Genomic DNA, 56,627 nt, shown 5'->3' on the forward strand with positions numbered 1-56,627 from the left:
TCTCCGCCTTCGCGGACGACGTCTTCCACGCGGGAGCCGGCTCCTACAGCCTCTTCAACACCCTGATGGCGGTCGGCTCCCTGGCCGGCGCCCTGCTCGCGGCCAGACGCGGCACGGCCAAGCTGCGGGTGATGCTGGCGGCGGCGGTGGCCTTCGGCGGACTGGAGCTGGTGGCGGCGACCGCACCGTCCCTGTGGCTGTTCTCGCTGCTCATGGTCCCGATCGGCATGTTCGGCATGACGGTCAACGTCACCGCGAACACCACCGTCCAGATGGGCACCGACCCGGCCATGCGCGGCCGGGTGATGGCCCTGTACATGATGGTGTTCATGGGCGGCTCCCCCATCGGCGCACCCATCGCCGGCTGGATCACGGACGCGTACGGCGTCCGCGCCGGCCTGGCGGTGGGCGGTGCCATCGCCGCCGCGGCGGCCGTGGTGATCGGCCTGGTCCTGGCCCGCGTCGGCAACCTGCGGCTGTCGGTCGGCTGGCACGGCGGCCACCCGCGGGTGCGGTTCGTCCCGCGCGAGGAGCGGGAGGACCAGGAGGAGCTCGCCGCGGCCGCGTGAGACGCGGACGGCGGGGCGGCCGTCCGGATCGGACCGCCGCGCGCCACTGGCCCGGGGGCGTACTACAGCCTCCGGGCCAGCACCTGTCCCGGCCAGTCGTTTTGGGCCGTGTACGTCTCGGTGCGGACGAAGCCGTTGCCCTCGTAGTAGCGGACCAGCTTGCCGTCGGCGCCCGCGTAGCAGTCCACCCGTAGCAGCGAGACCCCGGCCCGCCGGGTCTCCTCGGCCGCGTGCGCCAGCAGCGCGCTGCCCACGCCGTGGCCCTTGAACCGGCGGTCTGAGGCCAGCCAGTGGATGTACCGCTCGGGCTCACCGGGCGGCGGGAGATGCGCCAGATAGGCGCCGGGCGCGTCGGTGACCGTGAGCGTGGCGGCCGGCACCCCGTCGGCCTCGGCGATGTAGGTCACGCCCTTGTCCATGTACTGGACGACCGACTCCACCGTCTTCTGGTTCTCCGACAGCGGCGTGGTGCCCCACTGCTCGGTCCGCCCCTGTCCCACCAGCCACTCCACACAGCTGTCGAGCATCCCGAGTATCGCGGGAACGTCGTCGGGTCCGCCTTCTCTGATGGTGATCCGCATCTCCTCATGATGGCAGGGTGGTCCGCATGAGACTCTTCGCCGCCGTGCTGCCCCCGCCCGAGGTGGCCGCCGAACTCGCCGCAGAAGTCGACCGGTTGAAACGGCTGCCGGGCGCGGAGGCGCTGCGCTGGACCGGCCGCCCCGGCCGGCCCCGTGGCGGAGCCACTGATTGGCACTACACCCTGGCGTTCTACGGCGAGGTCGAGGACGGCGTCGTACCGGACCTGTCGGACCGGCTGGCCCGCGCAGCCCACCGGACGCCGTCCTTCCCGCTGTCTGTCGCGGGCGGCGGCCAGTTCGGCCACGGCCGGGTCCTGTGGGCGGGCGCCCGGGGGGATCTGGAGACCCTCCGGCTCCTCGCCGACCGCGCGGAGGCGGCGGCGCGGAAGGCGGGCGTACCGATGGGGGAGCACCGCCGCTACAAGGCCCACCTGACGGTGGCGCGCAGCCGGGACGCGGTGGAGGTACGGCCGTACGTCGCGCTGCTCGCCGAGTTCGCGAGCCGGACCTGGACGGTGGGGGAGCTGGCGCTGGTGCGCAGCCACCTGCCGACGTCGGGGGTGCCGGGGGAGCAGCCACGGTACGAGGTGGTCGACCGCTGGGGGCTCGCGGCAGGCGGTTAGGCTCGTTGCCGTGGACCCGAAGACCAGGAACCGGATCATGGCCGGTGCGCTTGTGCTGTTGTTCGTGGTGGTGGCGGTGGCGTCGGCGATGAGGTGAGTGGAAGAGGGCGAGGAACTGCGGGCGGCCGGGGTTCGGCCCCGCCGCGTGAGAGCTGGTCGCGCCCACGCGGCGGAGCCGCATAGTGATACCGCCCCGCGCCCCTACGGGAAGCTCCCCTACCAGGCGAAGGCCTCAGGAGAAGGCCCCGGACCCGGGAAGATCTCGTCGAGGCCGGTCAGCAGCTCCTCGCTCAGCTCCAGCTCGACGGCCCTCAGCGCCGACTCCAGCTGCTCGCCGGTGCGCGGGCCGACGATCGGACCCGTCACCCCCGGACGTGTGAGCAGCCAGGCGAGGGCGGCTTCGCCGGGTTCGACGCCGTGCTTTTCGAGCAGGTCCTCGTACGACTGGATCTGCGCGCGGGTGGAGGGGTTGGCGAGCGTGTCGGCGGCCCGTCCGGAGGCGCGTCGGCCGCCCTGGACCTCCTTCTTGATCACACCGCCGAGCAGGCCGCCCTGCAGCGGCGACCAGGGGATGACCCCGAGGCCGTAGTCCTGCGCGGCCGGGATGACCTCCATCTCCGCGCGCCGCTCGGCGAGGTTGTAGAGGCACTGCTCGCTCACGAGACCGATGGTGCCGCCGCGGCGGGCGGCGATCTCGTTGGCCTGGGCGATCTTGTAGCCAGGGAAGTTGGAGGACCCGACGTACAGGATCTTGCCCTGTGCGATGAGGGTGTCGATCGCCTGCCAGATCTCCTCGAAGGGGGTCCGGCGGTCGATGTGGTGGAACTGGTAGACGTCGATGTGGTCGGTTCCCAGCCGCTTGAGGCTGGCGTCGACGGCACGTCGGATGTTGAGCGCGGAAAGCTTGTCGTGGTTGGGCCAGGCGTCACCGTCGGCGGCCATGTTGCCGTACACCTTGGTGGCGAGCACGACCTTGTCGCGGTGCGCGGGGCTCTTGGCGAACCAGCTGCCGATGATCTCCTCGGTCCGCCCCTTGTTCTCACCCCACCCGTACACATTGGCGGTGTCGAAGAAGTTGATGCCGGCATCCAGCGCCGCGTCCATGATCGCGTGGCTGTCGGCCTCGTCGGTCTGCGGGCCGAAGTTCATGGTGCCGAGGACGAGTCGGCTGACCTTGAGTCCGGTACGTCCGAGCTGCGTGTACTCCATGGTCACCCAGCCAACGGCTTGGAGTGCGCTCTAGGCAAGCACTTTCCGTCCGGTCGGCCCGGTGTTCTTCAGAGGAAGACCCGCGCGACGTCGAGCCAGGTGCGCGCGTCCTCGCCGACCGCCCTGAGGCCGGTCTCGGCCAGGGACCTGCGCCGGGTGACCCGCAGACAGAAGTCGAGGGCGGTGCCCTGAACCCGTTGTGCCGCGTTCTCCGGGACCCATGCCCAGGTCTGGCCGCCCCCTTCGGCCACCAGGTCGGGCACCGCGAGGTCGCCCTCCAGGGCGGAGAGGTCGAGGCCGTAGTTCAGCATCCGCAATCACCTTCGCACGCGTTGACGGCAGGCACGGCCGACGGGAGCCGATCCGCCCACGACCCTAGCCGAACGCACTTGCGGGAACGGCTCAACTCCGGTGCGTGGAGGGCTAGTCGGTCGGGAACTCGTCGGTCTTGAGGGTGAGGCCGACGACGGTGGCCGTGAGGTCCGCCTCGTCGCCGAAGTCGACCTTGGTCTCGGTCGCGTAGTCGTCGCCCTTGGGGTTGGTGTAGATGTGGCAGCGGCGCTGGTAGGGGTCGGCGATCAGGTAGACGGGGACCTCGGCCTGGGCGTAGGCGTTCTTCTTCAGGCCGTAGTCGTTGGCCGCGGTGCCCCGGGAGATGACCTCGGCGACGAACTCGACGTCCTGGTAACGCCAGAGCCCCTTCCCGTTCTTCACCGCCTCCTCGGCCATCACCGTCACGTCGGACGCGAACCCGTTCAGATGCCCCGGGTAGTCGACACGGACATCGGACTTGACCCGCTTCCGGGGGTACTTGGTCCGCAACTGCTCGTAGATGTCCGCGATGATCTCCCAGTGGGTGTCCCGCTGCGGTGCCATGAAGACGGTCCCCTCGACGATCTCGACCTTGTAACCCTCGGGGGCGGGCATCTTCTCGATCCGCTCGAACAGCTCGTCGAGCGTGATCTCGTCGTCGCTCTCGGCCATCGCGATCCTGTCTTCGAGGACGGTCATCCTGGCGCTCCTCCCCGGCCACCCTCCGCACGAGTGCGGCCGCGCGGTTCAACGATACGCACGGTGACCGGGCGACGGCGGAATCCGGTCAGTCCGTTCCGGCCGCGTACTCCTCGCCCAGGTCCCAGCCCTGCCACATCGCCTCCGCGAACGCCTCGGCGATGCGGTGTTCGCCGTTCGCGTTGGGGTGGGTGCCGTCGTAGGTGTCCGTGTCGATGTCGTACGACGGCGGGGGCGAGGCCAGCAGCAGCGGGGAGCGGGGCTCGTCCAGGTCGGCGACCGTCTTCGCGAGCAGTTCGTTGAAGAGGCTCACCTGTTCCGCGAACTGCGGGTCCGACGTGGCCCGGATGTTCGGGATCACCGGCAGCACCACCATGCGGATGCGCGGGTTGGCCTCCCGCGCGGCCGCGACGAAGGCCCGTGCGTTCGCCGCCGTCTGCTCCGCGTTGGTGTAGAAGCCCAGGTCGATCAGGCCGAGGGAGACCAGCAGGACGTCGGCGCGGCAGGACCGCACCGCCTCCCCGACCAGCGGGGCCATGTGCAGCCAGCCCTCGCCCCAGCCGGCCAGGTGGGCGCGGGGGAAGTCCGGGTCGGCGTAGGTGTACGAAACGGGCGCGTCGGCGAGCTTGTCGTACAGCGTCTCGCGCGGGCCGACCAGGGTGAACGGGCCGCCGTAGGTCGCGCACAGGTGCTGCCACATGCGGTACCGCCATGTGTGTTCGCCCGTACTGCCGATGGTCATCGAGTCCCCGACGGGCATGAACCTGAGCATCCGCTCATGATGGACGATCGGCGGGAGCGGTGGGGTGTGAGGACCGCCACGTCACCCACGGGCCCCGGGCCGTCAAACACCGTGCGGGATGGCAGGCTTGGGCCCATGCGCCGACGATCGTTCGCCCTTCTCGCCGGGGTCCTGCTCACCGGGGCCCTCGCCGCCGCACCCGCCTCCGCCGCTGACGGCGCCGGTGACAAGGGGTTCACGATCACGGACCCGCGCATCACCGAGTCCAGCGGTCTCGCCGCCTCCCATCTGCACCCGGGCATCTACTGGACCCACAACGACAGCGACGACGGCCCCTACATCTACGCCGTCGACAGCGCGACCGGGAAGACCGTGGCGACCGTCACGCTCAGTGGTATCGGCAGGCCCCGTGACGTCGAGGCCATCTCCATCGGCCCGGACAACCAGATCTACGTCGGGGACATCGGCGACAACCTCGACGGCAGCTGGCCCTACGTGTGGATCTACCGGCTGCCCGAGCCGAAGGTCCTGGAGAACCAGACGATCAGGGCCACGCAGTACGTCGTCAAGTACGCGAACGGCGCCCGGAACGCCGAGTCGCTGATCGTCCACCCCAAGACCGGGCGCGTGTACATCATCGACAAGAAGGAGGACGGCGGGCATCTCTACGAGGGCCCGGCGACCCTGTCCTCCTCCGGCACCAACATCTTCAGGCCCGTCGCCGCCGTCGACCTCTGGGCCACCGACGCCGCCTTCTCGCCCGACGGCAGGCAGCTCGCCGTACGCGGCTACTTCGGCGGCATCTACTACGACTGGAACGGCGGGAAGATCAAGCGGGAGGGGCGGCTCGACGTGCCGCTCCAGAAGCAGGGCGAGTCGGTCAGCTACTCCGCCGACGGGACACGGCTGATGTACGGCAGCGAGGGCTCCGACAGCCCGGTGCAGGCCGAGGACGTGCCGGGCGGGGCGGCGGGGGGCACGTCGCCGTCCGGCGGGGGGAGTTCGGCCGCCGCCGGGGACAACGGCAGTCCCGCGAGCGGCAAGGTCAAGGTCGGTGCCATCGCCGTCGGCGTCGCCGTGCTCGCCCTCTTCGGGCTGCGCCGGCTGCGGCGCACCCCCACCCGCCGGCACTGACTCCTGGCCGGACGTCACCCGTCCGGGTCACCGGCGGGGCGCCCCCGCGCCGGTCCGGGCAGGCTGGGAAGTGTCCCGCGGGGCAGGGGCGGTAACACGCGGCCGGGTCCCGCCTCACGGAATGGGAGCACTCATGCGCCGCAACGCCCTGCGCCTGGCCGGGAAGGTCTGCCTGCTCACGGCCGCCCTGGGCCTGACCGTCCCCGCGACCGCCGCCACCGCCGCCGAGTCCGCCGGAACGGCACGGGCCGAGGCCGCCGCCCTCCCGCAGTTCCGCTCGGTCAGGCTGCCGATCAGCGGCACCTTCGCCGGCCCGAGTGAGAAGGTCCGCCTCACGGGAACCCTCGACGTCACCGTCATCACCCTGCCCGGCGCGGCCGGCGGCGGCACCGCCCATATCATCAGCAGCCTGGACGACACCAGCGGCACCGGCGACCCGAGCGGCGGGACGTACGACCTGGTCGGCGCGGGCCGGGACAACCTGCCCTTCTCCGCGGGGGCCACCACGACCCTCAAGACCCGCCCCTCATTCGTGCTGATCTCTCCGATCGTCCCGCCGAACCCCATCGTCCCGCCGAACCCGATCCGGCCCGTCACGGTCTCGGTCACCGTCACCTCCACCGGCGCGATCAACGCCATCACCGCCACGGTCGGCACCCCCGCGCCCTGAGGAGGGCCGACCGAGGAGGACCGAGGAGGACCGAGAAGGGGCGACACGGACCGAGCAGGGCGACGAGGGGCGTCGTACGTCTTGACGTGATGAAGGTGTGTCAGTTTCCTGAGAGGTGCGCGGCATATGGGAGCGCTCCCATGTTCCGGGTCGCGCCTCCCCAGTGGAACTCCGAGAGGAACAGGCACATGTTCCGCTTACGCGCCCTGCGAAGAGCGCTGTGTGCTGCCGCCGCCGCGCTCCTCCTGCCCCTCGCCGGTGTGCACCCCGCGCACGCGGCGACCACCCCCGGGGCCGGCTACTGGCACACCAGCGGCCGGCAGATCCTGGACGCGGCCGGGCAGCCGGTCCGGATCGCCGGGATCAACTGGTTCGGGTTCGAGACCGCCAACTACGTGGCGCACGGCCTCTGGTCACGCGACTACAAGAACATGATCGACCAGATGAGGTCGCTGGGCTACAACACCATCCGGCTGCCCTACAGCGACGACATCTTCAAGAGCACGACCGTCCCCAACAGCATCGACTTCAGCAGCGGCAAGAACGCCGACCTCCAGGGGCTCGACTCGCTCCAGGTCATGGACCGGATCGTGGCCTACGCCGGTCAGGACGGCCTCAAGGTCATCCTGGACCGGCACCGCCCGGACGCCGGCGGCCAGTCGGCGCTCTGGTACACCTCGTCGGTCCCCGAGTCGACGTGGATCGCCGACCTGAAGGCCCTCGCGGCGCGTTACGCGGCCGATCCGACCGTCGTCGGCATCGACCTCCACAACGAGCCCCACGACCCGGCCTGCTGGGGCTGCGGGGACACCACGATCGACTGGCGGCTCGCCGCCCAGCGCGCCGGGAACGCCGTGCTGTCCGTCAACCCCGATCTGCTGATCTTCGTCGAGGGCGTGCAGACGTACAACGGCGTCTCCGGCTGGTGGGGCGGCAACCTGATGGGGGCCGGGCAGTACCCGGTGCAACTGAGCGTCGCCGGCCGGGTGGTGTACTCCGCCCACGACTACGCCACCAGCGTGGCCCAGCAGAGCTGGTTCGGCGATCCCACGTTCCCCGCCAACATGCCCGGGATCTGGGACAAGTACTGGGGCTACCTCTTCAGGCAGAACATCGCGCCGGTGTGGGTGGGCGAGTTCGGCACCACGCTCGCCTCGGCCGTGGACCAGAAGTGGCTGGCCGCGCTGGTGAGTTACCTGCGGCCGACCGCGACGTACGGCGCCGACTCCTTCCAGTGGACCTTCTGGTCCTGGAACCCCGACTCCGGTGACACCGGCGGGATCCTGAAGGACGACTGGCAGACCGTGGACACGGTGAAGGACGGCTATCTGGCCAGCGTCAAGGCGCCGCTGTTCCCGGGCACGGGAGGCGGCGGTGGCGGTGGCGGTGGCGGGAACACGGGCGCCTCCTGCGCGGCCTCCTACGCCGTCAGCAGCGACTGGGGGAGTGGCTTCAACGCCGCCGTCACGGTCACCAACACCGGTACGACCGCGATCGGTTCGTGGATGGTGACCTGGACGTGGAGCGGCGCGCAGCAGGTGACCAACATGTGGAACGCGTCGTACACCCAGAGCGGCGGGAAGGTCACCGCCGTGAACGCCGCGCACAACGGGACGATCCCGGCGGGCGGTTCGGCGAGCTTCGGCTTCGGGGGCGCGCCGGGCGGCGGGGCCGTCCCGAGCGTGAGCTGTACGGCCGGATGAGCAAGGGCGCCCGGTGCCCGTCCGGGCACCGGGCGCCCTCCGCCGTCGTCCGCGCTACAGCTTCTCGATCACGTAGTCGACGCACTTCGTCAGCGCCTCGACGTCGGCCGGGTCGATCGCCGGGAACATCGCGATGCGCAGCTGGTTGCGCCCGAGCTTGCGGTAGGGCTCGGTGTCGACGATGCCGTTGGCGCGCAGCACCTTGGCGACGGCGGCCGCGTCGATCTCGTCGGCGAAGTCGATCGTGCCGATGACCTGCGAACGCTGCGCCGGGTCGGCGACGAACGGGGTCGCGTACTTGCTCTCCTCGGCCCAGGTGTACAGGCGGGTCGAGGAGTCCTTCGTACGGCCGGTGGAGAAGGCCAGGCCGCCCTGCCCGTTCAGCCACTCCAGCTGCTGGTCGAGCAGGAAGAGGGTGGCCAGGGCCGGGGTGTTGTACGTCTGGTTCTTGCGGGAGTTGTCGATCGCCGTGGGGAGGCTGAAGAACTCCGGGACGTGACGGCCGGACGCGTGGATGCGCTCGGCGCGCTCGATCGCCGCCGGGGAGAAGACGCCGATCCACAGGCCGCCGTCGGAGGCGAAGGACTTCTGCGGGGCGAAGTAGTAGACGTCGGTCTCGCTGACGTCGACGGGCAGGCCGCCCGCGCCGGAGGTGGCGTCGACGAGCACGAGCGCGCCCTCGTCGGCCCCGGCGACCCGCTCGATCGGCATGGCGACACCGGTCGAGGTCTCGTTGTGGGTGAAGGCGTAGACGTCCACGCCGGCCTCGGCCCGCGGCTGCGGGTGGGTGCCCGGGTCGGAGGCGATGACGGTGGGTTCGGCCAGCCAGGGGGCGAGCTTGGCGGCCTTGGCGAACTTGGAGGAGAACTCACCGAAGTTCAGGTGCTGCGACTTGCCGTCGATCAGACCGTGGGTGGCGACGTCCCAGAAGGCGGTGGAGCCGCCGTTGCCGAGGACGACCTCGTAGCCGTCCGGGAGGGAGAACAGGGCGCTGATGCCCTCGCGGACCCGGCCGACCAGGTTCTTCACCGGGGCCTGCCGGTGGGAGGTGCCCATGAGAGAGGTGCCGGTGGCGGCGAGCGCGTCCAGCGCCTCCGTCCGCACCTTGGAGGGGCCCGAGCCGAAGCGTCCGTCGGCGGGCTTGATGTCAGCGGGGATCTGGATGTCAGCCACGGGGCGAGCGTAGTGGCTGGAGGAAACGCGGTCGAAATGTAGTCCGTCGGGTGAGACGGGCGGGTGTGGGGGCGTGAGACGAGCGGGTGACGGGCCGGTTCCCGTCCCTGCGCGGCGGGTGCGCGTCGTCCGAGGCGGTTCCCCGGCCGTCGTCCCGCGTCACCGCCGGCGCCGGCGGGCAGACTGGGAGGCATGGTCGATCTGGAGGCTGAGCTGCGCGGGGCCGTCCGGGGCGAGGTGGGGTTCGACGTCACGTCGCGGGCGCTGGTCACCATGGACGCGTCCAACTACCGGCGGGTCCCGGTGGGGGTGGTGGCCCCCCGGGACGCGGACGACGTGGCCGCCGTACTGGAGGTGTGCCGCGCCCACGGGGTGCCGGTGGTCGCCCGGGGCGGCGGCACCTCGATCGCGGGGCAGGCCACGGGCACGGGCGTGGTGCTGGACTTCACCCGTCACATGAACCGTCTCGTCGGCCTGGACCCGGTCACCCGAACGGCCGTCGTCCAGCCGGGTCTGGTCCTGGACCGCCTCCAGGAGGCCGCCGCCCCGCACGGTCTGCGGTTCGGCCCGGACCCCTCCACGCACAGCCGCTGCACGCTCGGCGGGATGATCGGCAACAACTCGTGCGGCTCGCACAGCGTGGCCTGGGGCACCACGGCGGACAGCGTCCGGGAGCTGGACGTGATCACCGCGCGGGGCGGCCGGCTGCGGCTCGGCCAGGGCTGGGCCGGGGCCCCGGAGGGCCTGCGCGAGCTGGTGGCCGGCGATCTGGCCCGCCTGCGCACCGGCTACCCCGACCTCCCCCGCCGCATCTCCGGGTACGCGCTGGACGCGCTGCTCCCCGAGAAGGGCGCCGACGTGGCCCGCGCCTTCTGCGGCAGCGAGGGCACGCTGGGGATCCTCACGGAGGCGACCGTCCGCCTCGTCGAGTCGCCCCGCGCGCGTGCCCTCGCGGTGCTCGGGTACGCCGACGAGAGCGCGGCCGCGGAGGCGGCGGCCGGGCTGCTCGCCGCCGCCCCGCTGACGGTGGAGGGCATGGCCGCCGACCTGGTGCGGTCCCCGGCCGGACTGCCGCGCGGCGGCGCCTGGCTGTTCGTGGAGACGGGCGGGGAGTCGGCCGCGCAGGCACGCGCGCGTGCCGAGGCGGTCGTCCGCGCGGCGGAAGTCCTCGACGCACTGGTCGTCACCGACCCGGCCGGGCAGCGCGCACTCTGGCGCATCCGCGAGGACGCCTCCGGTACGGCGACCCGGATGCCGGACGGCAGTGAAGCGTGGCCCGGCTGGGAGGACTGCGCGGTGCCGCCGGCCCGACTGGGCGCCTACCTGCGGGACTTCAGAGGCCTGCTGTCCGCCCACGGCCTGCGGGGCACCCCGTACGGCCACTTCGGCGACGGCTGCATCCATGTCCGCATCGACTTCGACCTGCTCAGCGCGGCCGGCGTGGCCCGCTTCCGCCGCTTCTCCGAGGAACTGGCCGACCTCGTCGTCGCCCACGGCGGCTCGCTCTCCGGGGAGCACGGGGACGGCCGGGCGAGGGCGGAACTGCTGCCCAGGATGTACGGCGCGGAGATGGTGGCGTTGTTCGAGCGCGCGAAGGGGATCTGGGATCCCGACGACCTCCTCAACCCCGGCATGCTGGTCAGGCCCGCCCCCCTGGACACCGACCTCCGCTTCGCCGTCCTCCCCCGCGAGCCGCTGCCGGTGGCCTTCGCCTATCCCTCCGACCACGGCGACTTCTCGGCGGCCGTCCGCCGCTGCGTGGGCGTGGCGAAGTGCCGTACGACCGAGGTGTCCGGCGCGTCCGTGATGTGCCCGTCCTTCCGAGCCACCGGCGAGGAGGAGCACTCGACGCGCGGCCGGGCCCGGCTGCTGCACGAGATGCTGGCGGGCGAACTGGTGACGGACGGCTGGCAGTCGACGGAGGTCCGGGACGCGCTGGACCTGTGCCTGTCCTGCAAGGGCTGCCGGTCGGACTGCCCGGTGGGGGTGGACATGGCGACGTACAAGGCGGAGTTCCTGCACCACCACTACGCGGGGCGGCGGCGTCCCGCGTCCCACCACAGCATGGGCCGGCTGCCGCGCTGGCTGCGCCTGGTGGCCCGCACGCACACGGCGGGGCTGGTCAACGCGCTCGTCGCCGTCCGCCCGCTGGCGGCACTGGCCAAACGCGTCGGCGGTATCGCACCCGAGCGGCGGATCCCGCGCCTGGCGCGGGATCCGTTCAGCCGGTGGCTGCGGCGACGGCAGCGCAGGCGCCTGCGGGACTGGATGACGGACGCGCGGGCGGGACGCCGGCCGGACTTCCCGGCGCGGATGGTCTTTCTCTGGCCGGACACGTTCACGGAGCACCTGTCACCGTCGGTGGGCCGGGCGGCCGTACGGGTGCTGGAGGCGGCAGGGGTGGGCGTGGCGGAGCTCCCGACCCGACCGTGGCGGGTGCGCCGGTCGCACGACGGCGGGGTGGAGGGCGTCGGCATGTCGGCCCGCCTGCCGCGCCGAACCTCCCGCGCGTGCTGCGGGTTGACGTACATCTCCACGGGCCAGCTGGACGAGGCGCGGGCGGTGCTGCGTCGCACGCTCGACCTTCTTGGCCCCTTCGTGCTGCCGGACCCGGAGGGCGTGGAGGACCCGGCCCTGTTCGTGGTCCTGGAACCCAGCTGTGCGGCCGCCCTCCGCGCGGACCTGCCGGAACTCCTCCCGGACGACCCCCGCGCGGCCCGCGTGGCGGGGGCGGTGGTCACCTTCGCGGAGGCCCTGGAACGCCTGGCCCCGGAGTGGACCCCACCCCACCTGAACCGCCCGGTCACCGGCCAGACCCACTGTCACCAGCACGCGGTGCTGGGCGACACCGCCGACCGCCGCCTGCGCGAGGCCGCCGCCCTCACCGGCGACCTGGTCGGCGGCTGCTGCGGTCTGGCCGGCAACTTCGGCTTCGAGAAAGGGCACTTCGAGGTGTCGCGGGCGTGCGCGGAGGAGCAGCTGCTGCCGGCGGTGACCGATGCGCCGCCGGACACGGTGATCCTGGCGGACGGCTTCTCCTGCCGGACACAGCTGGAACAACTGGGTGGCGTGCGGGCCAGGCACCTGGCGGAGGCACTCGCCGAGGGCCTGGAACCAGAGGGGGGCTGGAAGGACGGGAAGTGGGGCTGGAGGGGCGGGAAGCGGGGCGGGAAGCGGGACGGCGAGGATGGGAAGCGCGTCGAGAAGCGGGGCGGGAAGTGAGCGTGTCCGAGGCCGAGTTGAACCGGGTGGCCGTCCTCTCCGACATCCACGGTGTGCTGCCGGCGCTGGAGGCGGTGCTCGCGGAACCGGACGTGTCCTCGGCCGATCGCATCGTGCTCACCGGTGACATCACGGCGGGCCCGCAACCGGGCCAGGTGATCGAGGCGTTGCGCGAGCTGGGCGACCGGGCGCTGTGGCTGTCGGGAAACGCGGACCGGGAGCTGGTGGAGTACCGCAGGGGCGAACGCACCGAGATCCCGGACCCGATCGGCCCGTTCGCGGCGGACGCGCTCACCGCCGAACAGGTCGGCTTCCTCGCCGCGCTCCCCAGGACGGCCACCCTCACGGTTCGAGGCCTGGGCCGGGTCCTGTTCTGCCACGCGACGCCCCGCGACGACGAGGAGATCGTCCTGGTCGACTCCTCGGCGGCCCGCTGGGCGGAGGTGTTCGCCGGCGTCGACCCCGCTGTAGGAACGGTCGTCTGCGGCCACACCCACATGCCGTACACCCGCCTCGCCCACGGCCGCCTGGTCGTCAACCCCGGCAGCGTGGGCATGCCCTACGGCCGGCCGGGCGCCCACTGGTGCCTGCTGGGCCCCGGCGCCGACCTGCGGGTGACGTCGTACGACATCCCGGCTGCGGTCGCCCGGCTCCGCGCCGAGTGCGCGTACCCGGAGATCGCGGAGTGGGCGGACTGCTACCTCAACTCCCGGGTGACCGACACGGAGGCACTGGCGGCGTTCGGCCCGGGCGACGGGAGGGCGGATGATCGGCGGACTGCCGCTCGATGACCAACTCCGACGCCCGGCAGCAGGCGCGCGGCGAGACCCGACACGCCCTCACCGACCTGTGCGGAAACGATTCCGACCGGATTCGCGTCTGTTCTGCTTGATGCCGTCGCCGTCAGTTCCGGTTGTTCGCGGTCCCCTGTCACCTGTCCCCCGTCCGTACCCCCGCACCCCCTGTTGGGGCCGGTGAGCGTCGGCGCCGGTTCGATGCCCGTCTGTCCAGGAAGAATCCGAGGAGCCTTCGCCCATGACGCCAGCCTCCGCAGCCCTCCGTCTCCAGCCCGTCTCCCGTGCCGAACACCTCGCCTTCGTCGACTCCCGTAGCCCCTCCCCGAGCCATATGCAGGTGCCGTCCTGGGGAGACGTGAAGCCGGACTGGCGGGCGGAGAGCCTGGGCTGGTTCGACGGGGAGGGGCGGATGGTCGGGGCCGGGCTGGTGCTGCTGCGGGCGGTGCCCAAGGTGAAGCGGTTTCTCGCCTACCTGCCGGAGGGGCCGGTCATCGACTGGCACGACCCGGCGCTGGAGCGCTGGCTCGATCCGCTGCTGGCGTACCTGAAGGGGCGCGGGGCGTTCGCGGTGAAGATGGGGCCGCCCGTCGTCGTACGACGGTGGAGCGCGGAGGCGGTGAAGGAGGCGATCGCCGATCCCGCCGCCCGGCGGCTGCGGGACGCCGAGGCGACCTCGGAGGAACCCCGTGCCCTCGAACTCGGCGAACGGCTGCGCCGGATGGGATGGCGGCAGGCGGAGGCCGGCGGCGAGGACGGGTTCGCCGCCGGGCAGCCCCGGTACGTGTTCCAGGTTCCGTTCGCCGGGCGGTCGTTGGACGACATCCAGCGCGGGCTCAACCAGCAGTGGCGGCGCAACGTGAAGAAGGCCGAGAAGGCCGGGGTCAAGGTCGTCCGGGGCGGCTACGAGGACCTGCCCGCCTTCTACACGCTGTACGCCGAGACCGCCGAACGCGACCGCTTCATCCCGCGCCCCCTCCCCTACTTCCAGCGCATGTGGACCGCCCTCACCACCGAACACCCCGACCGCATGCGCCTCTACCTCGCCCATCACGAGGGCGAGGTCCTCGCCGCCGCGACCATGCTCACCGTCGGCGGGCACGTCTGGTACTCCTACGGCGCCTCCACCAGCCGCAGGCGCGAGGTCCAGCCCAACAACGCCGTCCAGTGGCGGATGATGTGCGACGCCCACGAACTCGGCGCCACCGTGTACGACTTCCGGGGCATCACCGACACCCTGGAGGAGTCCAACCACCTGCTGGGCCTGCTCCGTTTCAAGGTCGGCGCCGGCGGGGAGGCCGTCGAGTACCTGGGGGAGTGGGACTTCCCGCTCAACAAGCTGCTCCACAAGGCGTTCGACGTGTACATGGCCCGTCGCTGACGCCTCCTCCGGGTACGGCCCGGCCGGTTTCATAAGCCGGCTCTCAGGTTCATAAGAGAACTCTCAGGTTCGGGGTCGTTATACAGCTGTTACCCAGGTATTCACAGCACCTGTTTGCCGTTCGCAAGCCGACTTTGCTGTTTCTTGAGATCTGAGCCGTGTAAGTTCATCGGTGTCGGGCGGCGGGGATTGCCGAGGATGACGATCTGAAATCCCCGTACGTTGCCCAAGAGAATTCTCGCGCCATCCTGCACCACTTGCACTTCGAACTCTCAAGGAGTCGGAATGAGCCTCAAGAAGCTCGCCCCGCTGCCCCCCAAGCCCAAGAAGCACCTGCCCCCGCCGCCCCCGCCGAAGCCGAAGAAGAAGGCCCACAAGCCGCTTCCGAAGCCGATCCCCGGCCAGGACGGCTGAGTCAGCTGTAAAGAGGACCGACGGTTCGCCGTCGGTCCTTTTTCGCTCCTGAATTCCCGGAATTCCAGCGTCGGCGAGCGGAGGTGGTGAGAAATGCGCGCAAAGGAGAGTGAAGGCACGGAATACGAGTACGAAGTCGACGCCTCATCGAAATACGGGGGCGCGGACGAATACGGCGCGGGCGAGTACGACGGAGGCGGGTACGGCGCGGGCGAGTACGACGGAGGCGGGTACGGCGCGGGCGAGTACGACGGAGGCGGGTACGGCGCGGGCGAGTACGACGGAGGCGGGTACGGCGCGGGCGAGTACGGCCGAGGCGGGTACGGCGCAGGCGAGTACGAAGAAGGCGAGGACGACGAGGACGACGAGGACGACGAGTACACGCCCGCCATCCCGGCCCGCGCCGCCTTCCGCCGCTTCTGGCCGCTGACCCGGGGCCTGCGCGGCTGGCTGGCGATCGTCTGGGTGTGCACGGTGATCGCCGCGCTCGCCGAGACCGAGGCCATCCTGCTCTTCAGCGACCTCACCGACCACGCCCTGCAGAAGGGCTCGCTCGGCGCCTTCTGGAGCCCGGCCGGACAGTGGCTGGGCATCGCGATCGTCGGCGCGATCGTCGCGTACGCGGGCAACTCCGTCGCCGCCTGGGTCACCGAACGCTTCGTCATGCGGCTGCGCGAGCACGTCTTCGACCACGTCCAGCAGCTGCCCCCGCACTTCTTCCAGCGCCACCGCCAGGGCGACCTGCTCTCCCGCCTGACCAGCGACGTCGAGGCCATCGAGACCATGGTGGTGTCCGGGCTGGTCGGCGCCGCGTCGGCCCTGTTCAGCGCCTTGTTCTACGCGGCCGCCGCGTTCTGGCTGCGCTGGGACCTGGCCGCCGCCACCTTCGTCCTCGCCCCGCTGTTCTGGCTGGCCGCCCGCCGCTTCTCCGGCTCCATCAAGGACGTCTCCAGGGAGGGCCGGGCCGCCGACGGCGCGATCACCTCCGTGGTGGAGGAGTCCCTCGGCAACATCGTGCTGACCCAGGCGTACGACCGCCGTGACGCCGAGCGCCGCCGCCTGAACGAGGAGGCGAGCGCCTGGTTCCGCGCCTCCGTCCGCTCCACCCGTCTCAACGAGGCCTACGAGCAGCTCGTCCAGGTCATCGAGACGATCTGCGTCCTCGCGGTGATCGGCATCGGCGCCTGGGAGATCTCCACCGGCCGGATGACCCTCGGCCAGCTCCTCGCCTTCTCCGCCTTCCTCGGCTACCTCTACCCGCCCGTGCGCGGCCTCGCCCAGCTCGGCCTCACCGTCACCGCCGCCACGGCCGGCGCGGAACGGCTGATCGAGATCCTCGACGTGCGGCCGTCGGTCACCGACCCCCGCCGAGACGCCGGCACCGACACCGGGCGCCCCGACGGCACCGTCGAGCTCCGCGACGTCGGCTTCCGCTATCCCGGCGCCGACAGGACCGCCCTGGAGGGCCTCTCCTTCACGGTCAGCCCCGGCGAACTCGTGATCATCACCGGGCCCAGCGGCGCCGGCAAGTCCACCGTCTCCAAGATGCTGCTCCGCTTCTACGACCCAGACAGCGGCGAGATCCTCCTCGACGGCGTCCCGATCCGCGACTTCCCCCTCGCCAGGCTGCGCGAGTACGTCACCCTGCTCCCGCAGGAGACCCTCGTGCTGCACGACACCGTCCGCGCCAACATCGCCTGCGGCCGCCCCGGTGCCAGCGAGCAGGCCATCGAGGAGGCCGCCAGGGCCGCCGACGCCCACGACTTCATCGTCCGGCTCCCCGACGGCTACGACACCAGGGTCGACCCCAACTCGGCCCGGCTCTCCGGCGGTCAGCTCCAGCGCCTTGCCATCGCCCGCGCGATCCTGCGCGACGCCCCCGTCCTCGTCCTCGACGAGCCGACCACCGGCCTGGACGCGATGGCCGCGCGCCGCGTCGTCAAGCCGCTGCGGCGCCTGATGACCGGCCGTACGACCATCATGATCACCCACGACCTGAACCTGGCCCCCGACGCCGACCGGATCCTCGTCGTCGACCGCGGCCGCATCGTCGAGACCGGCCGCCACGACGAACTCCTCACCCGCGGCGGCGCCTACTCCCGGCTGCACCGCTCACAGAACAACGCGGTGATGGACACCGGCGAACTGCGGCTCCCGCTCCTCACCGACCAGGGCATGCCGACGCCCGAGCCGACGGCCGTACCCCAGGCCTCCTACGCCGGCGCGCAGGGCGGCGGGTACGGCAACCAGCAGCCGTACGGGAACACGTACGACTACCACCACGACCACGACGTGTATGCGGCAGCGGGCGTGTACGCGGCAGCGGATGTGTACGCGACAGCGGCAGCGGCCGCGGGGCTGTGGCCCCAGCCCATGTACGACGCCCACATGGAAACGCCGGCACCCATGGAAACGCCGGCACCCATGGAAACGCCGGCACCCATGGAAACGCCGGCACCCATGGAAACGCCGGCACCCATGGCAACCGGGGCGCCTATGGCGACGGGTATGCCCATGGACGCCGGCTACGGCCAGAGCGTGCCCACCACACTCTCCGACGGTCGCCCCCTGTTCCGTGACGAGGAGCCGCCCTGGCCGGGCATCTGAGGCCGCCGGCGGGAGCGGTTTGTGGCGGGCGTGTGCGGTTCTCGGCGGGCGTGAGCGGTTCTTGACCGACATGAGTGGTCGTCAGTTCGATTCTGTTACACGCCTATTGCACAAAAAATCTTCAAGGTTTCTCCACTTGATCCGTACGCTGCATACGCCAACGGGCCCGGCCGGGAGTCATCCCCGCGGGCCTCTCGCGATCCCAGGGGGATTCACATGCGTATACGCGTCGCGGCCAGCGTCATCTCCGGTGCGGCCGTGCTGTCCGCGCTCGTCGTTCCGGTGGCCGCTCAGGCGGCCGAGGGTCCGGATGCGCGGGCCCAGCTCAGCTCCTTCTCCGCGAACTCCGGGAGCGCCGCGAAGTCCGCCAAGTCCGCGAGCTCGGCGAGCACCGCGAAGACCGTCCGCCCGACGGACGCGCTGGGCGACATCACCTTCTCGAAGGGCGTCGTCAACGGCGGCAAGGACATCGTCCTCGGCACCACCACCCAGAAGTCCGTCACCGCCACCTACACCGCCACCAGTTCGAGCGGTGTCGCGCTCACGGAGGCCTTCCTCTGGCAGGGCACCGACCCCTCCAGCGTGGACACCATCACCGGCGCCCTGGGCACCGACGACGACCCCGTCTGCACCGAGTCGACCACCCAGACCGGCGTCTACAGCTGCAAGGCCGTCTTCAACATCCACACGGCCACCGACATGAAGCACAACGGCGTCGCCGGCACCTGGAAGCTCGCCCTCGGCGGCTACGACCTCTCCGCGAACGCCAGCTTCGACGACAACGTCACCACCGGCAAGATCAAGAAGGCTTCCAAGCTGACCGTCAACGCCACGCCGGAGCCGGTGAAGAAGGGCAAGACCATCACCGTCACCGGCAAGCTGACGCGCGCCAACTGGGACAACGGCACGTACGGCGGCTACGCGGGCCAGAAGGTGGTGCTGCAGTTCCGCAAGAAGACCAGCAGCACCTACACCAACGTGAAGAGCATCACCGCCGGCACCGGCGGCGCGCTCAAGACCACGACCAAGGCCACGGTCGACGGGTACTACCGCTTCTCCTTCGCGACCAACGCCACCACCGGCGCCTCGACGGCGACCGGTGACTACGTCGACGTGAAGTAGCCCCAGGGGGGCCCGAGGCCCGGCGGGAAAGGGACCGGGCGGTCCGTCGCCGGGCCTCGGGGGCCGTGACCTGCGGCGAGGCGGGGGTGCGGGCGGTCGGCGGTCAGGACAGTTCCATCAGGGCTTCACGCGCCTGTTCAAGTCCATTACCCTGGACTGAGCAGTGCACCGCAATGAACAACGAGCTCCCTGGACCGCCCGTGACCACCCCCAGCACCTCACAGCCGACGCCCACGCCCACGCCTGCCGCCGTGTCCGAGCCCGCCGCCGCAGGCGCCACCCGCCGGTTCGGCTCGCTCGGCCCCGTCGGCCTGGTGCTGGCCGGCGGGATCTCCGTGCAGTTCGGCGGCGCCCTCGCGGTCACCCTGATGCCCAGGGCCGGTGCGCTCGGCGTGGTGACGCTGCGGCTCCTCGCGGCCGCCATCGTCCTGCTCGTGGTCTGCCGGCCCCGGCTGCGCGGCCACTCCCGCACCGACTGGGGCACGGTGATCGTCTTCGGCATCGCCATGGGCGCGATGAACGGCCTCTTCTACGAGGCCGTCGACCGCATCCCCCTGGGTCCCGCCGTCACCCTCGAAGTGCTGGGCCCGCTGGCCCTGTCGGTACTGGCCTCCCGGCGTGCCGTCAACGCGGTGTGGGCCGGACTCGCCCTGGCCGGTGTCTTTCTCCTTGGCGGCGGAGGCTTCGGCGATCTCGACCCCACAGGTATCGCCTTCGCCCTGGGGGCCGGCGCCATGTGGGCCGCCTACATAGTCTTCAGCGCCCGTACCGGCCGGCGTTTCCCGCAGGCGGACGGCCTCGCCCTGGCCATGGCGGTCGCGGCGCTGCTCTTCCTGCCGCTGGGCATCGCCGAGGCCGGCGGCAGACTCCTCGACCCGACCACCGTCGCCCTCGGCTCGTCGGTCGCGGTGCTCTCCTCCGTCCTGCCCTACACCCTCGAACTGCTCGCCCTGCGCCGGCTTCCCGCGCACACCTTCGCCGTCCTCATGAGCCTGGAACCGGCCATCGCCGCCACCGCCGGCTTCCTCATCCTCGACCAGGCGCTGACCGCCACCCAGGCGGCCGCCATCGCCCTCGTCATCGCCGCCAGCATCGGCGCGGTCCGCACCCAGGTGGGACGCGGCCGGCGACCGGTGGGCGGCGCTCAGTCGGAGGGCAACGGCAGCGCGCCCTGACACCCGTCGGACGGTCGCCGGATCCTCCTCACGGTCTGGGCGTCCGTTCGCGACCGCGCGGACTTCGTGCCCGGCCTTCCGCCCGGAACCCGGTCGATAGGAGTGCCCGGTGACCGGCATCCAGGCGTTGGCGGGCGGGACTCGCTCCAAATTCATGCAAGCGTGCTTGATTGTTTCTCGGGTCGCTGCCATGCTCCTCCCCATGTCCGAGCCGACGCCCGTCATCGACGACCTGCGTGAGGAGAGCACGGAACTCGACCGGCTGGTAGCCGGGTTGGGAACCGAGCGGTGGACTCTCGCCACCCCCGCCCCCCGCTGGACCATCGCCCACCAGATCGCGCATCTGTACTGGACCGACCGCGCGGCGCTGCTCGCCGTGACGGACGAGGACGGTTTCCGCGCGGAGGCCGAGAAGGCGCTCGGCGCACCCGACACCTTCGTCGACGAGGGTGCCGAGGACGGCGCCCGACTCCTGCCCGCCGAACTGCTGTCCCGCTGGCGCGAGGGCCGGACCGCGCTGGACCGGGCCCTGCGGGAGGCCGCACCCGGCACCCGCTTCCCCTGGTTCGGTCCGCCCATGTCCGCCGCCTCCATGGCCACCGGCCGACTCATGGAGACCTGGGCCCACGGCCAGGACATCGCCGACGCCCTGGGTGTGGTCCGCACCCCCACCGCCCGGCTCGGACATGTGGTCCGGATCGGGGTACGGGCAAGGAACTTCGCGTACCTGGTACACGGCCTCACCCCGCCCGCCGAGGAGTTCCGGGTGGAGATCACCGGCCCGGACGGCGAGCTGTGGGCCTACGGCCCCGGGGACGCCCCGCAGCGCGTCACCGGCCCCGCACTCGACTTCTGCCTCCTGGTCACCCAGCGCGCCCACCGGGCCGACCTCGCCGTGACCGCCGTCGGCGCCGACGCGGACCGCTGGCTCGACATCGCCCAGGCCTTCGCGGGCCCGCCCGGCACCGGCCGCATCCCGAGGGGCGGCACCGAGTGACCCTGCGCATAGGCAACGCCTCCGGCTTCTACGGCGACCGCTTCGACGCCCTGCGCGAGATGCTCGCCGGCGGCGAGCTCGACGTCCTCACCGGCGACTACCTCGCCGAGCTGACCATGCTCATCCTGGGCCGCGACCGGCTGAAGGACCCCGGCGCCGGGTACGCCCGCACCTTCCTCCGCCAGCTGGAGGACTGCCTGGGCCTCGCCCACGAACGCGGCGTACGGATCGTCACCAACGCCGGCGGCCTCAACCCGGCCGGGCTCGCCGACGCGGTACGGCAGTTGGCGGACCGTCTCGGCATCCCTGTGCGTGTCGCACATGTGGAGGGCGACGATCTCACCGCCGCCCACCCCGGCAGCCTCGCCGCCCACGCCTACCTCGGCGGCTTCGGGATCACCGAGTGCCTGCGGGCCGGCGCCGACATCGTGGTCACCGGCCGGGTCACCGACGCCGCCCTCGTCACCGGACCCGCCGCCGCCCACTTCGGCTGGGGACCGGGGGAGTACGACCGGCTCGCGGGCGCCGTCGTCGCCGGACACGTCCTGGAGTGCGGAACCCAGGCCACCGGCGGCAACTACGCCTTCTTCGCCGAAGCCGAAGCGGGGGCCGGCCGGGACCTGCGGCGGCCCGGCTTCCCGCTGGCCGAACTCCACGAGGACGGCGGCTGCGTCATCACCAAGCACCCGGGCACCGGCGGCTTCGTCGACGTCGGCACGGTGACCGCCCAGCTCCTGTACGAGACCGGCGGCGCCCGGTACGCGGGCCCCGACGTCACCGCCCGCCTCGACACCGTACGGCTGAGCCAGGACGGCCCGGACCGGGTACGGATCGAGGGCGTCCGGGGCGAGGCACCGCCCCCGACCCTCAAGGTCGGCCGCAACCGGCTGGGCGGCTTCCGCAACGAGGTCGTCTTCGTCCTCACCGGTCTCGACATCGAGGCCAAGGCGGCCCTGGTACGGGCGCAGATGGCCGACGCCCTCGCCAAGTCGCCGCCGCAGGAGGTGCGGTGGGAGCTGGTGCGCACCGACCGGGCCGACGCGGACACCGAGGAGACGGCCAGCGCGCTGCTGCGGCTCGTCGTGCGGGACCGGGACCAGGACGCCGTCGGACGGGCGCTGAGCGGAGCCGCCGTGGAACTGGCGCTCGCCAGCTACCCCGGCTTCCATGTGCTCGCGCCACCCGGGAAGGGCGCGCCCTATGGGGTCTTCGAGGATGTGTACGTCCCCCAGGGCGAGGTGCCCCATATGGCCGTCCTCCACGACGAGCGACGGATCCCTGTGCCGCCGGCCCAGGACACCCTCGTACTGCAGGATCCGCCCGAACCGCCGCTGCCCGAGCCGCTTCCGGCCGGACCCACCCGGCGGGCGCCCCTCGGGCTGGTGGCCGGGGCCCGCAGCGGTGACAAGGGCGGGAACGCCAACGTCGGCGTCTGGGCACGCTCGGACGAGGCCTGGCGCTGGCTCGCGCACACCCTGACCGTCGACGCCTTCCGGCACCTCGTGCCCGAGAGCCGCGAGCTGACCGTGACCCGGCACCTCCTGCCCAACCTCCGCGCCGTCAACTTCACCGTCGAAGGCATCCTTGGCCGGGGTGTGGCCGCCCAACACCGTTTCGACCCCCAGGCCAAGGCCCTCGGCGAATGGCTTCGCTCCCGCCACCTGGACATCCCGGAGGCCCTGCTGTGACGGTCATCGAGACCACACTCGACACCCGCGACCCCGACTACCGGGCGAACCGCGACACCATGCTCGCCAAACTCACCGACCTGGAGGCCGAGCACGCCAAGGCGCTCGCGGGCGGCGGCGAGAAGTACATCGCGCGGCACCGGGGGCGCGGCAAACTCCTCGCCCGCGAACGCATCGAACTGCTCCTGGACCCCGACACCCCCTTCCTGGAGCTGTCGCCGCTGGCCGCCTGGGGCAGCGACTACGCCGTCGGCGCCTCGCTCGTCACCGGGATCGGCGTCGTCGAAGGCGTGGAGTGCCTGATCACCGCCAACGACCCGACCGTGCGCGGCGGCGCCAGCAACCCCTGGTCGCTGAAGAAGGCCCTGCGCGCCAACGACATCGCCCTCGCCAACCGGCTGCCCTGCATCAGCCTGGTCGAGTCGGGAGGTGCCGATCTGCCGTCCCAGAAGGAGATCTTCATCCCCGGAGGCGCCATCTTCCGGGACCTCACCCGGCTCTCGGCCGCCGGCATCCCCACCGTCGCCGTCGTCTTCGGCAACTCCACCGCCGGCGGCGCCTACATCCCCGGCATGTCCGACCACGTGATCATGGTCAAGGAGCGTGCGAAGGTCTTCCTCGGCGGACCGCCGCTCGTGAAGATGGCCACCGGCGAGGAGAGCGACGACGAGTCGCTCGGCGGTGCGGAGATGCACGCGCGCGTGTCGGGTCTCGCCGACTACTTCGCCGTCGACGAACCGGACGCGCTGCGGCAGGCACGCCGCGTGGTCGCCCGCCTCAACCACCGCAAGGCACACCCGGATCCGGGCCCGGCGGAGCCCCCCAAGTACTCCGCCGACGAACTCCTGGGCATCGTCCCCGGCGACCTCAAGATCCCCTTCGACCCGCGCGAGGTGATCGCCCGGCTCGTCGACGGCTCCGACTTCGACGAGTTCAAGCCGCTGTACGGCACCAGTCTCACGACGGGCTGGGCCACCCTGCACGGCTATCCCGTGGGGGTGCTGGCGAACGCCCAGGGTGTCCTGTTCTCCGCGGAGTCGCAGAAGGCCGCCCAGTTCATCCAGCTCGCCAACCAGCGCGACATCCCGCTCCTGTTCCTGCACAACACCACCGGCTACATGGTCGGCAAGGAGTACGAGCAGGGCGGGATCATCAAGCACGGCGCGATGATGATCAACGCGGTCAGCAACAGCCGCGTCCCGCACCTCTCCGTCCTCATGGGCGCCTCCTACGGCGCCGGCCACTACGGCATGTGCGGGCGCGCCTACGACCCCCGGTTCCTGTTCGCCTGGCCCAGCGCCAAGTCGGCCGTCATGGGCCCGCAGCAGCTCGCCGGCGTGCTCTCGATCGTCGCCCGCCAGTCGGCCGCCGCGAAGGGACAGCCGTACGACGAGGACGGCGACGCGGCCCTGCGCGCCATGGTCGAGCAGCAGATCGAGTCCGAGTCGCTGCCCATGTTCCTGTCCGGTCGGCTGTACGACGACGGCGTCATCGACCCGCGTGACACCCGCACCGTCCTCGGCCTGTGCCTGTCCGCCATCCACACCGCCCCCTACGAGGGCGCGCGGGGCGGCTTCGGCGTCTTCCGGATGTGAGGGATCACATGATTTCGACCCTGCTGGTCGCCAACCGCGGCGAGATCGCCTGCCGGATCTTCCGCACCTGCGCCGAACTCGGCATCAAGACCGTCGCCGTGCACTCGGACGCCGACGAGAACGCGCTCCACGCGCGCGTGGCCGACACCGCGGTACGACTGCCGGGCGCCACGCCCGCGGACACCTACCTGCGCGGCGACCTGGTGGTGAAGGCCGCCGTGAGCGCCGGCGCGGACGCCGTGCACCCCGGGTACGGCTTCCTCTCCGAGAACGCCGACTTCGCCCGCGCCGTCCTCGACGCCGGCCTGGTCTGGATCGGTCCGCCCCCCGAGGCGATCGAGGCGATGGCGTCCAAGACGCGCGCCAAGGAGCTGATGGGGATCGCGCCGCTCGGCGAGGTCGCCGAGTCCGATCTGCCGGTGCTGGTGAAGGCGGCCGCGGGCGGCGGGGGGCGCGGGATGCGCATCGTGCGCCGCCTGGAGGAGCTGAGCGCCGCGCTGGAGGGCGCACGCGCCGAGGCCGCGAGCGCCTTCGGCGACGGCGAGGTCTTTGTCGAGCCCTACCTCGAACGCGGCCGCCACGTGGAGGTGCAGATCCTCGCCGACGCGCACGGCACGGTGTGGCCGCTGGGCACCCGCGACTGCTCACTCCAGCGCAGACACCAGAAGGTGATCGAGGAGGCGCCGGCGCCCGGGCTCCCCGAAGGGCTCACGAAGGAGCTGTACGCGCTGGCCGTGCGCGCCGCGCGCGCCGTCTCCTACGTCGGCGCGGGCACCGTCGAGTTCCTCGTCGCCGACGGCAAGGCCCACTTCCTGGAGATGAACACCCGCCTCCAGGTGGAACACCCCGTCACCGAGGCCGTCTTCGGCCTCGACCTGGTCGCCGAACAGATCCGCGTCGCCGAGGGCCACGCCCTTCCGCTCGAAGCCCCACAGGCGCACGGCCACGCGATCGAGGCCCGCCTCTACGCCGAGGACCCCGCCCGTGACTGGGCCCCGCAGACCGGCACCCTGCACCGCCTCGCCGTCCCCGGCAGTGTCCGTCTGGACACCGGCTACACCGACGGCGACGAGATCGGCGTGCACTACGACGCGATGCTCGCCAAAGTGGTCGCGCACGCCCCCACGCGCGCGGAAGCGCTGCGCAAGCTGGCGCACGCGCTCGACAACACCACCCTGCACGGCCCCACCACCAACCGCGACCTCCTCGTCCGCTCCCTGCGCCACGAGGAGTTCACCGCGGCCCGCATGGACACCGGCTTCTACGACCGCCACCTCACCCCCCTCACGGCGCCCGCCACCGACCCGCACGCCCCCCTCGCGGCCGCCCTGGCCCACGCCCACGGCCGCTCCCGCTTCGGCGGCTGGCGCAACGTCTCCTCCCAGCCGCAGACCAAGCGCTACCTGATGGCGGGCGAGGAGCACGAGGTCCACTACCGGCACGCGCGCGAGGGCCTCACGGCAGCGGGCGTACGGGTCGTGCACGCGGGCGCGCACCTGGTCGTACTCGACATCGACGGCGTACGCCGACGGTTCGAGGTGTCGACGTACGGCGACCAGGTCCACGTCAACAACACCGCCCTCACCGCCCTCCCCCGCTTCCCCGACCCGAAGGCCCAACTGGCGCCGGGCTCCTTGCTGGCACCGATGCCGGGCACGGTCGTCCGGGTGGCGGAAGGGCTGACGGAGGGCACCACCGTGCAGGCCGGACAGCCACTGCTCTGGCTGGAGGCGATGAAGATGCAGCACCAGATCACGGCGCCGGTCACAGGCACGCTGAGCGAACTGCGGGTCGTGGTCGGCCAACAAGTAGAGCCCGGCTCCCTGCTGGCGGTAGTGCAAGCAACTTAGGGGCGCGGGGCAGTACCGATGCGCGGCTACCGCCGCGTGAGCGCGACCAGCCACCGACAACCCGCACGTGAAGGAGCCACCGTGACCACCCAGATCGAATCCGACGAACACAAGGCACTCCGCGAGGCGGTGGCCACCCTCGGCAAGAAGTACGGCCGCGCCTACCTCACCCGAACCATCGCGGAGGGCCGCCCCCCCACCGAACTCTGGCAAGAGGCAGGAAAACTCGGCTACCTCGGCGTCAACCTCCCGGAGGAACACGGCGGCGGAGGCGGCGGCATCACCGACCTCTCCATCGTGCTCGAAGAACTCGGCGCCGCGGGCTCCCCGCTCCTCATGCTGGTGGTCTCACCCGCGATCTGCGGCACGGTGATCGCCCGCTTCGGAACCGACGCCCAGAAGACCCGTTGGCTCCCCGGGATAGCGGACGGCTCACGCCTGATGGCCTTCGGCATCACCGAACCCGACGCCGGCTCCAACTCCCACCGCATCACCACCACCGCCCGCCGCGACCCCGACACCGGCGACTGGCTGCTCACCGGCCGCAAGGTCTTCATCTCCGGCGTCGACATCGCCGACGCCGTCCTGATCGTCGGCCGCACCGAGGACGCCCGCACCGGACGCCTCAAGCCCTGCCTGTTCATCGTCCCGACCGACGCCGAGGGCTTCCACAAGCACCCCATCGACATGGAACTCAACGCCGCCGAGAAACAGTTCGAGCTGGTCCTCGACGAAGTACGGCTGCCCGCCGACGCACTCGTCGGCGACGAGGACGCCGGCCTCCTGCAACTCTTCGCCGGACTCAACCCCGAGCGGATCATGACGGCCGCCTTCGCGATCGGCATGGGGCGCTACGCACTGTCCAAGGCGATCGAGTACGCGCGCGACCGCACCGTCTGGAAAACCCCCATCGGCGCCCACCAGGCCATCGCACACCCCCTCGCCCAGGCGCACATCGACCTCGAACTCGCCCGCCTGATGATGCAGAAGGCGGCACACCTCTACGACGCCGGGGACGACATCGGCGCAGGCGAGGCGGCCAACATGGCCAAGTACGCGGCGGGCGAGGCGTGCGTGCGCGCCGTCGACCAGGCCGTGCACACCCTCGGCGGCAACGGACTCACCCGGGAATTCGGGCTCGCTTCGTTGATAACAGCGGCGCGCGTGGCTCGTATTGCTCCGGTGAGCAGGGAGATGATTCTCAACTACGTCTCCCACCAGACCCTGGGCCTGCCCAAGTCGTACTAGGCCGCCTTGGAGGAACCGTGTTCCGCAGCGAGTACGCAGACGTCCCGCCCGTAGAACTCCCCATCCACGAGGCGGTGCTGGGCCGGGCCGCCGCGTTCGGCGACACGCCCGCACTGATCGACGGCACCGACGGCACCACCCTCACCTACGAACAACTGGACCGGTTCCACCGCAGGATCGCCGCCGCACTCGCCGACGCCGGCGTCCGCAAAGGCGATGTACTCGCCCTGCACAGCCCGAACACGGTCGCCTTCCCGACGGCGTTCTACGCGGCCACGCGCGCGGGTGCCGCCGTCACCACCGTGCACCCCCTCGCCACGCCCGAGGAGTTCGCCAAACAGCTCAAGGACTCCGCGGCCCGCTGGATCGTCACCGTCTCGCCGCTGCTGGAGGCCGCCCGCCGGGCCGCCGAACTGGCCGGCGGCGTAGCGGAGATATTCGTCTGCGACAGCGCGCCCGGACACCGCTCGCTGATCGACATGCTGGCCGGCGACGCCCCCGAACCACAGGTCGACATCGACCCCGCCGACGACGTCGCCGCACTGCCGTACTCCTCCGGCACCACCGGCATCCCCAAGGGCGTGATGCTCACCCACCGGCAGATCGCCACCAACCTCGCCCAACTGGAACCCGCCGTCCCCACCGGCCCCGGCGACCGCATCCTGGCCGTACTCCCCCTCTTCCACATCTACGGCCTCACCGCGCTCATGAACGCGCCCCTGCGGATGGGCGCCACCGTCGTCGTACTGCCCCGCTTCGACCTGGAGACCTTCCTCGCGGCCATCCAGAACCACCGCATCACCGGCCTGTACGTCGCCCCGCCGATCGTCCTCGCCCTCGCCAAGCACCCGCTGGTCGAGCAGTACGACCTGTCCTCCCTGAAGTACGTCATGAGCGCCGCCGCACCCCTGGACGCCCGCCTCGCCGCCGCCTGCTCCGAGCGCCTCGGCCTGCCGCCCCTCGCACAGGCCTACGGCATGACGGAACTCTCGCCCGGCACCCACGTCGTCCCGCTCGACGCCATGCACCACGCACCGCCCGGCACCGTCGGCAAACTCATCGCCGGCACCGAGATGCGGATCGTCTCCCTCGACGACCCGCACAAGGACCTCGGCACCGACGAACCCGGCGAGATCCTCATCCGCGGCCCGCAGGTCATGAAGGGCTACCTCGGCCGACCCGACGCCACCGCCGCGATGATCGACCCCGACGGCTGGCTGCACACCGGGGACGTCGGGCACGCCGACGCCGACGGCTGGCTGTTCGTCGTCGACCGGGTCAAGGAACTCATCAAGTACAAGGGCTTCCAGGTGGCACCCGCCGAACTGGAGGCACTCCTGCTCACCCACCCCGGCATCGCCGACGCCGCCGTCGTCGGCGCCTACAACGAGGACGGCAACGAGATCCCGCACGCCTTCGTCGTCCGCCAGCCCACCGCCGCCCACCTCACCGAGAACGAGACCATGCTCTACGTCGCCGAACGCGTCGCACCCTACAAACGCGTCCGCAAGGTCACCTTCATCGCCGGTGTGCCCCGCGCGGCCTCCGGGAAAATACTCCGCCGCGAACTGCGCGCACTCGGGCGGACCGCAGCACACGGGGAACCGGGGGAGCGGCCATGACGTTGATCGGACAGACACGCGCGCGTGCCGTCGCCACCCTCAGCCTCGACTCCGCCCCCACCCGCAACGCCCTGTCCGCCGCCCTCGTCGGCGAACTCGCCGAGGCCCTCACCGAGTGCGCCAAGGACCCCGACATCCGCGCGGTCGTCCTCACCCACACCGGTACGACCTTCTGCGCCGGCGCCGACCTGCGCGACCCGCCCCACCCCGACGCCCTCGTCGGCCTCCTGCGCCAGATCGTCGAACTGCCCAAACCCGTCGTAGCCCGTATCACCGGCCACGTCCGCGCCGGCGGCCTCGGCCTCCTCGCCGCCTGCGACATCGCCGCCGCCTCCACCGAAGCCACCTTCGCCTTCACCGAGGTACGCATCGGCGTCGCCCCCGCCGTCATCTCCCTGACCCTGCTCCCGCGCACCGACCCCCGCGCCCTGGCCCGCTACTACCTCACCGGCGAACGCTTCGACGCCCACGAAGCCGTACGCCTCGGCCTCCTCACCACCACCGCCGACGACGTCGACACCGCCCTCGAACCCGTCCTCGACGGCCTCCGCCGCTCCGCCCCCCAGGCCCTGACCGAGACGAAACAGCTGCTCACAGCTAGGGTGCTGGAGACATTCGACCGAGACGCGGCCGACCTGACCGCGCTCTCGGCCCGGCTGTTCTCCTCCGACCAGGCCCGCGAGGGGATGACGGCCTTCCTCGAACGACGGGATGCGGCGTGGGTGGTGTGAGTACGGCCGGCGCGAGTACGGCGGAACACGCGCGCGGACCTCAACAGGACCGCGCCCCCAAACAGGACCGCAGCCGGGCCACCAGGCAACGGCTCCTGGAAGCCGCCGTGGCCTGCCTCGCCGAACACGGCTGGGCAGGCTCCACGGTCGCCGTCGTCGCCGAACGCGCCGGCGTCTCCCGGGGCGCCGCCCAGCACCACTTCCCCACCCGCGAGGACCTCTTCACCGCCGCCGTCGAATACGTCGCCGAAGAACGCTCCACAGCCCTGCGCGACCTGTTCCCGCAGGGCACGGCCGACGACCGCCGGGCCGTGGTCCGCGCCCTCGTCGACCTCTACACCGGCCCCCTCTTCCGCGCCGCCCTCCACCTCTGGGTCGCCGCTTCCAACGAGGACCAGCTCCGCCGCCGCGTCACCGAACTCGAAGCCCGAGTGGGCCGCGAGACCCACCGCATCGCCGTGGACCTCCTGTCCGCCGACGAATCCCGCCCCGGCACCCGGGAAACCGTCCAGGGCCTCCTCGACATGGCGAGGGGCCTCGGCCTGGCCAACCTCCTGACGGACGACGCGGCGAGGAGGGAGCGGGTGGTGGCGCAATGGGCGGCCCTGCTGGACGAGACCCTGGGCTGAGGGTCCCTCCGGGCGGCGGCTCCACCGGCCTCCGGGCCGGTCAGCCGGCGACGGCGACGTCCCCGCGGAACGCCCCGGCCACCACGGGGACCAGCCGCCGTTCGATCTGCTCGGCGGACATGGCGGCCAGCTCGGTGCCGATGGGGGCCAGCGCGAGCCAGTTCAGCAGGCCGGCCGCGCAGCGCGTGCGGAAGGCCAGTTCCTGCTCGTCCACCCCGTGAAGGTTCGGTGCCAGCACCCGGACGGCCCCTCGGCGGCTCCGGTCGAACTTGCCGTTCAGCCGCTCCCACCCCTGGGGCGGATCGATGCCGACCCGCGCCACGGTCCGCATCACGGCCAGGTCCTGTCCGCCGGCCGCCAGTGCCCGCACCATCGGCCGGGCGAACGCCGTCGCCACCTCGTGGAGCGTCGCAGCGGGGGCGAGGGAATCCAGTTCCAGGATCTTTTCGTCCAGATACCGTTCCAGCGCGTGCTCTATCGCGGAGTCGCACAGCGCCTTCAGTGACCCGTAGTGGTAACTCACGGCGGCGACGTTGGCTCCGGCGCGCTCGGTGATCTCGCGGAGTGTCACACCCTCCTGGCCCCGTTGCGAGAGCAACTCCAGGGCGGCCGTCTGCAGGCCGTCCCGCGTGCGCTGCCCGGCCTCCCGGCGCAGGTCCGTCTTCTCCACCCGTGTCATGCAATGTACTCAATCATATGTTTGAGTACATCGTCAACAGCCGCGCCGCGGACCGAGGTTGAGTGCCGGCCGTGCCCCCAGCGGCTGCCCGACCAGGGAATTCAAACAATGGCTTGACGGTTCCATGTCGACGTTCATAAGCTCAAGCGAGCGTTTGAATTACTAAGGGCGAGAGAGACCGCTTGCGCCGGATCTCGAATCCTGAGTACCGATCTGGAGGAACACGACATGAAGCTGCTCAGCCGGAAGTCGATCACCGCCGCGACCGCGGTAGCCGTCCTCGGTGGTCTTTCCATCGCCGCCGTGCCGTCACAGGCCGCGAGCCCCGCCCCGCACAGGGCAGCGGTCCACAGCAGCACGGCCGCCCCGACCCTGACCGCACGCCAGCTGGCGAAGCTGCCGCTCACCGACCGCCACCTGACCAAGCACGAGAAGGCCAACCTCGCGGTCGTCCTGCGCGACTACTACGTGGCGGAAGGCAGCCACCTCGACGTCCCGACGTTCGTCAACAGCTTCACCAAGGACGGCGTCTTCAACGACATGGTCGCCGGTCAGGCCTATCAGGGGAAGGCGCTCGGCAGCGTCCTGCCCTACATGAAGGGCCTCTTCTCCGACGTTCACCGTGACCTCAAGCGCATCACCGTGAACGGCGACGTGATCAGCATCGAGCTGTCGATCCAGGGCACCTTCGACGGGCAGCTCCAGGCGCCGACCGGCGGCGTCGTCAAGGGGAACGGCCACAAGGTCGACGCGCCGACCGCCGACTTCTGGTACCTGAAGAACGGCAAGGTCAAGACGTTCAACTGCTTCGTCGGGTACTCGAAGATGTACCACGACATGGGCGTGGACTTCGACTGGGCCTCGGCCGTCAACAAGCGCTGACCGCTCACCTGGCGGGTGATGCCCGGCGCCACCGGCCGCGCCTCACCCGCCGAGCTCCACCGCCGGCCCGCCGGCCCGAACCGGGCCATCCGGCTCCGCGGGTTGCGGCGCGGTCACCGGTCGGAAGTGCCACGCGACCCGCCCCGGGGCCGATGAGCCAGGTCGACGCCCCGGGCCAAGGACCCGAAGCCGGCACCCCGCGCCTAGGACCCCAGGCCAACGCCCCGGGCCGAGGACCCCAGGCCAACGCCCCGGGCCGAGGACCCCAGGCCAACGCCCCGGGCCAAGGACCCCAGGCCAACGCCCCTGCCTAGTGGGCGATATCCCCGTACCCCTCGATGTCCTGAGGCCTCCGGACCCCCGGACCCACATACTCCGCCGACGGCCGCACCAACCGCCCCGTCCGCTTCTGCTCGAGAATGTGCGCCGACCACCCAGCGGTGCGCGCACACGTGAACATCGACGTGAACATGTGCGCCGGCACCTCCGCGAAGTCCAGCATGATCGCCGCCCAGAACTCCACATTGGTGGCGAGCACACGATCCGGCCGACGGTTGTGGAGCTCCTCCAGCGCCGCCTTCTCCAACGCCTCCGCGATCTCGAACCGCGGCGCCCCCAGCTCCCGCGCCGTCCGCCGCAGCACCCGCGCCCGCGGATCCTCCGCCCGGTACACCCGGTGCCCGAACCCCATCAGCCGTTCACCCCGGTCCAGCGCACCCTTGACGTAGGCCTCGGCGTCCCCGGTCCGCTCGATCTCCTCGATCATCCCCAGCACCCGGGACGGCGCACCCCCGTGCAACGGCCCCGACATGGCGCCCACCGCACCCGACAGCGCGGCGGCGACGTCCGCACCCGTGGACGCGATGACCCGCGCGGTGAAGGTCGACGCGTTCATCCCGTGCTCGGCGGCCGACGTCCAGTACGCGTCCACGGCCGCCACATGCTTGGGATCCGGCTCCCCGCGCCACCGGATCATGAACCGCTCCACGACCGAGTTCGCCTTGTCGATCTCCCGCTGCGGCACCATCGCCAGCCCCTGCCCGCGGGCGGACTGGGCGACGTACGACAGCGCCATGACCGCGGCCCGCGCCAGGTCGTCCCGGGCCTGCTCCGCGTCGATGTCGAGGAGCGGTTTGAGGCCCCACACCGGGGCGAGCATGGCGAGGGCGGACTGGACGTCCACCCGGATGTCACCCGAATGGACCGGGATGGGGAACGGCTCGGCGGCCGGCAGACCGGGATTGAAGGCACCGTCGACCAGCAGCCCCCAGACGTTCCCGAACGAGACGTGCCCGACCAGATCCTCGATGTCGACGCCCCGGTACCGCAGGGCGCCCCCCTCCTTGTCCGGTTCGGCGATCTCGGTCTCGAACGCGACGACTCCTTCGAGCCCAGGTACGAAGTCGGACATGGGGCGGCTCCTCACTGAGGTGTACGGCGGAGGCATCTGCACCATAACCCCGAGTGCCAGCATTGGGGAGCCCAGCGGCACTCAGTGCCACATTGGCTCTGCGTCACATGTGGCCCCCACCCGTATGCGCATACGGCAGGATGACCGCGTGACCGACCCCGACGCCGCCGCCGCCGACCCCATCCTCAACCCCGCGCTGATGCGCAAGCACTACCAGGCCGAGGGCCTCGACGAGAACGACCTCGCCGCACACCCCATGGACCAGTTCACCCGCTGGTTCGAACAAGCCGTACGGGCGGCCGCCGACGGCATGATCTACGAACCCAACGCGATGATCGTCTCCACCGCCGACGCCGAGGGCCACCCCAGCTCACGCACGGTCCTGATGAAGCAGTACGACATCCAGGGCTTCGTCTTCTACACCAACTACGACTCCCGCAAGGCCCAGGACCTCGCCGCGAACCCGCACATCTCGCTGCTCTTCCCCTGGCACGCGATCGCCCGTCAGATCATCGTCACCGGCACCGCCCGCCGCACCGGCCGCGACGAGACCGCCGCCTACTTCCGGACCCGCCCGCACGGCTCCCAGCTCGGCGCCTGGGCCAGCGCCCAGTCCTCGGTCGTCCACTCCCGCACCGAACTCGATGCCGCCTACGCCGACCTGAGCGCCCGCTACCCCGAGGGCGAACAGGTCCCGGTCCCCCCGCACTGGGGCGGCTTCCGCATCGAACCCCGCACGGTCGAGTTCTGGCAGGGCCGCCACAACCGCCTCCACGACCGCCTCCGCTACGTCACCGCCCCCGACGGCACCTGGCACGTGGAGCGCCTCAGCCCCTGAGCCCGGCCCCCTGAAACGCAGACGACCCGCGAACTCGAGGTCCCTCCGCCTGACGACGGAGAAGCCGGCCGGACGTACCGGCGAGTTCGCGGGTCGGGTGACTGCCTGGGATTGGGCCGGCTGCACGCGTCTGTCACGTGCTGGTCCGGCACCGCACTCGGTGTGGTGACGGGCCGCTAGCCCGCAGCCACCTCACGCGTCCGGTTGTCATACATCTGCCGAACCACCTCCCTTCTCGTGTACCCCACACATTAAGAAGCCGCAGGGGCCGGTTCAACTGCTTTTTCGGGATGTCTGCGGCCGTGGCTTCCCACGGCGGTCGTCTAGCGTTTCGTACATGACAAAGCGGCAGGTGATTCTCGGTGGGTCCGTGTTCGAGGAGCAGATCGGGTATGCGCGGGCCGTGGTGGACGGGGACTGGGTGCATGTGTCCGGGACCACGGGGTTCGACTACGCGGAGATGACCATCTCCGAGGACGTGGTGGAGCAGGCCGAGCAGTGTCTGCGGAACATCGGGGCGGCGCTGGCCGAGGCCCGCTGCGGGTTCAAGGATGTGGTGCGGGTGCGGTACCTGCTGCCCGTCCGGGAGGACTTCGAACCGTGCTGGCCGGTGTTCCGGCGGGTGTTCGGTGACGTGCGGCCGGCCGCGACGATGATGGTGTGCGGGCTGGCGGATCCGCGGATGAAGATCGAGATCGAGGTGTACGCCCGGCGGGCGGCAGGAGAGGCGGGGGACGCGTGAGTGGTGTGCTGAGGGTCGTCGGCGTGGGTGGGGACGAGGCGCTGGAGGAGTGGCGGTACGTGCACAACGTCGTCGTACCGCCGGCCGCGATGTCGGCCGCCGAGGCGCGGGAGCGGCTGGCGCGGGGATACCGGCTGGAGAACGCGTACCTCGGGGACGTTCTGGTGGGGTGCTCGACCGTGCGGCCCGCGGTCGACGGTGCGGTGACCGTGATCGCGCGGGTGCTGCCGGGGTTTCGGCGGCGGGGGTTCGGCAAGGCGCTGTACGAGCGTGGGCTCGCGCACGCGCGCGTGCAGGGTGCACAGGCCGTCGAGACGTGTGTGCTGGCGGTCAACGAGGACGGGCTGCGGTTCGCCGGACGGTGCGGGTTCGTCGAGGTGGAGCGGTATGTGCTCGACGGAGGGGACGATGAGTGGGTGGATCTTCGGCTCGGGTTGTGAGCGTCGGCTTGCAACGATTCCTTCAATCTTGCGGGAACACAGTGTGGGCTGCGTCACGTTCGAGTTGAATGAAGGGCAGCGAGGAACCGGCGCGCCGTGCGTGCGGACGCAGCCTGATGGGGGTCCAGGTGAGTGCTTCCCGGCGTAGTGGGACCACCGACGAGCTGGGGCCCGACGAGCCCGAGCCGGAACCGGAGCGGGACGGTCCGGAGGACTCGGGCGGGTCCGATCTGCTCGCCGCGCTCCTCGACGGCATGGACGCGGCCCTGTGCGCGTTCGACGCGGACGGCTTCGTCACGCACTGGAACCGTGAGGCCGAGCGGATCCTGGGGTGGACGGCGGCCGAGGCGGTGGGCCGGCACGGGTTCGCCGGGTGGGCGGTGCGTCAGGCGGACGCCGACGAGGTCGAGGGGCGGCTGTTGTCGGCCATGCACGCCCCGGGGCGCCAGGTGCACGAGTTCGCGCTGCTCACCAAGGACGGCGGACGGGTGCTGGTGCGGACGCAGTCGGCGGCAGTGCGCGGGCCGGACGGGAAGCCGGCGGGTGTGTACTGCGCGTTCAGCGAGGTGCATACGCAGATCGATCTGGAGCGGTCGATCGCGCTGAGCGAGGCACTGTTCGAGGACGCGGCCTGGGGTGTCGTCCTGGTGGACGCGGATCTGCGGCCCGCCGTCGTCAACGCGCACGCGGCGCGGGCGCTCGGGACGGGGCGCACGTCGGCGCTGGGGCGCCCGCTCGGGGAGCTGCTGGCGCAGGGCGTGGAGGACCTGGAGGGCGCGCTCACGCATGTGCTGGCCGAGGGCGCGCCGCCCGCGCCGGCCGAGATGTGGGTGAGCGTGCGGACGGCGGAGGGCGAGGAGCGGCGCTGCTGGCGGTCCGGGTTCGTGCGGCTGGCGTCGCCGCTCGCGGAGGAGCCGGTGCCGCTCGGGGTCGGCTGGCTGTTCCAGGACGTCACCGAGGCCAAGCAGGCCGAGCAGGAGGCGGCCGTGCTGCGCTTCCGGGCCAACCAGCTGCATCGCGCGGGCCGCGCGGCCTCCGAGTGCGAGGACCCGGTGGAGGCGGCCACCGTCCATCTGGACTTCGCGCTGGCGGGGTTCGCCGATCACGCGGTGGTCGACCGGGTGGTGGGCGGTGCCCGGGCGGACGGGGACGTGGGGCCGGTACGGCTGGTGCGGATCGCGGCCACGCCGTCCGGGTCGCCGGGGCCGAGCCTGCTGACGGGCGCGGCGGGGCTGCCGGTGCGCTACGAGGAGGGGCATCCGGCGCTGCAGTGCGTGGCGCGTGCCGGGAGCGTGCGGGCGGACGCCGGGAGTGTGCCGGCGGATCGTGCGCGGGCGTGGGCGCTGGAGCGGCAGTGGCCGGGGGACGCGGTGCACGCGTTGTGCGCGGTGCTGCGCAGCCGGGGGCGGACGCTGGGCGTGCTGACGTTCCTGCGCGGGTCGGGGCGCAGCCGCTTCGAGCGGGTGGACGCGACGTACGCGGAGGACGTGGCGGTGCGGATCGCCACGGCGCTGGATCTGGCCCAGCTGGCGAAGGAACGGCAGCCGTAGCGGCCGCTCGGCGCCGGGCCTCAGTGCTGGTAGAAGATCCGGTCGCCGTACTCCTCGAACACGCGGGCGTTCCATTCGTGGCCGCCGTCGACGTTGCCGGAGCGCAGCAGCGGGGGCTCGATGCCGCGGTCGGCGAGGGTGGCCGCGGTGGTGGCGAGGACCGCCTGGAGCAGGGCGCTGGTGACGACCGTGGAGGCGGGGGCGAAGGGGGCCGGGATGGTGTCGAGGGTGAGTTCGGCGTCGCCGATGGCGATCTTCGAGTCGAGTACGACGTCGCAGTGGTCCTTGAGGAACGTGCCGGAGGAGTGCCGGGAGGCGGTCTCGGCGGCGTAGGCCACGGAGGTCACGCCGATGACCTTGGCGCCGCGGGTGCGGGCGGTGACGGCCATCTCGACGGGCAGGGCGTTGCGGCCGGACAGGGAGATGATCACGAGGGTGTCGCCGGCGCGCAGGGGCGAGGTGTCCAGGACGGCGGTGGCGAGTCCGTCGACGCGTTCCAGGCGGGAGCCGAGGGTCGCGGGCATCACGTCGACGCCGACGAGCCCGGGGGCGGCCAGGAGGTTCATGAGGGCGAGGCCGCCCGCACGGTAGACGACGTCCTGGGCGGCGAGGGACGAGTGCCCGGCGCCGAAGGCGAACAGCCGGCCGCCGGCGGCGACGGTGTCGGCGAGGAGGGTGCCGGCGGTGGTGATGGCCTCGGCCTCCTCGTCGCGGACGCGTTGCAGGAGTCCGATCGCGGCGTCGAAGAACAGGTCGGCGGGTGTGCCGTCGCTCATGCGGTGCCCCTTTGCGCGGTCGACGCCGTGGTCCGTGGCGCGGAGGTCCGTGGCACGGAAGTCTGTGTCGCGGATCACCCTCCGGTCTGGACCATCTCGGTGTCAATACGGCCGGGGGCGGCAGCGGCGGGCCCGGGATGCCCGGTCCCTGTTTTCCCCGCGTCCCCCGCTTGTCAGTGGGATCCGGCAGAATTGGTGACAGGGCCAGCGCACGCACGCGGCCGGGCTTCCGGCAGAGGTAATCGAGGGGCACGTATGTCCGGACTGATCGACACCACGGAGATGTATCTCCGCACCATCCTCGAGCTTGAAGAGGAAGGCGTGGTCCCCATGCGCGCCCGCATCGCGGAGCGGCTCGACCAGAGCGGGCCGACGGTGAGCCAGACGGTGGCGCGGATGGAGCGGGACGGCCTGGTGTCCGTTGCCAGCGACCGCCATCTGGAGCTGACCGACGAGGGCCGCCGGCTGGCGACGCGCGTGATGCGCAAGCACCGGCTCGCCGAGTGCCTGCTGGTCGACGTGATCGGCCTGGAGTGGGAGCAGGTGCACGCCGAGGCGTGTCGCTGGGAGCACGTGATGAGCGAGGCGGTGGAGCGGCGGGTGCTGGAGCTGCTGCGCCACCCGACCGAGTCGCCGTACGGCAACCCGATCCCGGGCCTGGAGGAGCTGGGTGAGAAGGACGGCGCGGACCCCTTCCTCGACGAGGGCATGGTTTCGCTGGCCGACCTGGATCCGGGTGCGGACGGCAAGACCGTGGTCGTACGCCGGATCGGTGAGCCCATCCAGACCGACGCGCAGCTGATGTACACGCTGCGGCGGGCGGGTGTGCAGCCCGGTTCGGTGGTGAGCGTGACGGAGGCGGCCGGCGGGGTGCTGGTGGGCAGCGGCGGCGAGGCGGCCGAGCTGGAGGCGGACGTCGCCTCCCATGTGTTCGTCGCCAAGCGCTGAGTACCGGCGAACCGGAGCGTCTCTCAACTTCCGCTGCTCGTAGGTGAGTTGACGCCCCCTCTCGGCTTCTCCGCGGGGTCTGTCGAACGCGTCGAATCCAAGATTCAGTGCTCCGAATCGCAGCGCTCGAACGTTTCGCGTGCGAGGCTGTCGCGAGAGGCATATGACCTGAGGGGGCGGGGAGGATGTGCCGAAGGCGTGGAAACGGACCTGGGGTTGGCCCCGGCACCCTTCGGTGCCGGGGCCTGTCCTCCCCAGAGCTGACCCGGAGCCCCGAGCTCTCAGGGTCATCCCCTCGGACCGTCTTCCCCGAGCGGTCCGCCCCCCCCCGCAGAACAAATCCCCCTGGTGGCGCCGATCATGCCTGGGGAGGGGTCACTCGAACGAGGGGTGTTGCCCGCAGCGACCCGATTTTCGAATAGATATTCGATAGTCTGCAGCGGTACCGAGCATCACGAAGCGATACGAGGCACGCGGAGCTAGGGGGGTGCCAGGCTCATGGCACGACGCATCGACGTGACAGGAGCCGGCGGCGTGCACCTCGCCGCCTGGGAGTTCGCGGACCCGCCCAAGGCGGAGGATCCGGCGCGGCCGCACGGTGACCGTCCCGACCCGGACCGTTCGTTCCCCGGGGTGCTGTTACTGCACGGCCTGATGGGCCGCGCCTCGCACTGGGCCTCCACCGCCCGCTGGCTCTCCGGCCGGCACCGCGCCGTCGCCCTCGACCAGCGCGGCCACGGCCAGAGCGACAAGCCCCCGCGGGCCGCGTACACGCGTGAGGCGTACGTCGAGGACGCCGCGGCCGCCATCGAGCAGCTGGACCTCGGCCCGGCGGTGCTCATCGGCCACGCCATGGGCGCGCTGACCGCCTGGCAGCTCGCCGCGAAGCGCCCCGAACTGGTCCGGGGCCTGATCATCTGCGACATGCGGGCCTCCGCGCTGGGCGCGGCCTCGCAGCGCGAGTGGGCCGACTGGTTCAAGTCCTGGCCCGTCCCCTTCGCCACACTCGCCGACGTACGCAAGTGGTTCGGCGAGGACGATCCCTGGGTGGAGCGGCCGAACCCGGCGCGCGGGGAGTTCTACGCCGAGGTGATGCACGAGGGCGCCGACGGGTGGCGGCCCGTCTTCGACCCCGACCAGATGCTGAAGTCCCGGGAGACCTGGGTGTACGACGCGCACTGGGAGGAACTGGCCCAGGTGCCGTGTCCCGCGCTGGTGGTGCGCGGGGTGGACGGGGAGCTGGGGCGGGCGGAGGCGCAGGAGATGGTGCGGGTCCTTTCCAAGGGGGAGTACGCCGAGGTGGCCGAGGCGGGGCATCTGCTGCCGTATGACCGGCCGGAGGCCTGGCGGGCGGCTGTGGAGCCGTTTCTTGATCGGGTGGGGGGAGTGAAGAGCGCCTCCCGGGCAGGGGGATGAGTGAAGGCGGCGGCTGCGGGTGCGGTGTGGTCGCTCGCGTCCGCGCGGCGACAGCCGCACGTCCATACAGCCCCGCGCCCCCAAGGGGGCGCTTCAGCTAGCCCTTGCTGACCGCCGTCAGGATCTCCGGCAGGCTCGCCGCCGTGCGCGGTGCGGCCAGGCGCAGGCCCGCCCAGGTGATCGCCGCCCCGTAGGTCGCGCCCACCGGCAGCAGCACCCAGGTCCACTCCCCGCCCCCCGCGCGCACGTTCAGCGCGATCGTCAGGGCGATGACGGGGGCGCACAGGAGCGCCGCCGAGACCATGCCGCCGAAGATCGCGATCCAGGCCAGGCCGGCCTGGCCGGCGGCGACGTTCTTGTGGCCCTCCTGGGGGATGGAGTACGGGAAGCGGGCCGAGGTCCAGGCGCCGGTCGCCAGCATCGCGCCGAGCAGGGCGAAGGACAGGCCGAGCACCTCGGGCAGCCGGGGCCAGTCGCCCAGCATGGCCGTGGTCAGGACGGTCACCAGCGCGGCGTACGGCAGGGTGATCACCAGCAGGGCCAGCGCGCGCCCGCGCACTTCGACATAGGCGTCCCGCGGGGACGAGATGGTCATCGCGACCATCCAGAAGGCGGAGGTGTCCTGCCCGAACTGGTTGTACATCTGGATGCCGAGCATCCCGGCGGCGAAGCACGCGAAGTAGACCGAGCCGGTGCCCTGGAGGGCGTTGAAGACGGGCACGATCAGGCCGATGGCCAGCGAGGTCACCCAGGCGGCCTTGGTCTTGGGGTCGCGCCAGACGTAGCGCAGGCTGCGCGCCATGACCGTTCCGGTACGGCCGGCGGGAAGCAGGCGTCCCAGGCCCGCGCCGTCGGAGGAACGGCTCCGGACGGCCGACTCGGGCGCCTGGAGCGTCGAGCCGTCCGGTGCGGTCATCAGCCGGGTCAGGGTCCGTGCCCAGGCGCCGACGAGCAACGCCAGGGCGGCCACGGACAGGCCCAGTTGTGCGGCGGCCGTGCCGTACGCCCCGTCGCTCGCCGAGTGCACCGCGCCGATCGCCGAGGCCGGCGGCAGCCAGCGCACCACGTCGGCCACCGGCGCGAGCTCCCCGAGCCCGGCCGAACCCAGGCTCCGGGCAGCGAAGTTGACCAACTGCGCCCCGATCGCGATGACCAGGCCGCTCAGTACGGCCAGGTCACGGCCCTTGCGGCTGCTGAGCAGCCGTACGTTCGCGGCGGCCACGGCCCGTGCGAGGGCCACGCAGACCAGCAGTGCGAGGGCCACGGCGACGACCGCGACGCCGTACCCGGCAGCCCCGTGCGCCACGGACACCGCGCAGCCCACCAGCAGCATGAGCGAGAACAGCGGGCCGATGCCGACCAGGGAGGCGGCCAGCAGGGCCCGTACCAGCGGCCCTGGCCGCAGCGGGAGCATCACCAGGCGGGTCGGGTCCAGGGTCTCGTCGCCGCTCGGGAAGAACAGCGGCATCACCGCCCACCCGAGCGCCAGCACCGCGGTCCCCGGCACGGCCACGGCATCCGCGTGCGCATGGCCGCGCAGCATGATCAGGCCCAGCAGCTGCACCGCCCCGAACAGCAGCGCGAGCACGGCCGACACGACGAACGCGGCCCGGCGGCCACCGGACTGCCGCAGTCCGTTGCGCAACAGCGACAGCTTCAGCCGTACGACGGTGGCGGTCACGTCCGTCATCGGGCCGCCCCGCCGCCCAGCCAGTCCAGGTCCGACCCGGCGTCCCGCCCGCTCGCCCCGACCAGTTCCAGGAAGGCGGCCTGGAGGGTGCCGTGCGCCCCGCGCACGTCCGCCAGGGTGCCCGTCGCACGGATCCGCCCGGCCGCCATCACCGCCACCCAGTCGCACAGCGACTCGACGAGTTCCATGACGTGGGAGGAGAAGACGACGGTCGCGCCGGAGGCCGTGTAGCGCTCCAGGACACCGCGGATGGTCTGCGCGGACACCGGGTCGACGCCCTCGAACGGCTCGTCCAGGAAGAGGACTTCGGGGTTGTGGAGGAGAGCCGCCGCGAGCCCGATCTTCTTGCGCATGCCGGTCGAGTAGTCGACGACGAGCTTGTGCTGGGAGCCGGCGAGATCGAGCACGTCCAGCAGCTGGGTGGCCCGCTTGTCGACCTCGGCGCCGGGCAGTCCGCGCAGCCGGCCGCTGTAGCCGAGCAGTTCGCGTCCGGAGAGCCGCTCGAAGAGCCGCAGCCCTTCGGGCAGTACGCCGATACGGGCCTTCACCGCCACCGGGTCCTGCCACACGTCGTGCCCGACCACCTCGACACTTCCCTGGTCCGGCCGGAGCAGCCCGGTCACCATGGAGAGGGTGGTGGTCTTCCCGGCCCCGTTCGGCCCGACCAGCCCGACGAACTTCCCGGCGGGCAGCGACAGATCGATCCCGCCGACGGCCACCTGCTGCCCAAACCGCTTCCAGAGCCCACGAACACGCACGGCATCGGTCATGGGTGAACCCTAAGGGGTTGGGCAGCGCCTTCAGGGGCGCGGGGAACTGCGCGATCAGCCACCGCGACCCGCAGCCGCCACGACCACGGCACCCGGCAGCCCCGTGGGCGCTACCGGTCCCGCCCGCACGCATAGGCCAGCGCCGAGATCAACTCCTCCGCGTCCGGCAGCCACCGGTTCGCCGGCGTCGGCCGGCAGGCCCACTGCACCGCACCCCGGGAGCCCAGCCGCGTCGGCGGCGCCGGCACGTACGCGCCCTCACCCAGCGCCGCGAGGTCCAGCGACGCCGGCGCCCAGCCCAGCTTCCGTACCAGCTCCGGCACCTTCACCGAGCCGCCCGGCAGCACGAAGAACTGCATCCGGCGGTCGGGCGTGAGCGTCACAGGACCGAGCGTCAGCTCCATCCGCTCCATCCGCGCCAGCGCCAGGAACCCGGCCGTCTCCGGGACGGACAACGCGTCGAAGGTCCGTCCCGTCGGCAGCAGGATCGAGGCCGTCGGCTGCTTCTGCCACATCCGGCGCGCCACCGTCGCACTACCGGTCGCCTGCGCCGCCCAGTCCGGGCGCGCCGCGTGCGCGCCGGGCGCCGCGCACGCGACCTCCCCGCAGGAACAGCACTGCACCCCCTCGACCGCTTCCAGCCAGGTGCCGGGGAAGACGTCCCAGTGGCGCTCCTCGGCGTAGCGTACGGCGGTCTCCAGCAGCGATTCCCCGCGCTGCTTCGGAATCTGAGCGGCTTCGGTGCCGACGATCGTCTCTTCCACGTTCATCACAACTCCCGCACTCACCTGGAGTTACGGGCGTAGCGCGCGCGGGGGAGGAGCATCTCTTCCGCAACTGGGGCGCATGGATGCACGTGTGGGGGCGCGCAGGAGGAACCGGGGCGTGAGCGGGTAGTCACCTGTGGGGGGTTGGCGGCGGTCCTACCCGCAATTCCGCTGCTTTTACCCGGCAATCCTCGCATGTCCCGCATTTTCGGTATGTCCGCTGGGCAGTGATCGTCAAGGCCGGATCTTTTCCCTACAGGGAGTTCGCAGGGGGTACGCCATGGCCGCAAGGCCGCTTGTCGCGCGGCAGCCGAACGAACGGTTGCAGGCGCTCATCCAGGAGGCGGGGTGCTCGAACGCCGGGCTCGCCCGCCGGGTCAACATGTGCGGCGCGGAGCACGGTCTCGACCTCCGGTACGACAAGACGTCCGTGGCCCGCTGGCTGCGCGGACAGCAGCCGCGGGGCCGCGCGCCCGCGATCATCGCCGAGGCGCTGGGGCGCAAGCTGGGCCGTACGGTCACGATCGACGAGATCGGCATGGCCAACGGCAAGAACCTCGCGTCGGGCGTCGGCCTCCAGTTCTCGCCGACGGTCCTGGGGGCCATCGAGCAGGTCTGCGAGCTGTGGCGCAGTGACGTGGGCCGCCGGGACTTCCTCTCCGGTTCCTCGGTCGCCGCGTCCGCGCTGGTCGAGCCCAGCCGGGACTGGCTGATCTCGGCGCCGGACGCGCAGGTGGCGCGGCAGGCCGGGCCGCGGGTCGGGCCGTCGGACGTCGCGGCCGTGAAGGCCATGACACAGGCGCTCACCGACCTGGACCACCAGTACGGCAGCGGGCATGTACGCCCGGTTGTCGTGCACTACCTCAACAGCGTGGTCTCCGGACTGCTCGCCGGGTCCTACCGGGAGTCCGTGGGGCGGGAGTTGTTCGCGGCCGTCGCCCGGCTCACCGAGCTCGCCGGCTACATGGCCGTCGACACCGGGCAACCCGGACTCGCCCAGCGGTACTACATCCAGTCGCTGCGCCTGGCACAGGCCGCCGGTGACCGCGGGTACGGCGGCTATGTGCTCGCCGCCTCCATGAGCCACCTCGCGGCGCAGCTCGGGAACCCGCGGGAGATCGCCCAGTTGGCGCGGGCGGCGCAGGAGGGGGCGCGCGGGCGCGTGACTCCGCGCGCGGAGGCCATGTTCTACGCGGCCGAGGCCCGCGGGCACGCGCTGCTGGGCGACGCGCGGTCGGCCCAGCTGGCGTCCGGGCGTGCGGTGTCGGCGATGGAGGCCGCCGATCCGTCCTCCGGGGACGACCCGGCGTGGATCGCCCACTTCGACGAGGCCTACCTCGCCGACGAGTTGGCGCACTGCCACCGTGACCTGGGCCAGGCCGAGGCGGCCGCGAGGAGCGCGGAGCAGTCGCTGGCCGGGCACCCGCCGACACGGGCGCGGCGCCGCGCGATCGGCTATGTGCTCCTCGCCACGGCGCAGGTGCAGCAGCGCGAGATCGAGCAGGCCTGTGCCACCGGGCTGAAGGCGGTGGAACTCCTTGAGACGGTCCGCTCCAACCGGGGCGCCGAGTACCTGGAGGACTTCCAGCAGCGCCTGGAGCCGTTCCGGGACGAACCGGTCGTCAGGGAGTTCGGCGCCCGGCTGGATCTGCAGGCGGCCGCATGAATTCATGCCCCGCGGATGCGTGAACGTGTGGGAAACCACACCTTGCCGAGCGAGAGGCGGCATATACAGCGCACCGCGGGGCGGTTTTGTTACTGCTGCCACGGGGAAGAAGATCGCGCCCTTGGCTGCGTGGCACCTTGCTGAGGGGACCCGGTAGCGTGAGTCGACGATTCACAAGGTCCCCCATTAGTAGGAGTCCCGGTGACGCAGAGTGGACAGGGCGAGCCCGCGCGCGAAGGCATCGTGCTGCCCTCCGACGGTGGCGAGCCGCTGCTGCCGGGCATGACGGGCGTTCCCGCCCCCGTATCACAGCCGCCCGCCCCCGCCCCGGCGCCGACCACCGCGCCCTCCGAGGGCCAGGCCTGGGGACAGCCGTGGGGGCCCGGTCACCAGCAGGGCGCGCCGCAGCCCGAGCAGGGCTGGCCGCAGGCGGCCGGCCAGGAGTGGAACACCCAGGAGCCGGCGCCCGAGCTGCCGCCCGCCTGGAACGCCCAGTCGCACGCTGCTCAGTCCCAGGCCGCCCAGTCCCAGGCCGCGCAGTCCCAGGCCGACCAGTACCGGTCCCCCGGCTCCGGCGCCGGCCCGCTCCCGCCGGAGGGGGCGCCCGCCCCGTCGTACGGCGGCGGCTACGAGCAGTCGTACGGCTACGGCGCACAGCCCCAGCAGTCGTACGGCGCCCCGCAGACCGGCGGCCAGGACCCCTACGGCGCCCCGGGTGCCGCGCTGCCGCCCGCCGTCCCGCACGGAGGCCACGGCGGATACCCCGGTGTCCTGCCGTCCGCCGACGAGGGCGCGACCCAGTTCATCCCGCCGGTGCCCGCCGCGCCGGTGGACGAGGGGGCCACGCAGTACATACCGCCCGTGGCGGCGGCCCCCGAGGGGGCCACCCAGCTGATACCGCCGATCGGCCCGGGTGCGCTGCCGCCGGAGATGTCCCACGAGCAGACCACCTTCCTGGGCCGGCAGTCCGCGCCCGCCGCGCACTCCGACGCCGAGGCCACGCAGTACATCCCGCCGTACCAGGCCGGTGCCGAGCAGGGCGGCGACCGGCAGCCGCCCGCCGAGTTCGACAACCTCTTCCGCAGCGGGCCGGGCGGCGAGCCCCCGGCCGCGTCCACGGCCCACCTGCCGCGCTTCCAGCAGCCGCCGCCGAGCTTCCAGCAGCAGCCGGCGTACACCCCGCCCCCGTCGTCGTACGACCACGGTCATGACGGTGACGGCGGTGGCCGGGGCGGTCGTGGCCGGTCGAAGGTGCCGGTGATCGCGGCCGTCGGGATCGGGATCGCCGTCCTCGGGATCGGGGCCGGTGCCCTGTTCAGCGGGGGCGGCGGCGGGGGCTCGGGCGACGACAGCAAGACGGTCGCCGCGTCCGCGCCCGCCGGCGACGCCTCCTCGTCGGCCGGGGCCGACGAGGGGAAGGCGCAGGCCGCCGCCCTGGACAAGCTGCTCGCCGACAGCGGCAGCAGCCGGGCCACGGTGATCGGTGCCGTGGCCAATGTGAAGCAGTGCAAGAACCTGGACGGCTCCGCCTCCGACCTGCGCAATGCCGCCACGCAGCGGGCCGCGCTGGTCACCCGGCTGTCGAAGCTGTCCGTCGACAAGCTGCCGGCCAACGCCGAGCTGACCACCGCCCTCACCAAGGCCTGGCAGGCCTCCGCGAACGCCGACAACCACTACGCGGCCTGGGCCGACCAGACCAAGGGCAAACACGGCTGCCACAAGGGCCAGGCCCGCGCCACCGGCCAGACCGCGGCCGGCAACCAGGAGAGCGGCACCGCCAGCTCCCAGAAGGTGAAGGCGGCCGCGCTGTGGAACACGATCGCGAGCAAGTACGGGCTGACCCAGCGGCAGCCGACCCAGCTGTGAGAGCGGGCCGGCGGTAGGAGCCGGTCAGCGGGCCGGCCGGGTCAGCCGGCCGGCCCGGCCGGTCAGGTGAGGTTCGCGTTCTCCAGGATCTTGGTCATGTCCAGCGCGTTCTTGTTCGCCGACTGGAGCAGGCCGCCCTTGACCGTCTGGACGTTCACGTCGGTGTTGACCAGCCGGGAGAAGCCGGCCGCGGACAGCTTGCCCTGGTAGGGCCAGGACAGCGCCGGGGTGAGGCCGCCGGTGGAGACCTTCAGGCCGTCGTTGAGGGTGCGGCGCACACTGTCGGCGCTGACGTCGCCGGTGCCGATCTTCTTCAGGGCGGCGATCAGGACCTGGTAGGCGATCCAGGTCGTCTGCACCCCGGCGTCGGCCGGGTCGATCCGGTTGTCGCCGAAGGCCTCCTTGCTGATGACCTTCTTCATCTGGTTCCAGCGCGCGTCCGAGGCCACCGGGTACCAGCCGGTGATGTACGACCCCTCGTACGGGCCGGACGCACCGCCGGTGGAGTTGATCACCGTCTGGTCGACGCTGCCGACCTCGGCGGCCGTCTTCACCTTCGGGTAGTCCTGGCGGGCCCGCTGGAAGTTGTCCATGAAGGTGGCCGTGCGGTCACCGAGCTCGGGCACCACACAGCCCGTCTTCAGCGAGTCCGAGCTGGCGCTCTCCAGCGCCTTCTGCGACTGCTTGTCGTACTCGGTGAGGTCCTCGGCCGCCAGCTGGTCGTTCGACTTGGCGTGGTCGCCGGCCTGCAGGCCCGAGTCGAGCAGCTGGGGCAGCTGGTCGCCGGCGATGGTGTCCGGGCGGACCAGGGTGACCGGGCCGCAGGTGTCGGCCAGTGCCTCCCCGAGTCCGGACAGCAGGGTGAGCTGGCCGCCGTTGACCGGGTAGGAGACGGGGCTGGTGAACTCCTCGTTCGACGCCCCGTAGCCGCCTATGTAGGGGATGGCGGCGCCTTCCAGCGCGGCGAAGTAGGAGTCGCCGAACTGGCTGTAGGAGCCGACGACGGCGACGACGTTCTCGTCGGCCGCCTTCTGGGCGCAGTTCGCGGCGCCCACGCTGGAGTTGTGGTCGTTGCAGGTGACCAGCTTGAGCTTGTGGCCGTCGACGCCGCCCTGCGAGTTGACCCAGCGGACGATGGCCGATGCCATGGCGGGCATACCGGGCTTGTTGGTGGCGCCGGTCTTCTGCGGCGCCCAGGTCATCACCTTGATCTCGTCGTCCCCCGAGCCCGACAGCCCCGGGACGGCCCCGCAGCCGGCGGCGAGGGACGCACAGGCCGTCATGGCGACCGCGGACAGCACGGTGGCTCTGACGCGCCGGTGGGTCGTGGGGAGGACGGTGCTGAGGGTGAGGCGCCTGCCGGTCATGGACACGCACGATTCCGTCACATCACTAACCTCCGAGTGACCCATGGTCAATGAGAGGTGACGCGCAGGTGAATTACGGGGGCCTGTGACGGGCGTGTGACGAGGAACGTACGATCGATGACCGTGCAAGGTTCGGAGAACTCTTCCCGTCGCGGCCGTCGCTCCTCCACCATGGGCGGCATGCCACTCAATGACATGCCGTGGTGGCGCTGGCGCAGCAATGTGCGCTCCGCGCTGCACATGCTCTCCGACCCGGAGTTCCAGCGGAACGTCTGGCTGGCCGGTCAGGAGGGGTACGGCGACGTGACCGACGCGGTCTACCGGCTGGTCGAGGACACCTGGCTGGACAACTGGTCCGCGGAGAAATACGTCGGGACGATATTCCGCGACTCGCAGGAGGCGGCGCTCGTCGACACCGCCGTCCTGCGGGTGCTGCGGATCATGCACCAGGTCGGGCCGGACGCGCCGGTCTCCGCGTACCTCGACCACCAGGCGTGGCCGGACGCGGTCCGGGCGGCCCGGGACGCGCACACGCGCCTGGCGGCGAGCGACGACGACGATCCGGACATCCCGCCGCGCAGCCTCGAGGTGCTGCGGATCATGACGCGGGCGGCGTGAGTCCGCGAAGCGGACGCTGACCGCCCGGGGCGGCCGGGCATGAGATTCTGTGGTGCATGACCGATCAGTCCACCCGAGCCCAGGCCGCCCTGGCCGACCAGTACGTCCTCACCCTCTCCTGCCCGGACAAGCAGGGCATCGTGCACGCCGTGTCGAGCTACCTGTTCATGACCGGCTGCAACATCGAGGACAGCCAGCAGTTCGGGGACCACGACACGGGTCTGTTCTTCATGCGCGTGCACTTCTCGGCCGAGGCGCCGGTGACGGTCGACAAGCTGCGGGCCAGTTTCGCGGCGGTCGGTGACTCCTTCCACATGGACTGGCAGATCAACCGGGCCGACGAGCGGATGCGCGTCGTCCTCATGGTCAGCAAGTTCGGGCACTGCCTGAACGACCTGCTCTTCCGGGCGCGGATCGGCGCGCTGCCGGTGGAGATCGCCGCGGTGGTCTCCAACCACACCGAATTCGCGGAACTGGTGGAGTCGTACCACGTCCCCTTCCGCCACATCCCGGTGACGAAGGAGACCAAGGCCGACGCGGAGGCCCAGCTCCTGGAGCTGGTCCGCGAGGAGAACGTCGAACTGGTGGTCCTGGCCCGGTACATGCAGGTCCTCTCGGACGAGCTGTGCAAGCAGCTCAGCGGCCGGATCATCAACATCCACCACTCGTTCCTGCCGAGCTTCAAGGGCGCGAAGCCCTACCACCAGGCGCATGCGCGGGGCGTCAAGCTGATCGGGGCGACGGCGCACTACGTCACGGCGGACCTCGACGAGGGGCCGATCATCGAGCAGGAGGTCGAGCGGGTGGGCCACGGCGTCACCCCGGACCAGCTGGTCGCGATCGGGCGGGACGTGGAGTGCCAGGCGCTGGCGCGGGCGGTGAAGTGGCACGCGGAGCGACGCATCCTGCTCAACGGCCGGCGAACGGTCGTCTTCGCCTGACCGTTCCGTTCGCCCGAGGAGCGGGGTGGTGCGGTCGTACGGCGGCCGCGGCCGCGTGGGGGTCCGTTCGCGCAGTTCCCCGCGCCCCTGGAAAAGACGGGGCTGCGCGCCGCTTTCGGCTTTCAGGGGCGCGGGGAACTGCGCGATCAGCCACGAACCACCCGCGGCCGCCGCACGACCGCGGCACCCCCTACATCCGGCTCAGGCTCGCCGCCGCGAACAGGACATCCCTGATCGCCGCCCGGTCTCCCAACTGCCCTGCCGCCGCATCCTCCGGAGGAACGTGGCCCGCGGCCAGCCGGCAGAACTCCACGTCGTCCAGCGCCACGTGCGCCACCTCGAACTCCTCCGAGCCCACCGCCCCCGGCGAGTCCAGCGGGATCAGCCACTCGCCGCCCCCGTTGCCCTCGATCTCCAGCCGCAGGCTGCGGCCGGGCTGTCCCGCAGGGACCAGGTGCGGGGTCGGCCCGGGCGCCGCCAGCCCCGCCTGCCGGCGCGCCGCCAGCGCAGCGGGCAGCATCCGCGCCGCGAGGTCGATCATCCGGTGCAGGTACCTCGGGGCCAGCGGCCCGTAGGGGTAGTCCACGGCCACCGCGATGTCCTCCGCGTGCACCCAGCACTCGAAGGCACGGTCCAGCATCGCGTCGTGCAACGGCAGCGCGAAGTCGCCGTACGACACCCCGAGGCGCCCGGCGCCGCTGCCGGTGAAGGAGACGGTCTGCACGAGCCGGTGGCTCTGCTCCCGCCAGGGAACCCGCACCGCACGGGTCGGCGGGAAGTACGAGGCCTGCCAGAAGGCCTCGGTGCGGGCCGAGGGGCTCTGCGCGGGCGCGTCGCCCAGCGGGTCGTCCAGGCCGAGTGCGGCCGCCACCAGGCCGTCGACGGACAGCAGGTGCGCGATGACCCCGGCGACCGTCGTACGGCGGCTCGTCGGCGCCGCGCCGTCGAACCAGCGCAGCCGTACCGGCGCGTGCCACTCCGCGTCGCCGATGTCCTGGAGCAGGGCGTCCAGGCGGGCGGTCTCGGCGTCGTAGGGCGCCGCCCACTCGGGGATCGGAATGCGCGGCGGCCGGCGGTCCAGGCAGGCCTCCAGGACGCGGGTGCGCAGACCGGGGTCGAGGTCGAGGCTCTCCGGCTGGTGCAGCAGGCCGACCGCCTCGCGCAGCCGCCGTGCCTCGTCCGCGCAGGCCCCGCAGTCGCCGAGGTGGATCTCGACGGAGAGGGCCTCCGCCGGCGAGCAGGCGGCCAGCGCCCAGGCACCCAGCAGCGCCTTCAGGACGTCGTGCGGCAACTCCAGCGGTACCGGCGGCAGGTCGTCGAGTTCGGGCAGCGGACGCCCGCCGTCCTCGACGGAGTCCCGGGGCAGCGGGATGCGCGGCGGCCCGCCCGGCTCGCCGCCGCCGTCCCGCGGCACGTCACCGGCCCCGCCGCCGGACCCCGTGCCGTCGTGCGCGTCGAAGGGATCGGCGCCGGTCACTCCGCACCTCCGTACCCGGGCGGTCTCCCGGCGTCATGTGCGGTGGAGAGCAGCAACAGCCCGAGGCGCAGCCGACGGCGGGCCTCGTCCTCGGTGACGTCGAGGTCCACCGCGGTCTGGCGGTAGTCACGTCGCTGGAAGTAGGCGAGGTCCAGGGCGGCGCGCAGCGGGGTCGGCATGGAGTGCACGATGTAGTCGGCGCGGGCGGCGACGGAGGCGCGCCGCACCTTGCGCTCCAGCTCCTCCGTGGCCTCCGCACCGGTGTCGCCCGGGGTGAGCGCGGCGGTCTCGGTGGCCCTGAGGCGCTGCACGGCGAGCCGGTGGGTCAGGGCGGCGACCCAGGAGCGCAGCGGGCCCTGCCTGGGGTCGTAGGCGTCCGGATGCTCCCAGACATGGGCGAAGACCTCGCGGGTTATGGAGTCGGCGGCCCGCTCGTCGCCGAGGACGCGGTGGGCCAGGCCGTGCACGAGCGAGGCGAAGCGGTCGTAGAACTCGCCGAGGGCGGCGGCCTCGCCGCGCGCGAGCCGCTGCTGCATCTTGCGGTCCCAGCGGGGCGGTGCGTCCTTCTTCGCCATGCGGCCCCCTCCCCGTGCCTGCGTCCAGCGTGTCTCCACCGTCTCCTCGAATGTAGTCGGCACGTCGGACAACGCACGCCCCTTTGTGACAATGCGCGCCCCCCGACGGCCCGCGAGTGGTAGGGCCCCTTCGGTGTTCCTCCGTGCGCTTCTCCGTGCGCTGGCCAGTGCGCCCCTCCGGGCGCTTGTGCGGTGTCACAGTCAGATCCGGGCGAACCCACTGCTTCTGATCGAACAGGATCGACAGTGACCGAAACAAGACCCTTGCTGATCGTCGCTCGTTTGTCATCCAGGGTTTCGGGGAACGGCCGCTGGGCAGCCGCGCGAAAAGAAGCGAAGGAACTGGCTCCGTTTCCGGGCGGTTCCGGAGATCCGGCGAGCGAAGGGCTGAGCCGTGGCTTTCAAGGTGACCGACGTCGAACAGGGTGACTGGGCCGTGCTCGGGGTGTCGGGCGAACTGGACCTGGTGACCTCGCCGGTGCTGCGCCAGCGGGTGCACGACGCGGTGGCCGACGGCCATCACAGCCTGGTCCTCGACCTCTCCGGCGTCTTCTTCTGCGACTCCAGCGGGGTCGGCGTCCTCATCGCCGCCCGTCGCCTGATCCGCTCCTGCCGGGGGCAGCTGCGGCTGATACTGCCCGCCCAGGGCGCGAGTGACGGTTCTCACGTCAACCGGGTCCTCGGGGCCCTCGGCGTACGACGGTTGTTCGACGTGTACCCGGACATGGACAGCGCGGTCAGCGACGAGGAGGGCCCGCTCTCGGCATAGCGGGCCGCGCCCTCCGGAGCCGGTGGACCGGCGGGCGCGACGCGCCCTCCATAGCCGACGATCACGGCACTGCCACGTTGTTGTCGCAGAATTCCCCCGGTCTTGGCACAAGGGTCGTTTTCCCGCTGCCGGGCCGCCGCCCGCGTCGTACGCTCCCTGCGAGAGGAACCCCCCACGTCACGTAAGGCGGCCCGAACACACATGGTCAGCACCGAGTACGAGCGACGGATCGCCGCCCGGTTCGCAACCTTCGACCAGGACGGCAACGGCTGGATCGACCGCGAGGACTTCAACTCGGCGGCCAAGGCGCTGCTCGCCGAGTTCGGCGTCCCCGCCCGCTCCGACAAGGGCCAGGCCCTGTACGCCGGCGCGGAGGGCTTCTGGCAGGGCATGGCCGGCATGGCGGACCGGGACGGCGACCAGCGCATCACCCGCGAGGAGTTCGTGAGCGGCGCGGTCAAGCGGCTGCACGACAACCCCGACCGGTTCGGCGAGATCGCCCGGCCCTTCCTGCACGCGGCCCTCGCCCTCGCGGACACCGCGAACGACGGCACGGCGACCGTCGCCGACACCGTGCGCGTGCTCCGCGTCCTCGGGGTTCCCCCGGAGGTCGCCCGTGCGGTGGCGTCCGGCCTCGACATCGACGGCGACGGGAAGGTCGCGGAGACGGAGATCGTCCCCGCGTTCGCCCGCTACTTCACGATCCCTGAGTAGCTCTCCCCGGTGCGGAGGACCCCGGCTTCCGTGGTGCGGGAGTCTCCCCGCTTCCCGGCGCGGGAGCCTTCGCGCTCCCGGGCGCGGCGGCCCCGGCGTTCGGGGCGGGCGCCGAGAAGCGCTCGCGCAGCTTGTACTTGAGCACCTTGCGCAGGGTCTCGTTGCGCGGAAGGGCGTCCACCACCTCCAGTCGCTCCGGCAGCTTGTGCACCGACAGCCCTTCCGCGCGCAGATGGGCCACCACCTCCGGGAGCGTCAACGCGGCGCTCCCCGGCGGTTGTTCGACCACCGCGCACACCAGCTCCCCGCGCTCCGCGTCCGGCAGCCCCACCACCGCCGCGTCGCCCACCGCCGGATGCGCGGCGAGCAGGTCCTCGATCTCCTTCGCCGAGATGTTCTCGCCCTTGCGGATGATCACGTCCTTGAGGCGCCCGGTGAGGACGAGATGACCGCTTTCGGTCAACTGTCCGAGGTCGCCGGTCCGCAGGAACCCGTCCCCGTCGAAGGCCTCGGCGGTCTGCGCCGGATCCAGGTACCCCTGGCACACCGCCTCCCCGCGCAGCCGCACCTCACCCCCCTCGGCGACCCGTATCTCCATCCCCTCCGGGGGCCTGCCCTCGGTCGTCGCCAGGTTCTCCGCCGTGTCGTCCGGCGCCCCCATCGTGATCATCGGCACCTCGGTCATGCCGTACCCGTGCGTCAGCTGCACCCCCATCTCGCGCACCACCGCGTGGTAGACCTCCGGGGGCTTGGGCGCCCCCCCGCCGGCCAGCAGCCGCAGCGAGGGGATCACCGGGACCCCCGGCTGCCTGCGCTGCTCCGCCAGGAACATCGAGTAGAACGCCGTCGAGCCGCCCGCCACCGTCACCCCGTGCCTGCGGTACTCCGGGAGGGCGTCCGGCAGCGCGAACTGCTCGAACATGACCGCCGGGAAGCCGTACAGCAGCAGCATCACCGTGTAGTCGGGGCCCGCGATGTGCGCGTACGGGAAGGCCATCGAGCCCACGTCGGCCGCCGTGAGCCGCAATGCGTGTGCCAGGCAGGAACCGCCCGCGATCAGTGAACGGTCCGTGTGGAGAACGCCCTTGGGGTCCGAGGTGGTTCCCGAGGTCCAGTAGATCCACCGGACGGAGGTGCCCTCGGCGGGCGGGGCGGGCAGCACGGACGGATCGCCGGCGGGCAGCTCGTCGTACGCCTCGAAGATCCCCTTCGCGCCCAGCCGCCGGGCCATCTCCGTGTGGTCGAAGCCGCGCCACACGCCCGGTACGGCGAAGAACTCGGCCCGGGACTCGCGCAGTGCGAAGCCGACCTCGCGGTCCCGGTAGAAGGGGATGACGGGGCTCTGTACGGCGCCCAGGCGGGCCAGCGCGAAGGACAGGATCGCCGTCTCGATGCGGGTGGGCAGCTGCCAGGCGACGACCGTGCCGGGGCGCACACCCATGGCGTACAGTCCGGCCGCCGTGCGTTCGGCACGCGCGCGCAGGTCACCGAAGGACAGGGTGCGGTCGCCCTGGAGGAACACCGGCCGGCCGGGGGTGAGTTCGGCGCGGCGGGCGACCAGGTCCCAGAGCGTGCGGGCGGCGCCCAGCTCGCGCGCGACGGCGTTCGCTTCGTTCGCGAGGGCCTTCGCTGCGTGCGGGGCGGCGTTCGCCTCGTGTGCGGTGGCGTTCGTTTCGTCCATGGCCGAGCCCCCTGCCGCCGTAACTGACGAGTCGTCAGATCGTAGGTCCTGGCACCTTGCCGGTCCAGGGGTGCGGGGCTAGCCTGCGAGATCTGACGAGCCATCAGCTCCGTGGGGGTGTCCGCCGGTGGATCTGTCCTGCACACCCGAGGAGGAGGACTTCCGGGCGCGGCTGCGGGAGTGGCTCGCCAAGGTGCTCCCCGGCCTGCCGCCGAAGCCGCGGCCCGAGGACTGGCCGGGCCGCCGCGCCTGGGACCTCGGCTGGCAGCGGATGCTGTACGACGCCGGGTACGCCGACGTCCACTGGGGCGCGTCGCCCACCGTGCGGCTGATCTTCCTGGAGGAGACCGAGAGGGCCGGCGCGCCCTATGTGGGCGCCAACTTCGTGGGCCTGCTGCACGCGGGCCCCACCATCGCCGCCGAGGGCAACGGGGAGCAGCGGGCGCGCTGGCTGGCGCCGATCCTGCGCGGGGACGAGGTGTGGTGCCAGGGCTTCAGCGAACCGGGCGCCGGCTCCGACCTGGCGGCGCTGCGCACGCGCGCGTGGCGGGACGGGGACGACTACGTGGTGAGCGGCTCCAAGATCTGGACCTCGCACGCGGAGGTCGCCGACTGGTGCGAGCTGCTGGTGCGCACGGACCCGCAGGCACCCCGGCACAAGGGCATCAGCTGGCTGGCCATGCCCATGACCGCGCCGGGCATCACCGTACGGCCGCTGCGCACGCTCGCCGGGTCCGCCGAGTTCGCCGAGGTGTTCCTCGACGAGGTGCGGGTGCCCGTGGCCAACCGGGTGGGCGCCGAGAACGACGGCTGGCGCGTCACCATGGTGACCCTCTCCTTCGAGCGCGGCACCGCCTTCGTCGGCGAGGTCGTCGCCTGCCGCCGGGTGCTCGGCGACCTCGCGCGCGTGGCACGTGCGAACGGCACCTGGGACGACCCGGAGCTGCGCCGCCGCCTCGGCCGGCTGAACGCCGAGTTCCGGGCGCTGTGGCGGCTGACCCAGTGGAACGTCAGCGAGGCGGAGGGCAGCGGCGTACCCGGCGTCGGCGGCTCGGTCTTCAAACTGCGCTACTCGCACGCCCGGCAGGAGCTGTACGACGCGGCCGCCGCCGTGCTCGGCCCGGACGCCCTCGACCTGGACCGGCCGTGGGTCCTCGACCGGCTCTCCTCGCTCTCGTACACCATCGCGGCCGGGACCTCGCAGATCCAGCGGAACATCGTGGCCGAGCGGATCCTCGGGCTGCCGAAGGGGCGGTGAACGGGCGTGCGCTTCCAACTGAGCGACGACCAGCGGGCGTTGCGGGACGGGATGCGGGAGCTGCTCGCACGCCGGTTCGACGGCGGAGCGCTGCGGGCGGCGGTCGGCGCGCCCGCCCTGGACCGGGGGCTGTGGCGGGAGCTGGGGGCGGCCGGGTTCTTCGCGCTGCGGCTGCCGGAGGCGGACGGCGGGGTCGGACTCGGGCTGCCCGAGGCGGTGTTGGTCTTCGAGGAGGCGGGCCGGGCCCTGCTGACCGGCCCGCTGGTGGCCACCCACCTCGCGGCGGCCGACGTGCC

The 56,627-nt window shown here is 71.9% G+C and carries 51 protein-coding genes (2 of these 51 only partly in view); 35 read left to right on the forward strand and 16 right to left on the reverse strand.

Annotation, left to right across the window (positions count from 1 at the left end; translation table 11 throughout):
* Positions 1-569 carry the 3' end of an MFS transporter gene (locus tag ACZ4N4_RS34505; protein WP_467596203.1) on the forward strand. The gene continues 793 nt to the left of window position 1, outside the view, so 569 of the gene's 1,362 nt are visible here — the last part of the coding sequence; its start codon lies off the left edge, out of view; the stop codon is at positions 567-569.
* 62 nt (positions 570-631) lie between these two features.
* Here the strand turns inward: ACZ4N4_RS34505 and ACZ4N4_RS34510 are convergent, their stop codons facing one another.
* Positions 632-1,150 carry a GNAT family N-acetyltransferase gene (locus tag ACZ4N4_RS34510; RefSeq protein ID WP_467596206.1) on the reverse strand — a complete coding sequence of 173 codons (519 nt, stop codon included), beginning with the start codon at positions 1,148-1,150 and terminating at the stop codon, positions 632-634.
* Positions 1,151-1,176: 26 nt separating this feature from the next.
* Here ACZ4N4_RS34510 and thpR point away from each other — a divergent pair, with 26 nt between their 5' ends.
* A complete protein-coding gene (gene thpR, locus ACZ4N4_RS34515) occupies positions 1,177-1,773 on the forward strand; it encodes an RNA 2',3'-cyclic phosphodiesterase (protein ID WP_467596208.1) in 597 nt (198 codons plus the stop codon).
* A gap of 216 nt (positions 1,774-1,989) precedes the next feature.
* Here the strand turns inward: thpR and ACZ4N4_RS34520 are convergent, their stop codons facing one another.
* From ACZ4N4_RS34520 to ACZ4N4_RS34535, 4 genes are all read right to left on the reverse strand, one after another.
* Entirely contained in the window at positions 1,990-2,982 is a 993-nt protein-coding gene (locus ACZ4N4_RS34520) for an aldo/keto reductase (RefSeq protein WP_453565546.1), read from the reverse strand.
* A 68-nt stretch (positions 2,983-3,050) separates the two neighbouring features.
* Positions 3,051-3,293 (reverse strand): hypothetical protein, encoded by a 243-nt coding sequence (locus ACZ4N4_RS34525; RefSeq protein WP_467596211.1) that lies wholly within the window; start codon positions 3,291-3,293, stop codon positions 3,051-3,053.
* 112 nt (positions 3,294-3,405) lie between these two features.
* Positions 3,406-3,993, reverse strand: a complete 588-nt coding sequence (locus ACZ4N4_RS34530) for a Uma2 family endonuclease (RefSeq protein WP_393842250.1) — start codon at positions 3,991-3,993, stop codon at positions 3,406-3,408.
* 88 nt (positions 3,994-4,081) lie between these two features.
* Positions 4,082-4,765 carry a GDSL-type esterase/lipase family protein gene (locus ACZ4N4_RS34535; RefSeq protein ID WP_467596214.1) on the reverse strand — a complete coding sequence of 228 codons (684 nt, stop codon included), beginning with the start codon at positions 4,763-4,765 and terminating at the stop codon, positions 4,082-4,084.
* A 105-nt stretch (positions 4,766-4,870) separates the two neighbouring features.
* On the opposite strand from ACZ4N4_RS34535, the gene ACZ4N4_RS34540 reads away from it, so the two are divergent.
* The 3 genes from ACZ4N4_RS34540 (at position 4,871) to ACZ4N4_RS34550 (ending at position 8,242) form a co-directional block, all read left to right on the forward strand.
* On the forward strand, positions 4,871-5,869 hold the full coding sequence (locus ACZ4N4_RS34540; RefSeq protein ID WP_467596216.1) for a WD40 repeat domain-containing protein: 999 nt from the start codon (positions 4,871-4,873) through the stop codon (positions 5,867-5,869).
* Positions 5,870-6,002: 133 nt separating this feature from the next.
* On the forward strand, positions 6,003-6,539 hold the full coding sequence (locus ACZ4N4_RS34545) for a hypothetical protein (protein ID WP_467596219.1): 537 nt from the start codon (positions 6,003-6,005) through the stop codon (positions 6,537-6,539).
* Between the two features lie 188 nt (positions 6,540-6,727).
* A complete protein-coding gene (locus ACZ4N4_RS34550) occupies positions 6,728-8,242 on the forward strand; it encodes a cellulase family glycosylhydrolase (RefSeq protein WP_467596221.1) in 1,515 nt (504 codons plus the stop codon).
* A 54-nt stretch (positions 8,243-8,296) separates the two neighbouring features.
* Here ACZ4N4_RS34550 and serC read toward each other — a convergent pair whose 3' ends face one another.
* Entirely contained in the window at positions 8,297-9,415 is a 1,119-nt protein-coding gene (serC, locus tag ACZ4N4_RS34555; RefSeq protein WP_453565531.1) for a phosphoserine transaminase, read from the reverse strand.
* Between the two features lie 192 nt (positions 9,416-9,607).
* Between serC and ACZ4N4_RS34560 the strand changes: the two genes are divergently transcribed.
* From ACZ4N4_RS34560 to ACZ4N4_RS34630, 15 genes are all read left to right on the forward strand, one after another.
* Complete coding sequence (locus ACZ4N4_RS34560) at positions 9,608-12,637, forward strand: FAD-binding and (Fe-S)-binding domain-containing protein (protein ID WP_467596224.1); 3,030 nt, start codon at positions 9,608-9,610, stop codon at positions 12,635-12,637.
* Positions 12,634-13,428, forward strand: coding sequence for a metallophosphoesterase family protein (locus ACZ4N4_RS34565; RefSeq protein WP_467596227.1), 795 nt, complete (start codon positions 12,634-12,636; stop codon positions 13,426-13,428). The genes ACZ4N4_RS34560 and ACZ4N4_RS34565 overlap by 4 nt, the downstream gene beginning before the upstream one ends.
* A 244-nt stretch (positions 13,429-13,672) precedes the next feature.
* Entirely contained in the window at positions 13,673-14,812 is a 1,140-nt protein-coding gene (locus ACZ4N4_RS34570) for a lipid II:glycine glycyltransferase FemX (RefSeq protein WP_467596230.1), read from the forward strand.
* Positions 14,813-15,097: 285 nt separating this feature from the next.
* On the forward strand, positions 15,098-15,226 hold the full coding sequence (locus ACZ4N4_RS34575; protein ID WP_453565521.1) for a hypothetical protein: 129 nt from the start codon (positions 15,098-15,100) through the stop codon (positions 15,224-15,226).
* A gap of 93 nt (positions 15,227-15,319) precedes the next feature.
* Positions 15,320-17,833, forward strand: coding sequence for an ABC transporter ATP-binding protein (locus ACZ4N4_RS34580; protein ID WP_467596234.1), 2,514 nt, complete (start codon positions 15,320-15,322; stop codon positions 17,831-17,833).
* A gap of 216 nt (positions 17,834-18,049) precedes the next feature.
* The gene (locus ACZ4N4_RS34585; RefSeq protein ID WP_467596237.1) at positions 18,050-18,955 is read left to right on the forward strand and encodes a hypothetical protein; all 906 of its coding nucleotides are present in this window, start codon (positions 18,050-18,052) and stop codon (positions 18,953-18,955) included.
* 200 nt (positions 18,956-19,155) lie between these two features.
* Positions 19,156-20,130, forward strand: a complete 975-nt coding sequence (locus tag ACZ4N4_RS34590) for an EamA family transporter (RefSeq protein WP_467596240.1) — start codon at positions 19,156-19,158, stop codon at positions 20,128-20,130.
* 202 nt (positions 20,131-20,332) lie between these two features.
* Positions 20,333-21,127 (forward strand): TIGR03084 family metal-binding protein, encoded by a 795-nt coding sequence (locus tag ACZ4N4_RS34595; protein WP_467596242.1) that lies wholly within the window; start codon positions 20,333-20,335, stop codon positions 21,125-21,127.
* The gene (locus ACZ4N4_RS34600; RefSeq protein WP_467596245.1) at positions 21,124-22,815 is read left to right on the forward strand and encodes an acyclic terpene utilization AtuA family protein; all 1,692 of its coding nucleotides are present in this window, start codon (positions 21,124-21,126) and stop codon (positions 22,813-22,815) included. Before ACZ4N4_RS34595 ends, ACZ4N4_RS34600 begins: the two co-directional genes overlap by 4 nt.
* Positions 22,812-24,410, forward strand: coding sequence for an acyl-CoA carboxylase subunit beta (locus ACZ4N4_RS34605; protein WP_467596247.1), 1,599 nt, complete (start codon positions 22,812-22,814; stop codon positions 24,408-24,410). The genes ACZ4N4_RS34600 and ACZ4N4_RS34605 overlap by 4 nt, the downstream gene beginning before the upstream one ends.
* Positions 24,411-24,418: 8 nt before the next feature.
* A complete protein-coding gene (locus ACZ4N4_RS34610) occupies positions 24,419-26,260 on the forward strand; it encodes an acetyl/propionyl/methylcrotonyl-CoA carboxylase subunit alpha (protein ID WP_467596250.1) in 1,842 nt (613 codons plus the stop codon).
* Positions 26,261-26,341: 81 nt separating this feature from the next.
* Positions 26,342-27,508, forward strand: coding sequence for an acyl-CoA dehydrogenase family protein (locus tag ACZ4N4_RS34615; RefSeq protein ID WP_467596253.1), 1,167 nt, complete (start codon positions 26,342-26,344; stop codon positions 27,506-27,508).
* 17 nt (positions 27,509-27,525) lie between these two features.
* Positions 27,526-29,130: a 4-coumarate--CoA ligase family protein gene (locus tag ACZ4N4_RS34620; RefSeq protein WP_467596256.1), complete on the forward strand. Its 1,605-nt coding sequence runs from the start codon at positions 27,526-27,528 to the stop codon at positions 29,128-29,130.
* The gene (locus ACZ4N4_RS34625) at positions 29,127-29,861 is read left to right on the forward strand and encodes an enoyl-CoA hydratase family protein (protein WP_467596258.1); all 735 of its coding nucleotides are present in this window, start codon (positions 29,127-29,129) and stop codon (positions 29,859-29,861) included. The genes ACZ4N4_RS34620 and ACZ4N4_RS34625 overlap by 4 nt, the downstream gene beginning before the upstream one ends.
* On the forward strand, positions 29,849-30,490 hold the full coding sequence (locus ACZ4N4_RS34630; protein ID WP_467596261.1) for a TetR/AcrR family transcriptional regulator: 642 nt from the start codon (positions 29,849-29,851) through the stop codon (positions 30,488-30,490). Before ACZ4N4_RS34625 ends, ACZ4N4_RS34630 begins: the two co-directional genes overlap by 13 nt.
* Before the next feature lie 40 nt (positions 30,491-30,530).
* Here the strand turns inward: ACZ4N4_RS34630 and ACZ4N4_RS34635 are convergent, their stop codons facing one another.
* Positions 30,531-31,169 (reverse strand): TetR/AcrR family transcriptional regulator, encoded by a 639-nt coding sequence (locus ACZ4N4_RS34635; protein ID WP_467596262.1) that lies wholly within the window; start codon positions 31,167-31,169, stop codon positions 30,531-30,533.
* Between the two features lie 228 nt (positions 31,170-31,397).
* Here ACZ4N4_RS34635 and ACZ4N4_RS34640 point away from each other — a divergent pair, with 228 nt between their 5' ends.
* Positions 31,398-32,051, forward strand: a complete 654-nt coding sequence (locus tag ACZ4N4_RS34640) for a nuclear transport factor 2 family protein (protein WP_467596264.1) — start codon at positions 31,398-31,400, stop codon at positions 32,049-32,051.
* Between the two features lie 310 nt (positions 32,052-32,361).
* Here ACZ4N4_RS34640 and ACZ4N4_RS34645 read toward each other — a convergent pair whose 3' ends face one another.
* On the reverse strand, positions 32,362-33,462 hold the full coding sequence (locus ACZ4N4_RS34645; protein ID WP_450762401.1) for a citrate synthase 2: 1,101 nt from the start codon (positions 33,460-33,462) through the stop codon (positions 32,362-32,364).
* A 124-nt stretch (positions 33,463-33,586) separates the two neighbouring features.
* On the opposite strand from ACZ4N4_RS34645, the gene pdxH reads away from it, so the two are divergent.
* From pdxH to ACZ4N4_RS34665, 4 genes are all read left to right on the forward strand, one after another.
* The gene (pdxH, locus tag ACZ4N4_RS34650; protein WP_467596266.1) at positions 33,587-34,300 is read left to right on the forward strand and encodes a pyridoxamine 5'-phosphate oxidase; all 714 of its coding nucleotides are present in this window, start codon (positions 33,587-33,589) and stop codon (positions 34,298-34,300) included.
* A gap of 337 nt (positions 34,301-34,637) precedes the next feature.
* Entirely contained in the window at positions 34,638-35,042 is a 405-nt protein-coding gene (locus ACZ4N4_RS34655) for a RidA family protein (RefSeq protein WP_467596269.1), read from the forward strand.
* Entirely contained in the window at positions 35,039-35,482 is a 444-nt protein-coding gene (locus ACZ4N4_RS34660; protein WP_467596272.1) for a GNAT family N-acetyltransferase, read from the forward strand. Before ACZ4N4_RS34655 ends, ACZ4N4_RS34660 begins: the two co-directional genes overlap by 4 nt.
* Positions 35,483-35,610: 128 nt before the next feature.
* On the forward strand, positions 35,611-37,032 hold the full coding sequence (locus ACZ4N4_RS34665; RefSeq protein ID WP_453565480.1) for a PAS domain-containing protein: 1,422 nt from the start codon (positions 35,611-35,613) through the stop codon (positions 37,030-37,032).
* Positions 37,033-37,052: 20 nt separating this feature from the next.
* Here the strand turns inward: ACZ4N4_RS34665 and ACZ4N4_RS34670 are convergent, their stop codons facing one another.
* The gene (locus tag ACZ4N4_RS34670; RefSeq protein WP_453565479.1) at positions 37,053-37,808 is read right to left on the reverse strand and encodes an SIS domain-containing protein; all 756 of its coding nucleotides are present in this window, start codon (positions 37,806-37,808) and stop codon (positions 37,053-37,055) included.
* A gap of 255 nt (positions 37,809-38,063) precedes the next feature.
* On the opposite strand from ACZ4N4_RS34670, the gene ACZ4N4_RS34675 reads away from it, so the two are divergent.
* Together ACZ4N4_RS34675 and ACZ4N4_RS34680 are read left to right on the forward strand one after the other, a co-directional pair.
* Positions 38,064-38,756, forward strand: a complete 693-nt coding sequence (locus tag ACZ4N4_RS34675; RefSeq protein WP_351321325.1) for a metal-dependent transcriptional regulator — start codon at positions 38,064-38,066, stop codon at positions 38,754-38,756.
* A 498-nt stretch (positions 38,757-39,254) separates the two neighbouring features.
* Positions 39,255-40,172, forward strand: coding sequence for an alpha/beta fold hydrolase (locus ACZ4N4_RS34680; protein ID WP_467596276.1), 918 nt, complete (start codon positions 39,255-39,257; stop codon positions 40,170-40,172).
* Positions 40,173-40,269: 97 nt separating this feature from the next.
* On the opposite strand, the gene ACZ4N4_RS34685 is transcribed toward ACZ4N4_RS34680, so the two are convergent.
* The 3 genes from ACZ4N4_RS34685 to ACZ4N4_RS34695 all read right to left on the reverse strand — a co-directional run bounded on the left by ACZ4N4_RS34685 (position 40,270) and on the right by ACZ4N4_RS34695 (position 43,405).
* Entirely contained in the window at positions 40,270-41,862 is a 1,593-nt protein-coding gene (locus ACZ4N4_RS34685; protein ID WP_467596279.1) for a transporter, read from the reverse strand.
* Positions 41,859-42,632: an ABC transporter ATP-binding protein gene (locus tag ACZ4N4_RS34690; RefSeq protein WP_453565471.1), complete on the reverse strand. Its 774-nt coding sequence runs from the start codon at positions 42,630-42,632 to the stop codon at positions 41,859-41,861. Before ACZ4N4_RS34690 ends, ACZ4N4_RS34685 begins: the two co-directional genes overlap by 4 nt.
* 110 nt (positions 42,633-42,742) lie before the next feature.
* Positions 42,743-43,405: a bifunctional DNA primase/polymerase gene (locus tag ACZ4N4_RS34695; protein WP_467596282.1), complete on the reverse strand. Its 663-nt coding sequence runs from the start codon at positions 43,403-43,405 to the stop codon at positions 42,743-42,745.
* A 274-nt stretch (positions 43,406-43,679) separates the two neighbouring features.
* Between ACZ4N4_RS34695 and ACZ4N4_RS34700 the strand changes: the two genes are divergently transcribed.
* A complete protein-coding gene (locus tag ACZ4N4_RS34700) occupies positions 43,680-45,065 on the forward strand; it encodes a transcriptional regulator (protein ID WP_450762419.1) in 1,386 nt (461 codons plus the stop codon).
* Between the two features lie 201 nt (positions 45,066-45,266).
* Complete coding sequence (locus tag ACZ4N4_RS34705; RefSeq protein WP_467596285.1) at positions 45,267-46,931, forward strand: hypothetical protein; 1,665 nt, start codon at positions 45,267-45,269, stop codon at positions 46,929-46,931.
* Positions 46,932-46,993: 62 nt separating this feature from the next.
* On the opposite strand, the gene ACZ4N4_RS34710 is transcribed toward ACZ4N4_RS34705, so the two are convergent.
* Positions 46,994-48,298 (reverse strand): ABC transporter substrate-binding protein, encoded by a 1,305-nt coding sequence (locus ACZ4N4_RS34710; RefSeq protein ID WP_467596288.1) that lies wholly within the window; start codon positions 48,296-48,298, stop codon positions 46,994-46,996.
* A 117-nt stretch (positions 48,299-48,415) separates the two neighbouring features.
* Between ACZ4N4_RS34710 and ACZ4N4_RS34715 the strand changes: the two genes are divergently transcribed.
* Positions 48,416-48,916: an SCO4402 family protein gene (locus tag ACZ4N4_RS34715; RefSeq protein ID WP_467596291.1), complete on the forward strand. Its 501-nt coding sequence runs from the start codon at positions 48,416-48,418 to the stop codon at positions 48,914-48,916.
* A gap of 56 nt (positions 48,917-48,972) precedes the next feature.
* Positions 48,973-49,857 (forward strand): formyltetrahydrofolate deformylase, encoded by an 885-nt coding sequence (gene purU / locus ACZ4N4_RS34720; RefSeq protein WP_453565459.1) that lies wholly within the window; start codon positions 48,973-48,975, stop codon positions 49,855-49,857.
* Positions 49,858-50,047: 190 nt separating this feature from the next.
* Here the strand turns inward: purU and ACZ4N4_RS34725 are convergent, their stop codons facing one another.
* Both ACZ4N4_RS34725 and ACZ4N4_RS34730 read right to left on the reverse strand, forming a co-directional pair.
* Positions 50,048-51,334 carry a maleylpyruvate isomerase N-terminal domain-containing protein gene (locus tag ACZ4N4_RS34725; protein ID WP_467596294.1) on the reverse strand — a complete coding sequence of 429 codons (1,287 nt, stop codon included), beginning with the start codon at positions 51,332-51,334 and terminating at the stop codon, positions 50,048-50,050.
* Positions 51,331-51,909, reverse strand: coding sequence for a sigma-70 family RNA polymerase sigma factor (locus ACZ4N4_RS34730; protein ID WP_467596297.1), 579 nt, complete (start codon positions 51,907-51,909; stop codon positions 51,331-51,333). The genes ACZ4N4_RS34725 and ACZ4N4_RS34730 overlap by 4 nt, the downstream gene beginning before the upstream one ends.
* A gap of 394 nt (positions 51,910-52,303) precedes the next feature.
* Between ACZ4N4_RS34730 and ACZ4N4_RS34735 the strand changes: the two genes are divergently transcribed.
* Together ACZ4N4_RS34735 and ACZ4N4_RS34740 are read left to right on the forward strand one after the other, a co-directional pair.
* Complete coding sequence (locus ACZ4N4_RS34735; RefSeq protein WP_453565455.1) at positions 52,304-52,678, forward strand: STAS domain-containing protein; 375 nt, start codon at positions 52,304-52,306, stop codon at positions 52,676-52,678.
* A 201-nt stretch (positions 52,679-52,879) separates the two neighbouring features.
* On the forward strand, positions 52,880-53,392 hold the full coding sequence (locus ACZ4N4_RS34740; RefSeq protein ID WP_467596300.1) for an EF-hand domain-containing protein: 513 nt from the start codon (positions 52,880-52,882) through the stop codon (positions 53,390-53,392).
* Here the strand turns inward: ACZ4N4_RS34740 and ACZ4N4_RS34745 are convergent.
* Entirely contained in the window at positions 53,376-55,073 is a 1,698-nt protein-coding gene (locus ACZ4N4_RS34745) for a class I adenylate-forming enzyme family protein (RefSeq protein WP_467596302.1), read from the reverse strand. The genes ACZ4N4_RS34740 and ACZ4N4_RS34745 overlap by 17 nt on opposite strands.
* 127 nt (positions 55,074-55,200) lie before the next feature.
* Here ACZ4N4_RS34745 and ACZ4N4_RS34750 point away from each other — a divergent pair, with 127 nt between their 5' ends.
* Both ACZ4N4_RS34750 and ACZ4N4_RS34755 read left to right on the forward strand, forming a co-directional pair.
* Positions 55,201-56,331 carry an acyl-CoA dehydrogenase family protein gene (locus ACZ4N4_RS34750; RefSeq protein ID WP_467596305.1) on the forward strand — a complete coding sequence of 377 codons (1,131 nt, stop codon included), beginning with the start codon at positions 55,201-55,203 and terminating at the stop codon, positions 56,329-56,331.
* Positions 56,332-56,337: 6 nt separating this feature from the next.
* Positions 56,338-56,627, forward strand: the start of a protein-coding gene (locus ACZ4N4_RS34755; RefSeq protein ID WP_453565446.1) for an acyl-CoA dehydrogenase family protein. Its footprint extends 580 nt past the window's final position; only the first 290 of its 870 coding nucleotides appear in the window; it begins with the start codon at positions 56,338-56,340; its stop codon lies off the right edge, out of view.

It is taken from the genome of Streptomyces sp. NPDC026538 (assembly GCF_055567535.1).

Bases quoted from the DNA above. Each gene is read 5' to 3' on its own strand.
- ACZ4N4_RS34510 (WP_467596206.1), bottom strand. From the start codon at position 1,150: ATGCGGATCACCATCAGAGAAGGCGGACCCGACGACGTTCCCGCGATA.
- thpR (WP_467596208.1), top strand. From the start codon at position 1,177: ATGAGACTCTTCGCCGCCGTGCTGCCCCCGCCCGAGGTGGCCGCCGAA.
- ACZ4N4_RS34520 (WP_453565546.1), bottom strand. From the start codon at position 2,982: ATGGAGTACACGCAGCTCGGACGTACCGGACTCAAGGTCAGCCGACTC.
- ACZ4N4_RS34525 (WP_467596211.1), bottom strand. From the start codon at position 3,293: ATGCTGAACTACGGCCTCGACCTCTCCGCCCTGGAGGGCGACCTCGCG.
- ACZ4N4_RS34530 (WP_393842250.1), bottom strand. From the start codon at position 3,993: ATGACCGTCCTCGAAGACAGGATCGCGATGGCCGAGAGCGACGACGAG.
- ACZ4N4_RS34535 (WP_467596214.1), bottom strand. From the start codon at position 4,765: ATGCTCAGGTTCATGCCCGTCGGGGACTCGATGACCATCGGCAGTACG.
- ACZ4N4_RS34540 (WP_467596216.1), top strand. From the start codon at position 4,871: ATGCGCCGACGATCGTTCGCCCTTCTCGCCGGGGTCCTGCTCACCGGG.
- ACZ4N4_RS34545 (WP_467596219.1), top strand. From the start codon at position 6,003: ATGCGCCGCAACGCCCTGCGCCTGGCCGGGAAGGTCTGCCTGCTCACG.
- ACZ4N4_RS34550 (WP_467596221.1), top strand. From the start codon at position 6,728: ATGTTCCGCTTACGCGCCCTGCGAAGAGCGCTGTGTGCTGCCGCCGCC.
- ACZ4N4_RS34560 (WP_467596224.1), top strand. From the start codon at position 9,608: ATGGTCGATCTGGAGGCTGAGCTGCGCGGGGCCGTCCGGGGCGAGGTG.
- ACZ4N4_RS34570 (WP_467596230.1), top strand. From the start codon at position 13,673: ATGACGCCAGCCTCCGCAGCCCTCCGTCTCCAGCCCGTCTCCCGTGCC.
- ACZ4N4_RS34575 (WP_453565521.1), top strand. From the start codon at position 15,098: ATGAGCCTCAAGAAGCTCGCCCCGCTGCCCCCCAAGCCCAAGAAGCAC.
- ACZ4N4_RS34580 (WP_467596234.1), top strand. From the start codon at position 15,320: ATGCGCGCAAAGGAGAGTGAAGGCACGGAATACGAGTACGAAGTCGAC.
- ACZ4N4_RS34585 (WP_467596237.1), top strand. From the start codon at position 18,050: ATGCGTATACGCGTCGCGGCCAGCGTCATCTCCGGTGCGGCCGTGCTG.
- ACZ4N4_RS34595 (WP_467596242.1), top strand. From the start codon at position 20,333: ATGTCCGAGCCGACGCCCGTCATCGACGACCTGCGTGAGGAGAGCACG.
- ACZ4N4_RS34610 (WP_467596250.1), top strand. From the start codon at position 24,419: ATGATTTCGACCCTGCTGGTCGCCAACCGCGGCGAGATCGCCTGCCGG.
- ACZ4N4_RS34625 (WP_467596258.1), top strand. From the start codon at position 29,127: ATGACGTTGATCGGACAGACACGCGCGCGTGCCGTCGCCACCCTCAGC.
- ACZ4N4_RS34635 (WP_467596262.1), bottom strand. From the start codon at position 31,169: ATGACACGGGTGGAGAAGACGGACCTGCGCCGGGAGGCCGGGCAGCGC.
- ACZ4N4_RS34640 (WP_467596264.1), top strand. From the start codon at position 31,398: ATGAAGCTGCTCAGCCGGAAGTCGATCACCGCCGCGACCGCGGTAGCC.
- ACZ4N4_RS34645 (WP_450762401.1), bottom strand. From the start codon at position 33,462: ATGTCCGACTTCGTACCTGGGCTCGAAGGAGTCGTCGCGTTCGAGACC.
- pdxH (WP_467596266.1), top strand. From the start codon at position 33,587: ATGCGCATACGGCAGGATGACCGCGTGACCGACCCCGACGCCGCCGCC.
- ACZ4N4_RS34655 (WP_467596269.1), top strand. From the start codon at position 34,638: ATGACAAAGCGGCAGGTGATTCTCGGTGGGTCCGTGTTCGAGGAGCAG.
- ACZ4N4_RS34670 (WP_453565479.1), bottom strand. From the start codon at position 37,808: ATGAGCGACGGCACACCCGCCGACCTGTTCTTCGACGCCGCGATCGGA.
- ACZ4N4_RS34675 (WP_351321325.1), top strand. From the start codon at position 38,064: ATGTCCGGACTGATCGACACCACGGAGATGTATCTCCGCACCATCCTC.
- ACZ4N4_RS34680 (WP_467596276.1), top strand. From the start codon at position 39,255: ATGGCACGACGCATCGACGTGACAGGAGCCGGCGGCGTGCACCTCGCC.
- ACZ4N4_RS34685 (WP_467596279.1), bottom strand. From the start codon at position 41,862: ATGACGGACGTGACCGCCACCGTCGTACGGCTGAAGCTGTCGCTGTTG.
- ACZ4N4_RS34690 (WP_453565471.1), bottom strand. From the start codon at position 42,632: ATGACCGATGCCGTGCGTGTTCGTGGGCTCTGGAAGCGGTTTGGGCAG.
- ACZ4N4_RS34700 (WP_450762419.1), top strand. From the start codon at position 43,680: ATGGCCGCAAGGCCGCTTGTCGCGCGGCAGCCGAACGAACGGTTGCAG.
- ACZ4N4_RS34710 (WP_467596288.1), bottom strand. From the start codon at position 48,298: ATGACCGGCAGGCGCCTCACCCTCAGCACCGTCCTCCCCACGACCCAC.
- ACZ4N4_RS34715 (WP_467596291.1), top strand. From the start codon at position 48,416: ATGACCGTGCAAGGTTCGGAGAACTCTTCCCGTCGCGGCCGTCGCTCC.
- purU (WP_453565459.1), top strand. From the start codon at position 48,973: ATGACCGATCAGTCCACCCGAGCCCAGGCCGCCCTGGCCGACCAGTAC.
- ACZ4N4_RS34730 (WP_467596297.1), bottom strand. From the start codon at position 51,909: ATGGCGAAGAAGGACGCACCGCCCCGCTGGGACCGCAAGATGCAGCAG.
- ACZ4N4_RS34740 (WP_467596300.1), top strand. From the start codon at position 52,880: ATGGTCAGCACCGAGTACGAGCGACGGATCGCCGCCCGGTTCGCAACC.
- ACZ4N4_RS34745 (WP_467596302.1), bottom strand. From the start codon at position 55,073: ATGGACGAAACGAACGCCACCGCACACGAGGCGAACGCCGCCCCGCAC.